Below are 56824 nucleotides of genomic sequence, written 5' to 3' on the forward strand. Positions count from 1 at the left end.
GTGATCACGCCTTTCTTGACCACGTTGTGGTCAAAGCGCACCAGCACCACCTTGTCTTTTAGCTTGGCCTGCTGCACCAGGGGCAAGCGCTCATCCAGACTGCCTAGCTGCATGGCGGCTCTCCAGCCTCCGCCGCTTGTGGGCGGCGGTCAATGGTCCTTGGAATTGCCTACATTGTGAAGCAAGCCCCGGCCGGGGCAAAGCGAATTCGGGCCGTGGCCTGGGGCCAAAAGCAAAGGCCCCGCCGAGGCGGGGCCATGGACGCCGGGCAAAAGCCGGGCGCGGGCTAGCCGGCCAGCTTTTTGATGCGGTCGCCGGTAAGGGCCAGCACCAAAAAGGAGATCACGAAAATGGGGAAAGCCACCCAGAAGTACTCGCGGTGGCTGGCCAGGAGATACAGACCCGCGAAAACGGCCGAGCCGCCGAGACCGTAAAACAAGGCTTTGTTGTTCATGCTGACTCCTTGGGCTGGTCGGATTTGCGATTGGTCTTAAGAGGATAACACATTTCGGCCCGCCGTGCAGGCTCAGGGCGCGGCCGGAAGCATCAGCCGCCCGCCCACCGGCATGAGCACCACCTTGCCCTGCTCGCGGGGGTGGGCCTTCAGGTAGTCCTGGATGGCCTTGGCCGGCCAGGCGGCGGGCTCGTCGCCCAGCTTCAAGACCCCGTACTGGGTGGGCACCAGGCGCTTGGCCCCCAGGTCGGAAAATGCCTTAAACAACTCGGGCACGTCCAGATGGGAGTAGTGCATGAACCAGCGCGGCTGGCTGGCCCCGATGCCGATCAGGGCCACGTCGATGCCTGGCCAACGATTGCCGAATTCGGCGAAGCCCTTGAAATAACCGGAGTCCCCGCCGTAGAAGATCTTCTCTTCGCCCCGCTCCAGGAGCCAGGCCCCCCACAGCGACTCGTTGTACCCCTGGCCGAAGCGGCGGCTCCAGTGCTGGGTGGGGAGAAAGGTGAAGCGCGACCCGTCCAGCTCCACGCTCTGCCACCAGTCCAACTCGCGCACCTCCGTGGCCCCCATGTCCCGGAGCAGCCCGCCCAGGCCCAGGGGGCAGAGGAAGCGCGCGCCCCGTTTGCTCAGGGCGGCCACCGCGTCTGAGTCCAGGTGGTCGTAGTGGTTGTGGCTGATCAGCACCACCGTGCCCTGGGGCAGGGCCTCCGGCCCGAAAGGCGGCGGCACCCGGCGGCTCACCACCGCCGCGCTGTCGCTGAAAAAGGGATCGGTGATCACCACCTGGCCGCCCCACTGCACCACGTAGGTGGCGTGCCCCACCGAGGTCAGGGAGGCGGGCGCGGCCGGGTCTTTCAGATAGGCCCCGTTGTTGGCCTCCACCGGCATGGGGTACTCCTTGCCCTTTTCCCGGGGCAGGGAGTTGGTGGAAAGCCACCAGCGGAACAAATCCCAGGTGGATTTGTCCTGCCTGAGCCAGGGGTTGTAGAAACGGCCTTCGGCGTTGCGGTGGGGGGCGTGGAGCTGAGCCGGGTCGGTGGCGGCCACGGTCTTTTGCCAGGCCGCCTCGTCAAAAGGCTTGGGCGAAAAGCAGCCGCCCACCCCGATCAGCACGCCCAGCAGCGCGGCCAGCACTCCGGCTATGGCATAGGAAGAAAGCATCTTTTATAGAATGAGCCCGCCCCGCGCCTTGGGGCAAGCCCCGGACGATAAACAGGCTCTCATATTGGCCTTCCCGGCAAGGCAGACAATGATATACTCTTGATTAGTTCTTTATGTCAAATCTTCAGGGGGGCTCCCGTGAAAAAGACCTATCCTCTTCTTCTTGCGTTGTTGGTGATCATTGCTGGGTACTTCGGCGGCATGACCTACGGTGCGGTGCAGCAGGCATCAGCCAAAGGGGATGACTCATCTCAGGAAATCAAGGCAAGAGGTTTCCATATAGTTGATAAGCAGGGAAAGGTACAAGGCAGCTTCGGATTCGAAAAGAACGGCTACCCTGTCATTGCTCTAAAAGGTCCTAACGGGAAGCACAGCGCTATATTAATGTCGCAGTCTAACGGGCCAACTTTCATGTTGCAGGACCCCAAGGGCCGGACAAGGTTGTCGTTATATATAGACGGAGAAGGTGATCCGACTATCTTGTTTAATGACAAATTATCACGACAACGCCTCGCGATACATTCTGTAGATAAAAATTCTGGGATTGTAGTTTGGGATGTTAATAAACGGGCCAGGATAGCCTTAATGGTAGACGACAATAGTGCTCCACAGTTGGCCTTAACCGACTCACAAGGCACAATTAAGTCTACCTTTGGCATCCGCAAGGACGAGCCTATCATCGCCCTAACCAACCAGACCGGTAAGGCGGGCATCGTGATGAGCGTCAACAAGAAGGACGTGCCCAACATCCAGCTTTCCAACGCCCAGAACGTGCCCCAGCTGGTCATGGCCGTGCGCGACAACAACGAGCCCGGCATGTGGCTCTTCGACCGGGGCAAGATCGTGCGCGCCGGGTTGTCCTATGCCGACGAGACCGGCCCTCGCCTAGGCATGCGCTTCCTGGGCCGCAAGCCCGGCCTGGAGATGGGCCTGGACGATAAGCTCGGCCCGCACCTGGCCATGATCAGCGAGAGTGGCGACTACCTATCCTACCTGGGCATCCCCAGCGGCCGCGCCCCCAACATTGGCTTCTTCCAAGGCACCCAGCCCCTGTGGTCGCCCGCCCAAAGCGGCGTCAACCTTCCCGGCGCCGAGCTGCCTCCCACCGACGACATCCTCAGGGAGCTGACGCGCTGATCAAACCAACTCCCGCCAGCGGGCCAGCTCGCCGGGCCGGGCCCGCTTGCGCCCGTTGAGCCCGCGCCACAAGCGGGCCTCCCACTCATCGCACAACTCGCCCAGGGGCTGGCCCTGCTCCAGGGGCGGGGGCGGCCCCAGGCGCCTGGCCAGGGCCTGGGCCTCGGCGGCCAGGCGTGGGGCCAGGCCCGGCTGGCCCAGGCTCGCCGCGCCCCAGGCCTCCAGCCGCCGGGCCAGCAGCCAGCCCAGGGCCGGGTCCGCCTCGCGCAGCCAATCCCAGGTCCGCAGCTCCTCCAGCGAGGCGAGGCCCGTCCCCACCGCCGCCTCGGCCACCTCGGGGCCAAAGGCCAGCAGCCGCCGCGCCGGGTTTCGTTGCTCGCTGGAAAAGGCGAAGCTGTCCATACCCTCGCACAGGGCGACGAGCGCCTCACTATCCTCTTCACGCAACACGGCAAAGGCCCGCGCCGGGGGGCAGCTCTCGCGGGCGCATTTTTCCTGATATCCCGTGGGGCCGCGCAGATCGCGCCCGCCGTGCCGGGCCGGGTGCAGCAGGCAGCCCACGGTGCGCCCGGATGGGTCCAGAAAGCCCAGCCCCGGGCACCAGTAACCGGTCATGGCCCGGTCGGGCGGGCCCTGCTCGCGGAAGGTGGCGGTGTTCTCGGCCAGCAAGCGCCGCAGCGAGCCCTCGTGCTCCGCGTGGTCGTAGGACGCGGGGCGGATGGGCGGGCAGCAGGCGAAGCAGCTCAGGCCCGGCGCGGGCGCGCACCACAGCAGGCCCGAATGCCTCACAGGTCGTCCTCGGCCAGGGAGACCCGCAGAGGGTCCAGCCCCTGGTCAGCCAGCCAGGAGCGCACCGCGGCCAAATAGCGCTCCAGGAAAACCTCGTGCCCGCCCAGGGCCCGCCGCCCGAAGAAGAAATTCAGCTCCACCAGCAGCGGCTCGCCTTGGGGCGTAATGATCACGTCCACCCCGGCGATGTCCAGGCGCGCCGCCCTTTGCAGCCGCCGGGCCAGGGCCACGGCCGCCGCGCGCTCCTCGGGCGGCCCGTCCTTTACCAGGGTGCCGCCCTGGCACAGGTTGGCCCGGAAGTCCCCTCCCCTAGCGCGTCGCCAGTACACCTCCGTGGTGGTGTGCATCAATTCCACCCGCATGTCGCTGACATAAGGCACCAGGCGCTGCAACACCAGGCCCGAGGGCCCCCGCGCGCAGTAGGTTTCCAGCCGCCCGGCCAGACCGCGCAGCTCGGCGGGGTCGTGGGCCAAAAACACGTTGGCCCCCATGCCCCCGCCCGCGCCCTTGGCCACCAGGGGCGCGCCCAGGGCGGCCACGTCGGCCCGTCCGGCCTCCCAGGCCTCGGCGGCGGCCTCCAGGCTTGCGAACTCCACCGTCGCCGGGTGGGGCAGGCCCAGCCCGGCCAAAAGGCGGTAATTGCCCACCTTGCCTTCCAGGGAAAGATGCACCGCCGGGTTGGGGAACAGGGGCCGCCCACTGGCCGCGGCCAGGGCAAATAGATCGCGGCGGCACACCTGGGGCAGCAGGATCACCGCTGCCTCGCGCATCAGCTCGGCGTCGCGCGGCTCCAGGGGCCGCTGGCTGATCAGCACCAGATTCTGGTCGGCATCGAGGCCGGGATGATAGCTGACGATGGGCCGGGTCAAGGCTTGCCTCCTCGGCCCGAAATTACACTGAAGGGCTTTTGATCACCAGAGGTTTCGCTCGGAAGTTGATTATCGGCCAGCGCCTAATCTGGCCACCATGGAATCCAACCCCGCCCCGATGAGCAACCTCGCCTCGGTCTCGATGTCCCAGGGCAGGCGCACGATCTGGGCGCGGGGCTCGGGGCCGAACTCGATGAGCGCATAGGAGGCGCGGGGGTCGCCGTCCTTGGACTTGCCCACGCTGCCCGGGTTGAGCACCAGGCCGCCACCCACCCGGCGCATGAAGGGCTGGTGGGTGTGGCCCAGGCAGAGGATGCGCGCCCCGCTCTTTTCCAGCCAGGCGGACAACCTGGCCTTGGGATGATCGGGGAACACGTATTCGCGCACCGAGTCCGGGCTACCGTGGGCGGCCAGCAGGTCGCCCGCCGGGGTCTCCAGGCGCAGCTCGCCGGGCAGCGAGGCCAAAAACTCCCGCGTGCCGGAGTGCACCCGCTGCTCGGTCCAGGCGAAAATAGCTTTGGGTTCCGGGCCTATGCCCGGCTTGAGAAAAGAATCGGCCCCCGCCGCGCCCCCCTGGAGCACGGCCAGATCGTAGTTGCCCGCGATGCATTGCCACCCGGCGGCGATCACCGCGTCCACCACCCGATTGGGCCTGGCCAAGTATCCCACCAGGTCGCCCAGGACCAACACCTGTTCCACCTGGCGGCGGGCCAAATCGGCCCGCACCACCCGAAGGGCGCTGAGGTTGGCGTGCAGGTCGCTTAGTACGGCCAGCCGCTTGACGGCCGACACGGACGGCCTAGAAGTAGCCGGGCCGGATCACCTTGCCCGCCGGCTGGCGGCCTTCGGCGCCCCCCGTACCCTCGGCCTCGCCCTGAACCTGGGCCTGCACCTTGGCCTTGAGCACCCGGGAAGGCCTGAAAGTCACCACCTTGCGGGGCGGCAGAATCAGCGGATCGCCGGTCTGGGGGTTGCGCCCGCGCCTCTCGGCCTTTTCGCGCACCGACCATTTACCGAACCCGCTGACCAGGACTTCCTCGCCGTAGGACAGGGCCTCCTTGATGAGCTCCAAGCCCCGTTCTACCGCGTCGGCTGCTTCGGCCTTGGTCAATTGCCCTTGGGCGTAGACCTGGGCCACAATGTCCGCTTTGGTCAAGGTCATTGCGTCCGTCTCCTTACATAGTTGCCCGGAGATGAATTAGTCTATGGTGCGGGATTATATAAAGTCAAGGGCTTTCGCCTGGTTAAATGTGGCGGCCCCGCCGGGGCGCGGCGGGCCAGGGGCCAAACGCCTTGACTAAGAGACCCGCTGAGTGTAGATAATGCCCTCACGCCGGTTGGCCGGGATGGGCCGTGGCCGGTGTTTTAAACAAGGGTAAAACTCCTTAAGACAAGGGGGTCCCCATGGGGCGGCCCCGCCGCGCCGGGCCCAATAACACGGGCGCCGGAGAGGGGCGGGGTTGGTTTTTCGTTTATATCGCCGCCGGAAATCCGGCAGGCTCTCCGCGCCGGCCAAGGGGCCGGGCGCCGGCTCCCGCCTAGAGGGGCCGGGGGGAGGCAAGCTATGAAAGCCCTCGGAAGCCATCTGATTCTCGAGCTCTACTCCTGTCCGGCCACCCTGCTGGACGACCCCCAACATGTTTCCCAGGTTATGACCTCGGCGGTGGAAGCCTCCGGCGCCACCATGATCAAGCCGTTCTTCCACCAGTTCGCGCCTCAGGGCGTCAGCGGCGTGATCATCATCAGCGAGTCGCATTTCACCATCCACACCTGGCCCGAGTTCGGCTACGCGGCCATCGACGTGTTCACCTGCGGCGACGTCATCGACATGGACGTGGCCGCCGAGACCCTGCGCACCGGTTTCCAGGCCCAGGGCATGCACAAGATGTCGCTGAGCCGGGGTATGCTGGACCTGCCCGAGGAGCAGATCCGCCACAAGCCCCAACTGGCCGTGGTGGGCCAGGAAGAGGGCTGACACCGCCGCCCCCCCAGCCCGGCCCGTGCTTGGCCGGACGCCCCAAGCCAACCCATAGCCTGGAGTCACCGTGCCGCTTAATCCCGAGGCCATGAAGCAGCCCCGCGACGGGCAGGTGTTTTTGGAGCAGCCCGACCTGGGCGGCGCCCTGGGCGTCGCGCTCAAGGTGGACGAGGTGCTCCTGCACACGCGCACCCAATACCAGGAGCTGCACGTGGTCTCGGCCGGCCGTCTGGGCCGGGTGCTGCTGTTGGACGGCATCATCCAGACCACAGAGTTCGATGAGCCGGGCTACCACGAGATGCTGGCCCACGTCCCGCTCCTGACCCACCCCGCGCCCAGCAAGGTGCTGATCATCGGCGGCGGCGACGGCGGCACCCTGCGCGAGGTGCTCAAGCACCCCACGGTGCGCTCGGTGGAGATGTGCGAGATCGACGGCGAGGTGGTCGAGGCATCCAAGCGCTTTTTGCCCGGCCTGGCGGCGGGCTTCGAAGACCCCCGCGTGTCGCTGACCATCGGCGACGGCGTGGCCTATGTGGCTCAGTCCGGCGGCGGCTACGACGCCATCCTCATCGACAGTTCCGACCCCGACGGCCCGGCCGAAGGGTTGTTCAACGAAAGCTTCTACCAGAGCGTGCAGGGCGCCCTGGCCCCCGGCGGGGTGGCTGCCGCCTTGGCCGAGTCCTACTACCTGTATCAAGACCTGATCCGCGATACCTTCGCGGTCCTGGAGCGCACCTTTTCCCAGGCGGCCTACTACGTGGCCCAGGTGCCCACCTACAACAGCGGCATCATCGGCTTCGCCTTGATGACCACCGGCGCCTATCCCCTCAGCCCGCCCGACGCCATGCGGGTGGGCGAGCTGGAGCCGCTGCGCTACTACACCGAGGCAGCCCACCGCGCGGCCTTCGCCCTGCCCCGCCCGGCCCTGGAGCTTCTGCCCCCGCGTATCGCCGAGATGCAGGAGAACATCTTTGCCTCGGCCCGGGGCGGCTTGGGCTCCCTGGCCGGCCTCTAGGCCGCTCACGCAAAGCAAACGGGCCGCCGGGTTGTTCCCGGCGGCCCGCAACTATTTATAGAAGCGCGTCTACTTCTTGGTGGCCAAGAAGCGGTCCAGCTTGGACTTGATGCCCATCATGGCCATCTGCCCGCCGGACAGCTTGCCCCGCGCCTTGGCCAGGCGCATGCCCATCTCCTGGACGTTGGCCGGCAGCGGCTTCTGCTCCGCCTCGGGCTTGCGCTCCAGGCTCAGCGCGCCGGAGGGGCAGGTGCTCACGCACAGGCCGCAGCCAATACAGCGCTCCACGGCCAGCACCACCTTGTCATCGTCGTCCAGGCTAAGGGCATCCATCTGGCAGCGGTCCACGCACACCCCGCAGCCAATGCACTCCTCGGGATCGGCCGCGGCCAGGAAAGGCGTGCTGGCCAGCTCCCCCGGGCGGGGGTGGCGCTTGAGGGTCTTGAGCACCTGGCAGCAGTCGCCGCAGCAACAGCAGATGTTGATGATCTTCTCCGCATTGGTGGGCTGCAAGACCAGGCCCTGCTCGTCGGCGTTCTTGATGATCTCCAGCGCCTCTTCCTGGGTGATGCCCCGCCCCACGCCCCGGCGCTCGTAGTAATAGGCCCCGGAGCCGAAGATCAGGCAGGACTCCTCCAGCTTGCCGCAGCCCTTGCCCACCAGGGTGTGCTCGCGGCGGCAGATGCAAGGCGCCACCCACAGCTTCTTCTGGCGGCGGATCAGATCCTCGGCCTGCTCGTGAGGCATGATGCGGTGGCCGGCGTCGATGCTCTGGCCCACCGGGATGGTGCGCAGTTGGGGCGCCTCTTTCCACACCTCCGGCTCGAACAGGGTGGGGATGTAGGCGTTCATCAACTCGACCAACTCTTCATCCAGGTTGTCGACGTTGTACTCCCAGATGCCGATGACGTACTGGGCGGCCATGTACAGGGGATCGCCCTTGGGCGGGTACATGCCCAGGATCAGGCCCTTGTCCACCATCTCGTCCAGGCGGGTGATGGTCTCGTCCAGGGGCAGCTTGGCCCGCCGGGCGATCACCCCAGCCTTTTCGGGGATCAGGGTGCAGCGCAGCGCCAGCTCGGCCTGCTCGGGCGTGAAGAGCTTCTTGAGGATCTTCAGTTCGATGCCCTCGGGCGTGGGCGGGTAGCCGCCGGGCAGGCTGTCCAGGTGATGGGCCAGCTTCTGAAAAACGTCTTGGGCCATGCTTATGCTCCCAGGAGAATCGTGCGGAGAGTCAATCCTAGCATGAGGCCGGCTCAATTCCTAGGCGAGGGATAGTGACGAAAGCACCGCGCCCAGGCGGGCGTTTTGGGGTTAGCGCGGGTTGGCTCGAGCGAGGCTGGTAATTATCCGGGGTGGCCCAGACAGCTTGCTGTCTGGGTGCCGCAGGCACAGGAGGTTTGGCGCAACGTCTCGTTTTCAATGGAGAGGGAAAGGGGCGGGTAATAATAAAGGCCTATCCTGGTAGCGCGGCGCATGACGATTCCAAGGAAGATCGCCACCTCGCAGCGGGAGATAGCCCTTTTTCATGACCTGCCCTGCTGGCCGCCGCTCCTCGCGATGACTTGCTATTACTGTAATCGGAGAGAGGCGGGGAATAATTAACTCCGGGTGGCACAGACAGCTTGCTGCCTGGGTGCCGCGGGCACAAGAGGTCCGGCGGGCGGCATCGCCTCAATTGGTTGGCCTACCGGACCGCACCATCCCCTGCGAGCAGAGATTGCTTCACTTCGCTCGCAATGACCCTTTTCTATTACTGGCTTATTCTCTGCTGGCCCCGATAGCTCCGCTATCGGAGTTGCCTCGCGGACGCGGGGCAACAAGAAATCTTCTTTCTACCGCTCCAGCTCGCTCCTTAGCGAGCGCAGCATCAGCTTCTCATACAGCCCCGGCATGAGCTTGCTGATCCAGTAGGTCAGCTTGCCCACCGGCGAGAGCACCACCAGGCGCTTCTCCTTGGTCACCGCCCTAAACAGCGCCTCGGCCACCTCCTCGGGCGTGGCGATCTTGCCTACGGTGGATTGCTTGTGCTTGGTCAGGCTGCCGTCGCCGTCCAGGGCCGCGTGGGCGATGCCGGTGTTGGTGAAGCTGGGGCAGATTATGCTCACCCCCACCCCCGCGCTTTTCAGCTCCGCCCGCAGGGTGCCGAAGAGACCGTGCAAGGCGTGCTTGGCGGCAGCGTAGCCGCTGCGCCCGTAGAGCGGCGCCACCCCGGCCACCGAGCTGATCACCGCGATCTGCCCCCGCCGCGCCAGCAGGCTGGGCAGCGCCGCCTGGGTGCAGTACAGGCTGCCGAAGAAGTTCACCCCCATCACCTTGGCGAACACCTCGGGCCGGGTGTCCTGGAAGGCGCTGCGGTGAGTCACCCCCGCGTTGTTCACCAGCAGGTCCACGCCTCCGAAGCGTGCGATCACCTGGTCCATGGCCTCGCGGCAGGCCGCGGGATCGGTCACGTCGCAGCCCAGCCCCAGGGCCTCGCCCAGCCCGGCGGCCAGGTTCCGGGCGGCCTCGCCGTCCAGGTCGATCAGCGCCACTCGCGCCCCAGCCTCGGCAAAGCGGCGGGCAAAGGCCGCGCCCAGGCCGCCGGCCCCGCCGGTGATCACCACCGTCTTGCCCGCGTAATCGCGCATGGGCCTCACTTACCCCGGTTGGCCAGGTAATACTCGAACACCTGGCGGGTGGTCTTGGCCGGGATGTAGCCCATCACTTCCTTGAGCCGGTCATTGGCCAGCACCGGGCGGTACTGCAAGAAGCCGAGCTGCTCCGGCCCGTACTGGGTCAGGCCCAGGCGCTTGAGTAGCCACAGGGCGCCCTTGAGCAGCCAGGGCGGCAGGGCCACATAAGGCTTGCCCAGGCGGCGGGCGATGTCGCGCATGCTCAGGGTGCCGTCGCCGGCCAGGTTGTAGGCCCCAATGGCCCGGCTGAACACCCCAGCCTTGATCACCCCGGCCACGTCCTGGTCCCAGATCATCACAAAGGGGGTGGTGCTGCCCGCCACGCCCAGAATGAAAGGCTTGTCGAACAGGGCGGTGATCTGGTTGGCCGCCCGCGCCCCCAGGATCACCCCGGGCCGCACGATGAGCTGCTCCAGCTCCGGGTGGTCCTGGCGCCAGCGGGCCAGCATCTCCTCCACCTGGCGCTTGTGGTCGGAGTAGGCGAACTCCTCGTTGCCCCGGAGGGCGTCGTCCTCGTGCAGCCACTCGGGGTTGTCGGCATGGTAGCCGTAGGCCGCGCCGCTGCTGGAATAGATGATCTTTTGGGTCCCGGCCTTGAGGCAGCCCATGAGCACCCGTTCGGTGCCCAAGACATCCACCTCGTACTCCAGTTGGCGGTCGCTCTTCTTGCCCGGGGTCACCAGGGCGGCCAGATGCACCACCACCTCCGGCTTCTGGTCGGCGATGGCCTTCACCAGCCCGTCGTCGCGCACGTCGGCCTCCAGGTAGGTGACCCCCGGCAGGCGCGTGGCCTCGGGCTCGGGCCGAAGGTCCATGGCCACGATCTTTTCCAGGCTGCCCGGCTTGGCGGCCAGCATCTCCACCACCTGCCGCCCCAAATATCCCCCCGCCCCGGTGATCAACACCGAGCGCGGGGCCCACGCCTCAAAGCTCATTACGCCGCCTCCGCTACCGGCCGCCGCGACCAGAAGAAGGCCAGGGTCAGGCCGGCGATGATGTGCCACACACCCCACCAGGCGGTGATGATGGCCATGCCCCCCAGGCCGTCGAAGAAGTCGAAGACCAATATCAGGCCTAGGGCCGAGTTCTGGATGCCCACCTCGATGGCCACCGCCCGCACGTCGCGCAGGGGCAGCTTGGCCGCCCGGCCGCTCCAATAGCCCAGGCTAAGGGCGCTGGCGTTGTGGAGAGCAACCACCAGGGCCACCAGGCCCACGTACTTGATGAAGTTGCCCCAGTTGGCCGCCAGGGCCCCGCCCACCACGGCCATGAACACGATCACCGCGAAGATCTTGAAGGGCTTGCGCACCCGGTCCACCAGGCCCGGGAAGAAGCGCCCCACCAGCATACCCAGCACCATGGGTATGCCCAGGATCATCACGATGGTGGTGAACACGTCCAGGGGGTTGAGGCTCACCGAGCGCAGGATGGGCTCGGTGCGCGGGTTCAGGCTGCCCCACACCGCCAGGTTCAGCGGGGTCATGATCACCGCCGCGGCGGTCGACACCGCGGTCATGGACACGCTCACCGCCGAGTTGCCCCCGGCCAAATAGGTCATCATGTTGCTCAGGTTGCCGCCGGGGCAGGCGGCCACCAGGATCATGCCCAGAGCGATGGAAGGCGCGATGGGCAGGACCAGGGTGAGCAGGAAGGTGAAGGCCGGGAGCAGGATGAACTGGGTCATCAGACCGATGGCCGGGGCCTTGGGTTTTTTCAGGATGCGGGTGAAGTCGGCCGGCTTCAGGTCCAGCGCAATGCCGAACATCATCAGCCCGATGACCGCGTTGAGGACGAAGAGCCCCGAAGGGTTGAAGTTCAGCCTTACCGCGTCTATGGCCGCCGCATCCATCCTATTTCCCCTTTGGCTCTTGGTGCATGGCCTTGAAATGGATCAGGCCCGGGGCCCACATGTGCTTCACCGGGTCCACCTCCACCATGATCACCGCGGGCAGGGGCTGGTCCAGGGCCTCCTTGAGCGCGGCCTCCAACCCGGCCGGGTCCTTGGCCCGCGCCCCGAAGGCCCCCATGGAGCGGGCCAGGTCGTCCCAGGCGATGGGCCCCAGCTCGGTGCCGATGGTCTTGTCGGTGTCCAGGGACTTCTTGATCATGGTCTGCACTGGGTGCATGGCAAAGCTCTGGTTGATCTTGACCATGCCCCACTGCCGGTCGCAGCACACCAGCCAGATGGCCTTGAGTCCGTGGCGCACCGCGGTTTCCAGCTCCTGGGGATGGAAGCCCATGGCCCCGTCGCCGGTGATGCAGTAGACCTGGGTGCCCGGCCGGGCCGCCGCCGCGCCCAGGGCCATGGCCGTGCCCGCGCCCAGCTGGCCGGTGTGGTGGTGGGTGCCCAGCAGGCAGCCGGGGGTGTGCACCGTGCTGTAAAAGCTGCCCCACACCGCCGCGTTGCCCCCGTCCAAGACCAGCACCGCGTCTCGGTCCATCAGCTTGCCCGCGATGGCCCCTACGTGGGCCGTTATCAGGGGCGAGCCGGTCTCGCTCAGCTTCTCGTCCAGCTTGGCCCGGTCCTTGGCCTTTTCTTGGGCCAGCTTTTCCAGCGCCGCGCGGCGCTCTTCCAGGGGCATGGAGGATTTCTTTTCAGCCAACAGGTCGATCAGCTCGCGCATGAAGCGCTTCACGTCGGCCAGGACCAGAACGTCCGCCGGGCGGATGCGCCCCAGCACTTCGGGGTCGATGTCCACCTGGATCATCTTCTGCTGGTCCCAGGGCGCCCAATAGGGCGGCTTGCCCCACCAGTCGGTCTCGCCCATCTCCGAGCCCAGCACCAGGGCCACGTCGGCCGCGTTACGCAGGCTGTTCACCGCCTTTATGTGCACCAGGGGCCAGGCCAGGGGCGAATCCTCGCTCAGCGCCCCGCGCGCGGCCCAGGAGGTGGTCACCGGCGCGTGCAACAGCTCGGCCAGCTCGGCCAGCTCCTCATAAGCCTGGGCGTGCAGGATGCCGCTACCCGCGTGGATCATGGGCAGCTTGGCCGTGGCCAGCATCTCCGCCGCCTGGGCCAGCAGGGACGGGTCGGGCTCCTGGGGCGCGGTGCTGCGGTAGGCCGAAGGCGCGGGCAGGCCCATGGGCTTGCACTCGCCGTTTATCACGTTCTCGGGCACGTCCAGATGCACCACCCCCGGCCGCCCGCTATAGGCGGCGCGCAGGGCGGTCCGGAGCAGCTCGGGCACCCGGGCGGCGCTGTCGGCGCACACCGAGTACTTGGCGATGGCCCCGATGGCCCCCACCTGGTCGAAGTATTGGTAGGCTCCGCCCCGGTCGGGATAGCTGATGGGGGTTCGGCGGCTGCTGGTGATCAAGAGCACCCGGTTGCCTTCCATCTGCTCGGTGGCCACCCCGGCCAGCATGTTGGCCACCCCGGGCCCGTTGGAGGCGATGCACACCCCCAGCTTGCCGGTGAGGCGGGCGTAGGCCCCGGCCATGTGCGCGGCGCAGGACTCGTGGCGCGGAGTGATGAACTCCATGCCCTGCTCCTGCACGCAGCCCTTCAGGAGGGCAAGATAGGTGCCGTCCACGATGCCGAAGATCTTGGCTACGCCTTCCTTGGCGAGCATGGCGGCGATGATGGCGCCCGGAGTGGTGTTGGCCATGAGTCAGTTCCTTTCCGCGTTGGCCGGCGCGGCCCCGTCCAGGGGAGCCAGTACGCGCCGGATGAGCTCCACGGTGCGTTGCAATTGATCCTCCACCACCGCCTGGGTCAGGCGTCCCTTGATGTCCAGGTACTCGCGCATGCGCAGCGAGAAGTGGCGCGAGACCAGGGAGGCCAGAAAGACGATGTAGAGGCTGTTTACCCAGAAGGCGGCCTGGGGCGCGTCCACGTCGGGCCGCACCAGGCCCCGGCCCATGTCCCGGGCCAGCACCGCCTTGAGGTGATCGGCGGTGTACTTTTCCACCTCGCGGGAGAGCTTGTCCGCGAAGGGCTCCATCCCGGCCGAGGATATGTTCAGGTAGATGACGAGATATTCGGGGTGGCGGCGGGCAAAGGCCGCGCCCTGGCGGAAGATGTGCTCCAGTTGCTGAAACACATCCCAATCCGGGTCCAGCTCGCCATACACCGCCTGGCGGGAGCGGGCCAGGCCGTCGCGGGCCACGTAGAGGTAGAGCTCCTGCTTGCTCTCGAAATAATTGTACAGCGAGCCCTTGGCCACACCGGCCCGGCTGGCCAGTTCGGCCATGTCGGCCTGGTTGAAGCCCCGCTCGGCAAAGAGCTTGGCCGCTTCGCGCAGAAGCCTTTCCCGCTTGGCGGGATTGATTTTGTCCAGGGTCCCCTTGGGCACCGTCAGCCCTCCCTCCTATTGAATGACTGACCGGACAGTCATTACGATAGGAAAAAGGCCGCTGTTTGTCAAGTGTTTGTCACCAGGGAAAACGAATATCACTTGGGGCGGGTTAGTCCAGCCAGCGCAGAGTGGGCGCCCGGCGGCCGGTGAGGCGCTCGTACTTTTCGCGGGGCCAGCCCAGGGCGATCACCGCGTAAATCTTCTCGTCCTTGCGCAGGCCCAGGGCGTGGCCCAGGGCGGGCTTGTTTTTGAGCACCTCCACCGCGTAGCCGATGAGGCAGGTGCCCAGGCCCATGGCGTGGGCGGCCAGGAGCATGTGGCCCGTGGCCAACAGGGCGTCTTCGGCCGGGCAGGAGGCCCCGGGCAGGGAGCCCACCAGGATGGCCGCGGGCGCGCCGTGAAACAAACGGTCGATGCCCTGCTTGTCCCATTCTTCCAGGCCGCGCTGCACGGACTCGTAGTACTCGCGGTAATACTCGTCCAGCTGGGGCTTGCCGATCAGGCGCATCAGGCCCCGCAGCCAGGCCTTTTCGGCCATCTTGTTGAAGGCGCGCATAACGTCGCCTACCGCCTGGGCCATGGCCATCACCTTGTCTCGGTTGGGCAGCACGGTGAAGCTCCAGCGCTGGCTGTTGGTGCCCGAGGGCGCGCTGAGCCCGATCTTGACCAGATCCGAGAGCATTTCCCGGGGAACCGGCTTGTCCTTGTAGTTGCGGCAGGAGCGGCGCGAGGCCATGAGGCGGGCCAGCCCGGCCAGGTCGTAATCGCCGAAGGGCAGCCAGGCCGGGTCCAAGCCGAAGGTGTCGAAGCGGCTCTGCTCCGGGTCCAGGCTCTGCACCCGCACAGCGCCTTCGGGGCACACCGCCTGGCAGTGGCCGCAGTTCAGGGAGCGGTCGCCGGTCACTCGGGCCTTGCCGTTCACCAGGCTTATGGTCTGGCTGGGGCACACGGGGATGCAGCGGCCGCAGCCGGTGCAAAGCTCAGAATCGATAACCGTGGTAACGGCCTGGGACATGCGCGCCTCCTTAGGGCAAGTTGGGCCCATGATAGCACGGCCTTTGGCCCTGAGTTTGTTTCAGGCCGCGTCCGCCCGCATAATTAAGGCAGTTATGGATTTGTATCGCATCATTGAGTTATGGGGAGCGGCCGCCCAAACCGCGCTGGGTTTCTTCTGGAAAGCGGGCTGGGCCTTCGTGCTGGGCTACACGGTCAGCGCCATGATCCAGGCCTTTGTGCCCAAGGCCCGTCTTACGCCCTATCTGGGCGACGCCGGTTTCAAGAGCGTGTCCCTGGCCACCCTTTTTGGGGCCATCAGCTCGTCCTGCTCCTTCGCCGCCCTGGCCACCGCCCGGGCCCTGGTGCTCAAGGGGGCCCACTTCGTGGCTGCGGTGGCCTTCATGTTCGCCTCCACCAACTTGGTCATCGAGCTGGGCATCCTCATCATGATCTTCCTGGGCTGGCAGTTCCTGGTGGCCGAAGTGATCGGCGGCCTGCTGCTCATCGCCCTGAGCCGCACGATGATCCAGCTCACTTATCCCAAGAATTGGCTGGACCAGGCCCGGAAAAAGGTGGAGCAGGAGTCCCCGCCGGAAGAAGACGACTTCGACTGGCGTCAGCGCATCAAGAGCAAGGCGGGCTGGCGCATGGTGGGGGCCACCTTTGCCGGCGAGTGGGGCATGGTCTGGGAGGAGATCCTCATCGGCTTCACCGTCGCGGGCATGGTGGCCGCCCTGGTGCCAGAGGCCTTTTGGAAGGCCATCTTCCTGAGCGGCCTAACTTCGGGCGGGCAGGCCGATTTCTGGGTGGTGCTGGAGAACGCCCTGCTCTCGCCCTTCGTGGCCGCGGCCACCTTCATCGGCTCCATGGGCAACATCCCCCTGGCCACGGTGCTCAATTCCAGCGGGGTGATGTTCGCGGGCATCATGGGCTTCATCTACTCGGACCTGATGGTCCCGCCCCTGGTCATGGTCAACGCCAAGTACTACGGCTGGAAGGTGGCCCTGTACATCGCAGCGGTGATGTACGTGGCCATCGTTATCACCGCCCTGGCCCTGCACTACGGCTTCGATCTGGCCGGGCTGACCCCCAAGAGCGACCGCGCGGTCAAGGAAGTGGCCCGCTTCGCCTTGGACTACACCTTTTGGATGAACTGCGGGGCGGTGCTCCTGGCCGGCTCCATGGCCTGGCTCAAGCACCAGAAGAGCAAGCACCAGAACCAAGACCACGGCGGGCATCACCACTCCATGGACATGGGCGGCCCTTCTTTCAAACGCCTGGTGGCCTACGCGGCCATGCTCTTTTTGGCGGGGGGCATGATCTGCTTCTGGATCACCCGGGCCTGATCCCCTAGACCACGAAAAGCTCGTCCAACTCCTGGCGCAGGCGCTGGGCCTCGGCCTGGGATTCCGGGGTGGGGGCCGTCTCGCACAGCACCTGCACCCCACGGCGCAGGCGCTCCACCCGGTAGCGCAGGCCGCCCACGCCCTGGTTCAGGGATTGGGCTATGTCCTGGAGCTGGTCGCCCTGGCGCAGGCTCACCCGCTGGTCCAGCCGCCCCTGGCCCAGGCCTTCCATGAGCCGGGCCATGCGGTGCAGGGGGCCGCCCATGCGGTGGGACACGAACAGCGCCATCCAGTAGACGATCATGCCCATGGCCAGCAGAATGATCAGGTCGAAGATGATGAGCACCGGGAATATGTCGGGCAGCACCGGGCGGTTGCGCGCCATGAGCAGGATGAGCAGGGAAAATCCGCTGGACATGAGCACGGCCAGCACCGCGCCTCCCAATCCCCACACGAAGCTGGTTTGGAAACCCGGATACCAGAACAAGCGCCGGCGGCGCTGATGCGGTTGGCTGCTCATGCGTCCCTCCCATGTCGGCGTGGTTGGCAGAGGCCGTCCCTGCAAGAGTATAGACCAAGCGCGCTCCCGGCGCGGAGCTGATTTTAGAAAACCAGGCTCAGTTGGCTGGTGACCAGATCGCTCTCGGCTCCGTCCTCGAAGTAGCCACGCTGATACTCCAGGGCCAGCACCACGTATTGGATGGGCTGCCAGGACAGGGTCAGGCCGTATTGCCGCTGGGGGAACTCCTCGTAGAGGTCGCCGCCGCCTTCCCAGCGCCCGGCCAGCACCCAGTCCTCGCTGAAGATCCAGGCCAGCTCCAGGCTGAAGGCCCAGGGCGAGGGGCTGGACTCGGGCGGGGCGTAATCCAGCTCGCCGGGGCCGAAGGAACCAGCGCGCATATACTCGGCCAAAAAGGCCAGGCCCTTGTATTCGGCCGAGGCGCTGAGCGACCAGCCCGCCACCAGGGAGCTCAGGCGCTGGTCCGGCACCTGCTCCTGCAAAAAACCGCTGCCGGCGATGTTGTTGGTGTAGGCACCGCCCACCCGGAGCTTGAGCCCGCCCAGGGTCTTGTCCGGCGGGGTCAGGTCGGCGCGCAACACAAAGTTGGCCAGCACCCCCCCGCTGTCGCCGGGCTCACGCACCGGCGAGTTCATGCCGGTGAGGCCCAGGCTGAACCACTCGGCACTCCAGCCCGCTTCGATGCCCGTGGCCTGGGTCTCGAACACCCCCTTGGTGATGCCGTCGCTGACCATGAAGCTCTCGAAAAGCCCCACCGGGGGATAGATGCGCCCGCCCATGAGGTAGCCCGGAAACTCGGGCGTGCGCCCCAGCACCACGAAGGCCTCGTCCAGTTTTATGCCGCTGTAGCCGTCCTCGTGCAAAAAGTGCAGCAGACCGCTGACAAAGGGCAGCGGGGTCATCTCCAGGAAAACCTCGGCCGTGGCCAGCACCGCATGGTCCTGGTGACTGCTGTCGCCCGCCGCGTCCTTGTCTTTCTGGTAGGAGGCCTCGAACTGGAACTGGCCCCATACTTTCCAGAACTCGCCCTTGAGGGCGGGCTCGGGCCACTCGATGACCGCGGGGGTTTCAATGGCGCGGGAGGCCTTGTAGGAGCCGCTGGTGGGCGGGCCTTCCACGTCGGTCCATTCTCCGCCGAGCACCCCGCCCCGCCAGCCGGGGCCGCCGCTCTCCTCGGCCTGGGCCCAGGCCGCAGGGGCGGGGGCCAGCAGCAGGAGCAGGGCCAGGCCCAGGGCCAGGGCGCGGCGCGCCCCCAGTTTGCGGCCCCGCCTCACGCCGGCACCAGGCGGCCCGCTTCCATGCGCAGTACCGTGTCGCAGCTGCGATCCAAAAAGCCCTGGTCGTGGGACACCACCGCCCAGGCCAGGCCGCTGGCCAGGAGCACCGACTCCAGGCGCTCCTGGGTGGCCTGGTCCAGCCCGGCGGTGGGCTCGTCCAGGAGCAGCGCCTGGGGCTGCATGGCCAGAACCGTGGCCAAGGAGACCATGCGCCGCTCCCCGCCCGAAAGATGATAGGTCACCCGGTCCTCGAAACCGGCCAGGCCCAGGCTCTCCAGAGTTTGGCTGACGATGGCCAGGGCCTCGTGGCGCTTCTTACCTAGGTTAAGCGGCCCGAAGGCCACGTCCTCGCGCACGGTGAGTGAGAAGAGTTGGTCGTCCGGGTCCTGGAAGCAGAAGCCCACCGCCGCGCGCAAGGGGCGGAAGTCCTTCTCCGCGCTGCACTCCTTGCCCAGCCCCCACACGCTGCCCGAGGTGGGTTTGAGCAGACCCATGGCGATGAGAAACAAGGTGGACTTGCCCGCGCCGTTGGGCCCCACGATGCCCACCCGCTGGCCGGGCCCCAGGGAGAAGCACGCGTCTTGCAACACCGGCGGGCGGCCGTCGTAGGCAAAACTTATGTCCCGCAGCTCGATCAAATCCATGATGCGCTCCCCAGGTTGAGGGCGATGAGCGCCGCGCCCACGGCCACGGCGGCCCAGCAGAAAATCGTGTCCCGCCGCGACCAATGGAAGTGGTCCAGCAGCCACAGGGTGCCGGTGAAGCCCCGGCAGAGCATGGCTTGATACACCCGCTCGGCCCGGTCGTAGCCCCGCACCAGGAGCACCCCCACCAGGCTGGCGTAGGTGCGCCAGGTGCGCAGGTTGTTGCCCGGCACGAAGCCGCGCACCTTCAGGGCCCAGGTGAGGCGGGCGTGCTCGCGCCTGAGCACGTGCAGATAGCGGTAGAAGAACAGGAACAGGTTGACCAGTTTTTGGGGGGCGTGATAGTGGGCCAGGGCGTGGAAGATGTTCTCCACCCTGCCGGTGCCCAGCAAGGCCAGAAGCAGGCAGAACACCGCGTTGGTCTTTAGGCTGATCAACAGGGCCAGGCGCAAGCCCTCGGGGTCCAGGCCCAGATGCCAGCCGTTGTTCCAGCCCAGCCGCCAGGGCAAAAACACCCACAGCAGCACCACGAAGATGTTCACCGCGGCCAAGCGGCCCAGCACCCGGCTCCAGCCCAGGCGGGCGCTGGCCAAAACCACCAACCCCAGGCCCAGGGCGGCCAGGGCCACGGCCCAGCTCTGGCCCAGGGCCACCACCAGGCTGAGGCCCAGAGCCGCGCCCAGCTTGGCGCGGGGGTCCAGCCGGTGCAGCCAGCTGTGCCCCGCCGCGTGTTGCAAGGGGTCGGTGGGCTTAGGCTTTGGTTTGGGTTTGGGAGGGGGCTGGCTCACGCGGTCCTCATTGCGGCTTGTTCTGCTGGCGGTAGCGCATGTAGGCGGCCAGGCCCAACAGGCCCAGGATGTAGCCCAGCCCGGCCAGCACGTCGCGCACCGTCACCCCCTGGTCCGCGCTCAGGCGGGCCAGCTGGGCCTTGAGCGGGGCCAGCTCCTTTTGCAGCAGCGAACTCAGCACCTGCTCCAGATCGGCCCGGCCCAGGGAGGCCCCCCGGTCCAGGGATGGCGGCACCGTGCCCTTGGGCTGGGCCGCCGGGGCCTGGGCCGGGGCCGGGGCCAGGCCCAGCTCGGCCGCGCTCAGGGTGTAGTCGGCCCGGTGACCCTCGCCCACAATGAGCACCACCTTGTAGGGCGGCTTGCCTGCGGGCAGAGGCAGGGAGAAGCGGCCCTCCTTGTCGGTCTTGGCCTCGGCCAGCTTCTTGCCCGTGCCGTCGAGCACCTCCACCGCACAGCCCTGGGCCTTGCCCCCGCCGGGGAAGTAGGCCTCGCCTTGCAGCTGGCCTCCTTCGGCATAGGCGAAGACGTTCACCTTGTGGGCTCGGGCCGGGGCGGCGGCCAGCAGCAGCGCGGCCAGGGCCAGGATGAAAAGGGCGCTTTTGCGGTACATGGGCCTTCTCCTCAGGCCGAGCCGGGCCGCAGCATGGCCGGCCGGGCCTTGCGCAAATACTCCACGATCAGGGCGGTGATCACCCCTTCGATCAGCATAACCGGCAGATGGGCCAAGACCAAGGCCTGGGCCATGGGCAAAAAGGCCTCGCCGGTTAGCCACAGGCTGAGCGCCACCAACAGGGCCGAGACCAGCACGGCCAGGGCGCCCGCTCCGAAGCCGGCAGCCAGGGCCAGGCCCCGGGAGTCCCGCCGGACCAGGGGCGCGAACAGGGCATAGCTGAGCAGGGCCGGTGCGGCCATGCAGAAGGTGTTGACCCCCAGGGCGGTGAGCCCGCCGTACTGGAAGAGCACCGCTTGCAGGGTGAGGCCCACGAATATGGCCGGAAAGGCGGCCCAGCCCAGGAGGATGCCCACCAGGCCGTTGAGCACCAGGTGCACGCTGGCCGGGCCGATGGGCACGTGGATCAGGCTGGCCACGAAGAACACCGCCGCCAGAAGGGCCACCCGGGGCAGGCGGTCGTAGTCCATCTTCTTGAGCCCCACGGCCAGCCCGGCCACGGTGAGCGCCGCTCCCCCGCCCAGCAGGGGCGCGGTCAATACGCCTTCGGCTATATGCATGTCGTGCCTGTTCTCCGCTGCGCCGGGGGCGCTACCTGCCCAGGGGATATGCGTAGAGCCAGAGCACTCCGCCCAGCTCCACGTCCTTGTCCTTGCCGTCTTTTTTCAGCTTGGCGTCGTCGGTGACCAGCGCCGCGAAGCCCCACCAGCCGCCCCAGGGCATGGTGTAGGTGAACACTCCGTTCTGGTCGGTGTTCACCACCTGGGTGATATAGGCCGGGGCCGGGGCGCGGCGCTTGCCGCCGGGGCTGTAGGCCTCCACCTCCACCATTGCCCCGGCCAGGGGCTTGCCCTTGTAGATTACCTTGCCGGTGAAGCTGTTGCCCGCGTAGAGGCCGTAGGGCCGGGTGAGGGGAATGATCTCGATCTTAGTGCCCACCGGCCGGTCCCAGCCTTCCTCCGCGCCCAGGGCGTCCACCACCGTCTTGGCGTGGTGGATGATGAAGCAGTCCTCGGCGGGCTCCCAATAGGGCTGGGGGGTCATATAGAGAATGTAGTCGCCGGGCCGCCGGATGGGCAGGCTCAGGCTCCAGGCCTGCTTACCGCCCAGGCTTAGCGGCTTGAGCGAATCGCTGAGGTCGGTCTTTTTGCCGTCCAGCAAAACCCCGGCCCGGGGCTTGGCCAGGCTCATGCCCACGTCCTCCATGGGGTGCCAGAACATCAGCTTGGCGCTCACCACCTTGGGGTCGCTCTTGCCCACCAGGTTCTTGTCCGGGATGATCATGCCGAAATGGGCCAGGGCCGGGGATGCCGCCAGGCACAGCAGGGCCAGGCACAGGACGATCTTGGCCAGTTTCATGATGGGCTCCTTGGCTCGGGTGCGGGCGGCGGCGGGCCATGAAAAATGCCACGGCGGCCGAACGCCTCGGGGAAGCGTGGGGGCCTTCGTGGCCTGGGGTTTTCGCTATGTCCGGACTTGAAGGGTGATTCCCACCCGATTAAAGCCTACTGGCTTTGGGTTGGTTTTTTATAGCCCCGCCCTCCCCGCCTGTCAACCACGCCTGGGCGGCCGGGTTCATTTGTTAGTATTTACTAAGATAGTTAAAGACTTATTAAATTCGTTTTTTCTTGGCCACCTTGTTTGTCGAGAGTAATATATATTTTGCATGTCTAATAATTTTTCGGCGGGAGGCTTTAGCCATGGCCGGAGTGCAGCGAGACGGTCTGTCCTCCAATTTGGAAGACTACCTGGAGACCATTTTCCATCTGGAGCGCGAAAGCCGGGTGGCCCGGGCCAAGGACATTGCCGAGCGCCTGGAGGTTTCCCGCGCCTCGGTGACCGGCGCCCTGAAGACCCTGGCCGACAAGGGCCTGATCAACTACGAGCCCTACAGCTACGTGACCCTCACCGAGCAGGGCAAGGAGATCGCCCGGGAGATCGACCGGCGCCACCATATCCTCAAGGGATTTTTCAGCGACTTTTTGCAGCTGGGCGCGGAGGCCGCAGAGGCCAACGCCTGCCGGGTGGAGCACGCCATGGACGAGGCGGCCATCAACCGGCTGGTGAACTTTTTGGATTTTCTGGAGCAGTGCCCCCGCACCGGGACCGACTGGTTGGAGTCTTTCGAGCGCTTCTGCCGGGGCAAGGCCAGCAAGGATAACTGCCGCCAGTGCCTGGCCGGTTGTTTGGAGCGCGGGGCCGAGATAACCTAGGCCCGTCCCCGGGGGGAGGAATGCGGGCGGCTTGCAACGCGCCCCATCGATTGACGTAGAATAGTAGAGTAATAGTTACTAGCCGCCACCGGAATTTCATGCCTGCCTTTAGCATCGCGCGTCTAGCCCGAATATCGGGGGGGGCCTTGGGCCCGCCCCGCATACCGTAGACCAGCCGAGAGGGCGCGGCGCCGGCACATGAATTTCGACCAGGAAATCACCTTTAGTCAAAAGGTCCTCGTAGTCGACGACGACCTGGCCATTCTGGAGTTCCTCAAACAAGCGGCCCACGGCCATGTGGACATGACCACCGCCCCCGGCGCCAGCGAAGGGCTGGAACTGCTGGAGCGCGAGGGGCCCTTCGGGGTGGTGATGAGCGACCTGCGGATGCCGGGCATGGACGGCATCACCTTCCTGGGCGAGGTGCGCGAGCGCTGGCCCCATGCCACGCGCATCCTCTTCACCGGCTTCGCGGATCTGCCCGCGGCCATGGACGCCATCAACACCTCGCAGATCTTCCGCCTGATCACCAAGCCGGCCCCCAAGCAAACCATCCTGGACGCCCTGTCCGACGGGCTGAAGCAGCACCGCCTGTTGGTGGCCGACGAGGCCCACCTGTATGAGCGGGAGCGCCAGTTTCGCACCGCCTTGCTGGACCTGCCCCTGCCGGCGATCATCCACGCCGATGACGGCCAGGTGGTGCTGGTCAACCGGGCATGGCGCGAGCTTTCCGGATGGGACATCGAGGATTTGCCGGACATCTTCGTCTGGGGCCAGAAGGCCCTGGGCCTGGATTTGGACCAGGCGCGCCGCGAGGCGGCCCAGCTCTGGAAGATCGAGGGGAGCGTGGCCCAGGGTGAGCACAGGGTCGCCACCAAACTGGGCGATCACCAGGTCTGGGATTTCAACTCCGCCCCCCTGGGCAAGATGCCCGACGGCCGCCGGGTCTTCATCTCCATCGCCTCGGACGTGACCCAGCACCGGGCCATGGAGGACTCCCTCTCCCGGGCGGGCCAGGTGTTCGACAGCGCCACCAACGGCATCATTGTCACCGACGCCAAAGGCACCATCCTGGACGTGAACCCGGCCCTCTGCCAGACCACCGGCTACACCCGCGCGGAGCTGATCGGCCGGACGCCCCAGGTATTCCGCTCCGGCCGCCACGACAAAGATTTTTATCGCGACATGTGGAGCTCCATAACCGGCCCGGGCTCCTGGCGCGGCGAGATTTTGAATCGGCGCAAGAACGGCGAGATCTATCCCGCCCTGCTCAGCATCTCCCGGGTGGACAGCAACCAACCGGGGGCGGCCGCCTTCGTGGCCGTCTCCTCGGACCTGACCGCCTTGCGCCAGGCCCAGGACCGCATGAAGTACCTCTCGCGCCACGACGCCCTCACCGGCCTGCACAACCGCGACACCCTACCCGCGCGCTTGGACGAGGCCCTGGCCCGCGCCCGCCGGGAAGGCCGCCAGGTGGTGGTTTCCTACCTGGACCTCGACCAGTTCAAGCTGGTCAACGAATCCATGGGCCATGAAATCGGCGACCAGATCCTGGTGGAGGTCTCCCGGCGCCTGCAAAGCGGCCTGGGCGAAGCCGACGCCCTGGTGCGCTGGGGCGGGGACCATTTCGTTGCCGTGTTTTTGACCGCGCCAAACGGCGAGGAGGCCGAACGCATCGCCGAGCTCACCCTGAAGTGCATGGACGCGCCCCTGGACATGGGGGGCCAACGCATTTTCGTAACCGCCAGCGCGGGCCTGAGCGTTTCTCCCGGCGATGCCGAGACCCCCGAAGAGCTCATCCAGCACGCGGACACCGCCATGCACGCGGCCAAGCGGAGGGGACGCAGCCGCTATGAGTTCTTCGACGCCTCCATGAACCGGAGGGTGGTGGACCGCCTCACCTTGGAAGGCGAGCTGCGCACCGCCTTGGAGCAAGAGCAGTTCATTCTGTATTACCAGCCCCAGGTGGAGCTGAGCACCGGGCGGGTGCGGGGGCTGGAGGCCCTGGTTCGCTGGCAACACCCTCGCCACGGTCTGCTCCTGCCGGAAAGCTTCATTCCCGTGGCCGAGGAGGCCGACCTCATCGTGCCCCTGGGCGACCAGGTGCTCCGCATGGCCTGCGGCCAGATACGCCGCTGGCTGGGCCAGGGGCTCACCTTGCCGCGGGTGGCGGTGAACATCTCGGCCCGCCAGATCTGGGAGAAAGACCTGGTCGAGACCGTGCTCGCCATCATGGGGGGAAACGGCTGCCCGGCGGACAAGCTGGAGCTGGAGGTCACCGAAAGCGTGATCATGAGCTCGGTGGAAAAAGGGATGCAGGTCCTCGGCCGCCTGCGTGAGTTGGGGGTGGAGGTGTCCATCGACGATTTCGGCACCGGCTACTCATCGCTCTACTACCTGAAGAAGCTTCCCTTCAGCGTATTGAAGATCGACAAGTCTTTCGTGGAAGACCTGCCCGGCGACGAGGACAGCAGCTACATCGTGGCCACCATCGCGAGCCTGGCCCACGGCCTGGGCAAGGCGGTGGTGGTGGAGGGGGTGGAGACGCTGGACCAGCTAAAGGCGGTGGCCTCCTTTGGCTGCGAGAACGTACAGGGCTTCTATTTTTCCAAGCCCCTGCCCCCGGACGAGGCCACCGCCCTGCTGGGTAGCGGCCCCCGGCCCTTTGCCGACCGCCTGCCCGGCGCCGACTAGCCTCTATCTCTTCTCTTTGAATTTGCGGGATGACCTCAGGCGCGGGCCGCCGCCCGGGCCGCGCAACGCCGCCGGGCGTCCTCCAGGAGCTGTTCCACCTTGGCGTGGGAATCGGCTATCTCCTGGCGATCCCAGGCCTGCTTGATGTGGGCCAAGCTGTCCTCCTTTATGCGCAGGGCCAGACCGGCCAGGGCCTCCACGTCGTCGTCGCGGTGGGCCTGGCGGGCCAGGGCGGCCACGGCCTCCAGCAGCTTGAGGGTGCACATCTGGCTTTCGCGGGCCGCGCGGCGGATGGGCTCCATGGCCTGGTGAATCAGGGTGGCCAGGGTGATGGGGGCCAGGACTACGCGCAACTCGCCGTCATCGTCGCGGCGCTCGGGCGCGGGGATGGCCCGCCCGGCCAGCAGGGCCAGGCCCGAGCTCAGCCAGTCGATGCAGGTGACCGCGGTGAAGGGATCGTTGACCCCGGGGGACAGCGCCCTGAGCGCGGTCTCGGCCAACAGCTGGGCCGGGAACACCACGTCCTGGCTCTCGTTGCGCTCCGCGCCCAGGGAAAAGGCGCTGCTCAGGGGCCCGGCCGCGCCCGCCTCCATGCACTCCGGCGGCCACACCAGGGCCAGGGCGTCGCCGCTGACCAGGAAATCGCCGGGGCAGGGCACCACCTTGATCAAGAGGTCGCGCTTGGCGGCCACGCTGAGCAGGTGCCCGTAGTCCACCATCTTCAGATAGCCGCTGCCGTGGGCCCAGAGCACCGCCGCCCGCCGGTTGAAGCCCTCGGGCAGCTCGGGTGGCCGGGGGTAGGCGTCCTGGGGGTTGTCGGGGCTAAGCTCCTCGGGATAAAGCCGCTTGATGGTGCTTTCCAGGTCGCGCCCCACGTGGGCCATGAGGTTGTTGGCCTGGATGGAGGCCGCGATGTGGTGGATGAAGTAGATCAGCACCGCCAGGCTGGTCAGGGCCAGGCCCACGCCCACGGTGACCGAGAGATGGGGCACCTGCATATGCTCGCCGCTGCCCTCGATGGTGCGCAGCACGATGAGGCAGAAGACGAAGGTGGCCACGAAGGTGCCCAGCACCAGCTGGTTGCCGGTGTCGTCCATGAAGTTGCGCACCAGGCGCGGCCCGAACTGGCTGGAGGTGAGACTGAGCACCACCATGGTCAGGGAGAAGACCACGCCGGCCACGGTGATCATGGAGCCCGCGATGGTGGAAAGCATGGCCCGGGCGCCTTCGGGGCTGCCGGAGTAGAGCCACCAGAAGCTGGAGATTTCGTGTTGGGCCACGAAGAGGTCGCCCTGCACCGAGAGCACCGCCAGGAGGCAGGCCGCGGCGGTCAAGAGGCCGGGCACGAACCACAGGCTGTAGCGCACCGTGTACCAGGCCTGGATCAGCTTGTTTTTCACAAAGACACCTCCCGGAGCCGCGAACCGGCCCTAGGCCAGGGCGTTCTCATCGCCTGAATCGCGCACGAACAGACAAGGCGAACCGCGCTCGGCGCTGACCTGGCGCAGGGCCGCGAAGTCGGGCTCCGCGGGCAGGGTGAATATGTCCAGCTTGGCCGCCGGGGCCGCGCCCAGGGCCGCTTCGCGGGAGCCTTGCAAGAGAACCGCTTCGGCGTCGGGGATGCGGGCCAGCTGGCGCAGGTTGTCCAGGAACTCGGCCGCCGCCTCTTGTTCCCCGGCCGATGCGGCCAGAGCCAGCAGGCAGAGGCTCCCCCGCCAGTTCACTTTCAATTTGTAAGCGATCAGAAGGGCCAAGTCCAGGTTGCCCAGGTCCATGCTAACTTCCCACTCCGGGCCGCGCCCCTCCACCCACAGGTTCACCGCCGCGCCGGGGCCGGGGTCGCGCTCCACCCGGCCGTCGTGCAGGATCACCCCCAGGCCGTGGCTGCGGGCGCGGCGCATCACCTCCTGGGTGTCCGCCTCGCGCTGGGCGGTGGTGGGCAGGGGCATGAGCACCACGTTGGGCCTAAAGAAAAAGCCGCTCAGGGTCTCCAGCCCGGCCAAGAGGCCGTTGGGGAAGCTCTCCGACTCCACGCTGGTGTGGCTGGCGAACAGGCCCAGCTGGCGGAAGGAGCGGGTGATGGAGGGCAGGTCTTCCAGGCGGGCCTGGTCCTCGGGCGCGTGGGACAGGCCCAGGACGGTGACCGTGCCCCGGGGAGGGGCCAGGGAGCCGACCAGGTTGAAGTGCTCGCGCAGCTCCTCGCCGCTTTCCACCGGCACCAGGAGGTTGGACTTCCAGGTGCGCTCGGCCGACACCGGCAAGCGGGCCACCATGCGCGCGGCCCACTCGGCCAGGGCCACGAACATGCCCGAGCGCACGTCGCCGAAGGGCGCCTCCAAATGCCGCCGCAAGAGGTACACGTAGATGGCCAGCACCACCGCCACCGCGATGAGCCCGAAGGTGGGGTTGACGATGAACATGGCATAGAGGCAGCCCGCCCCGCCCAGGATGGGCACCAGGCGGGGCACCCGGAACAGGGGCCGGAAGCTCACCAGGCCCAGCTTCTGTTCAATGGCCACCACCACGTTGATCATGGCGTAGGTGATCAAAAAGAACATGGTGATGAGAGGAGCCACCGCGTTCAAGTCGCGGAGCATGAGCGCACCCAGCACGATGGCCCCGGTGGTGACCAGGGCGTTGCGCGGCTCGCCGGAGGCGGTGCGCCGGGCGAACCACCCGCTGCCCGGCAGCACCCCGTGGGCCGCCAGGGCCTGCAAGATGCGCGGCGCGCCCACCAGGGAGGCCAGGGCCGAGGAGAAGGTGGCCCCCAGGAGACCGGCCAACACCGCCGGACCCCAGGCCGCCTTGTCGATCATCACGGTGTAGTTGCTCAACAGCTCCTTGGTGGATGCCGAGGCGGCCAGCCACCAGGCCAGGACCAGGTAGACCACCAGGCTCACCGCGATGGCGGCCATGGTGCCCAGCGGGATGGAGCGGCGCGGGTCCTTGAGCTCGCCGGACATGTTGGCTCCGGCCATGATGCCGGTGGAGGCCGGGAAGAACACCGCGAACACCGCCCAGAAGCCGATGCCCTGGAAGCCGTTCTCCGGCGAGCCCGCGAAGGAGCCCCACCAGGTGACCGCATGGCTCATGGAGCCTTGCAGGGCGGCCCAGACCACGGCGGCCAGGGAGGCCCCGATCACAGCCATGATCACGAACTGGATGCGGAAGGCCAGGCCCGCGCTGATGAAGGCGATGCCGAAGAGCACCGCAAAGGTGGCCAGGTCCACCAGCAGGGCGGGATGCTCCGGGAATATCCACAGCCAGCCGGCCCGGAAGCCGAAGATGTACATGCTCACGGCCAGGGCCTGGGAGAGGTAAAGCGGCGCGCCGATGGCCCCGCCCACCTCCAGGCCCAGGGACTGGGAGATGATGGAGTAGGCCCCGCCCGCGCCGATGCGGATGTTGGTGGTCACCGAGCTGAGCGACAGGCCGGTGCAGGCGGTGATGCCGAAGGAAAGCCCGATGATCAGCCAGGCCCCCAGCAGCCCGGCGTTGCCCACCACCCAGCCTTCCCGGAGGAACATGATCACGCCCAGGATGGTGAGCAGGGTGGGGGTGAACACCCCGGCAAAGGTGCCGAAGCCCTTGGTCTTTACCTCGCGTTGCGCCTGAACCTGCTCTTGCAGGTCTTTCTCTTGGCTCGCCGTTTCCGGCTGAGTCATGCAGGGTGCCTTTCGCTGGGGATGAAAAATGCAAGCGGCCTGTATCTAAAATTATAGGCATGGACTACGGCACGGAGCAAACCGCACCCGAGTGCCACGAAAAAGGCCCCGCCTGAGCGGGGCCTTCCTACCTTTAGCCCGGGGAGCCTAGTTGGTGGCTTCCTGCACCTTGTCCCCGGCCTTCTCCACGGCCCCGCCCATCTTGTCGGTGGCCTCTTCCACCTTCTCGCCGGTCTTCTCCACGGCCTTGTCTATCTGTTTGCCCGCCTTTTCGGCCGGGCCCTCGCTTTCGCAGCCCAGGGCCAAAAACCCGCAGAGCAGCACGGCCATGCTTATGGCGATGATCTTTTTCATCGGTTGCCTCCTTGGTTGAACCATTATTATGAGACAAGCATTGGCCATATCCCATCGGCGGCAAGACCATTTGTGCCTCAGGGCATTAGGTAGGCCGGGGGGCAAGGATTCTTAGACGAATAACCCGCCTATCCCTGGTTGCTTGCGGGCATTTCACTTGCTCCCCCACGGGTACGGGGCTAACATGATTCCGACGCGAACCCGGGCGGGAGAGGCAGTATGCATCGCATCCACACGGTTCTGATCTTGAGCGCGGCCCTGGTGTTGGGGGTATGGGGGCAAGTTTGGGCCCAGACCGGCGCGCCGGCCGCGGGCCAGGCGGACCAGGTGCGCCGCCTGGAGCGGGTCATCGAGGCGCAGCAGCGGCAGTTGGAGGCGCAGCAGAAACAGCTCGAGGAGCAGCGCAAGCTCTTGATGGAGCTGCAACGCCAGGTGAAGGGCCTCTCCGCCCCGGCCGCTCCGGCCCCGGCTACGGCGGCCACCCCGGCGGCCCCGGCCGCCGCCGCTTCCACTACCGCTCCCGCCGCCCAGGAGCAGGCCGCCGCTCAGCCCAACATCCTGCCGGCCAACTCGCCGGAAACCGGCCCCCACAGCAAGAAGGAGGACACCGGCCCCTGGACCGGCTCCTTCAAGCTCAAGGGCATCAAGACCCAGTTCTCCATCGGCGGCTTCGCCCAGTTGGACATCCTGCACGACAGCGGGGCCATTACCAGCCCCGCCGAGTTCATCACCGCCAACATCGTGACCAGGGGAGCCAAGAAGACCCAGGGCGCGGACGGCCAGACCAACTTCAGCGTCAACGCGACCCAATTCTGGTTCGAAACCAAAACCGAACTGGAGCGGGGCAGCCTGCGCACCTATCTCTCCCTGGACTTCTTCGGCAACGCCAACAGCACCTCGGCCGATCCCCGCCTGCGCGAGGCCTACGGCGAGCTGAACCGCTACGTCTTCGGCGGCAACCTCTTGGCCGGGCAGGCCTGGTCCACCACCGCCTACACCACGGCCTATCCCAACACCCTGGACTACGAGGGGCCCAGCTCCATGGTGGGCCTGCGCCAGCCCCAGATGCGCTGGACCCGCCCCCTGGGCGCGGGCTTCACCATGAAGCTGGCCGCCGAGACCCCGGACGGCCACGAGATCGACGGGGCCGACTCGCTGACCGCCTGGCCCGACGGGGTGGCCGCCCTGGAGTGGGTCAAGGGCCCCTTCAGCGTGCAGGGTCTGGGCATGTTGCGCGACCTCAGGGCCAGCCAGAACGACGGGCCCACCGAGACCACCATGGGCTGGGGCTTCAACCTGGCCGGAGTGGTGGACACCAGCTTCCTGGGGGCCCAGGACAACCTGACTTTCTCCCTGGTCTACGGCAAGGGCGTGGGCAGCCTGATCAACGACTCGCCGCCCGACGCCTATTACAACCCCGGCGACAGCAGCCTGGAGCCGATCCCGGTGTGGGGCTGGTACGTGGGCTATGAGCACTGGTGGAGCCCCAGCTGGGCCTCGGTGCTGGTCTACGGCGCCTTGCAGGTGGACAACAACGACGGCCAGGCGGGCGACGCCTACCACTCCGCCCAGTACGCCAGCGCCAACCTTATGTGGATGCCGGTGGACTGGCTGTTGGTGGGCGGCGAGCTCTTGTGGGGCGAGAGGGTGGACAAGGACGGGGCCGACGGCAACGACACCCGCTTCCAGTTCACCACCAAGTTCACTTTCTAAGAGGGATCGCCGGCGGGGTGCGCAGCACCAGGGCGCAGACCGCCAGCCCCGCCAGGCACAGGCCCAGCCACAGCAAGAAGAAGGCATCGTAGCCCAGGCGCGATACCGCCAGCCCGGCGGCCAGGGGGCCCAGAAAATAGCCCGCCTGCAAGGCCATCATCATCAGGTTGGCGTTCATGGCCCGATCCTGGGGCTCGCTGTGCAGATACATCAGCGAGTTCAGGGCCGGGAACCCCAGGGCCAGCCCCACCCCGAAGACCACCGCGATGGGGCTGATCCAGTAGGGATCCTCCACCAGGTACAGGGCCAGATAGCTGAGCGCGGACAAGGCGAAGGCAATGCAGAGCAGGACCACCTTGCTGATGCGGTCGAAGATGCCGCTGCCGAAGGTCCGGATGGCCAGCATGACCAGCATCTGCACGGTGAAGAACTTGCCCACGTTGCCCAGGTTAATCTGCTGGGCGAACCCCTTGAACATGAAGAACAGGCCCGCGAAGTTCATGAAGTAGACCGCGTTGGCCAGGATCATCACCACCAGGGGCAGTCTGGTCAGGCTTTTCTTGAGCTCCGGCCAGGCCGGGGGGCGGGCCGGGGCCGCGGGCGCCTCGCGGTCCTGGCCGCGGATGCGGCGCAGCACCACCAGCACCACCCCGGCGGCGGGCAGGAGCATGATGGGCATGCCCGCGTAGCTGTAGGCCCGGCTGGGCAGCCAGGGGGCCAGGGCGTCCACCGCCAGGGGCACCAGGGCGTAGGGCAGCAGGATGGCCGATGAATACAGGGCGAAACCCTGGCCGCTCTTGCCCTCGGGGATGGCCCACACCAACAAGGCCATGCACGAGGCGGACATGCAGAACAGGCCCAGGCCGTTGACCACCCGCAGGAGGAGCATGCCCCAGAAGGAGGACACCCACAGATAGGACAGCCCAGCCACGGCCAAGACCGCGATGCCCAGCAGCATGAGATAGGGCGCGTTGCGGTGGTTGATGAAAGGCGCGGCCACGAAGAACAGGGGCACCGGGGTGAGCGAGAGCACGCCTATGAGGAAACCGCGCAGCTCGCCGGGGATGCCCAGCGCGCCCAGGTGGTTGTAGAGGTCGTAGAAGACCGCCACGTTGGAAAAGGACAGCAGGGCGATACCCAGCAGGCTGAGGTACTCGAAGCTGTAAAGACTCTTGGCGCGGCCCTCGGCCGGCTGGGGGTTCGCGGTGGGCAAGCCTAGGCCTCCCCGGAGGCGGCCGCACCCGGAGCCTGCCCGGCGTCCCAGTAGAACAGGAGCTTGAGCCGCTCCCAGAAGGGCGCGCCCAACAGGAACAGGGCCACGATGCCCAGGATCTCGCCGCCCGCCAGGGACCAGGCCAGGAAGGTGATCATGGCGCCGTCCGGGGCGAAGAACACCAGGTCCACCAACACGACGTAGTAAGGCAGGAAGCTGAGCGCCAGGAGCACCACGCCGGTGCGGTGGCGCCGCAGGCTGACCGGCTGGGGCGGGCGCGCCGAGGCGCGGAACCAGGAGAGGACGCGCTTTTTGAGCGCGGCCAGGAACTCCTTGCCCAACAGGGCGGCCGCGGCATAGAAGGCCACCTCGCCGGTGGCCAGGAACACCACCGCCGCGGTGCCCGACTCGGCCAGGCTGAGGCCCAAAAAGGGCAGCACCGCCACCACACAGATGGGAACCAGGCTGTAGGCGAACAATCCCAGGCCCAGGTAATACTTCCAGTCCTTTTTCATGCCGCGCTCCTTGCCCTGGTTTGCCGAGAGAGAGGGGGGGGGCGATGCGCCCGCCCCCATCGATGTTGCGACAAGGGCCCCGTTGCTGTCAAACCCGGCGCAATGCCCCACTGCCGCCCGAATAATGCTAAAGTAGGTTGGCGGCCATTACGAAGAGCCAACGCTGAAGCGGCCGCCGGGGAGACGAGACATGGCCGAAACGCAACGGAGACTCAAGGTGTGGGTGGTCCTGGCCTCGCTGGCCGCGGGGGCCTGGGGATGCTGGAAAGGCTTCACCTACTGGTTTCACCACGGGGGGCAGCTCAACGAGCCCTTCGTGATGTGGGTGCGCGAATACATGCCCGGCTACATGCTGGCCGAAGCGGGCGACCCGGTCTCCAAGCACATCATGGGCGAGAGCGTGTGGTCCTCGTTCTGCTTCGGCTCTCTTTGTTTTCTGGTGGTGCTGTTCATCGGCCTGGCCATCCTGCGCGCCCGGCGCAAGCGCCAGGACCTCTAGGGCCTCCGGCCCATCTTCCCGCCGCCGGCTTGGCCCGGCCCGGCAAAGCCTTGCCCAGAAGCTTGCATCCCTATTAGAGTGGGGGCAACCAGCCACTTCAGCGGAGGGGGGCGCCATGCGTCATACCGTCGTCCAAGCCATTGTGTTTCTGGCTATGCTACTGGCCATCCCGGCCCAGGCCGGCCCGGTGCCGGACTGCTGTTCACCGCGCTACGACCAAACGGTGATGCAGAGCTACCGCCAATTGCAGTACAAGATGAGCATCTACGGCTCGCCCCCCGCGCCCGGCCAGGGGCTGCGCCTGGGAGTGTACCAAGCCCAGGCCGCCTGGGGCCCCGGCGCGGTGGCCAAAAACCTGGCCCAGCTGGAAGAGGCGGTGAAGGCGGCGGCGGCCCAGGGGGTGCAGCTGTTGTCCTTCCCCGAGCTCTACACCTCGGGCTACACCATGACCCCGGCGCAGGCCCGCCAGGTGGCCCAGCCCGTGGACGGCCCCTTGATCACCCAGTGCCGCCAGATCGCGGCCCATTACAAGATGGCCCTGATCGTGCCCTATGCCGAGAAGGCTCTGGGGCCGGACGGCAAGGAGCGCTACTACGACTCCATCGCGGCCATCGACCCCACGGGCAAGCTGATCGTCAGCTATCGCAAGACCCATCTCTGGGGCAAGGAGGAGCGGGCCAACTGGAGCTTCGGGAGCAAGCTGTGCCCGGTGTTCAAGATCAACGGCCTGCCCATGAGCCTGCTCAACTGCTATGAGTGCGAGTTCCCCGAGCTGAGCCGCATCCTGGCCCTTAAGGGGGCCAAGCTCATCGTGGGCCCCACCGCGGCGGACTGCTACGACACCGCGCCCGACGGCAAGCGCTCGGCCCTGCCCTATCCCGACATCTCGCGCAGCCTAATCCCGGCCTACGCCTATGCCAACAACATCTTCTTCGCCTACAGCAACCACTGCGGCTACGAGAGCCTCAAGGGCCACTCCTGGCACTACCGGGGCAACTCCATCATCGCCGGACCCCACGGCGACATCATCGCCGCGGCCAACCATCAGCAGGACACCCTGCTGGTGGCCGACCTGATCCCCGCCTTCTACGGCCCCTCCCACCCGGAGAGCCACTACCTGAAGGACCGGCGGCCCAGGCTGTACCGCGAACTGGTGGCCCCCGAGGCGGGCTTCGTGCCCGGCGGCTGGGTCTATCCGAAATACCAGGGTGGGCGGGAGGTCATCCCGCCGGAGGACAGGGGCAAGTAGGCCCAGCCTACTTGGCCGATACCGGCACGGCCGGAGGAGCCGCCTTGGCGGGCGCTTTAGGCGCGGGCATGGCCCCCCAGCCGCCGCCCAAAGCTTTGTACAACGAGATGAAGCGGGCGGTGACCACGCCCTCGCTGATGGCCAGCTGGTCCTGGAAGGTGAGCAGGGAGCGCTGGGCGTCCAGCACGCTGTCGAAGTTGTTGAGCCCCGCCTGGAACAAATCCTGGGAAAGCCCTTCCGCGTCCTTGGCCGCGGCCACCGCCTGGCGCAGGGCCTCGCGGCGGCGCTGCTCCTGGGCGTAGCCGGTGAGCGAATTTTCCACCTCTTCCAAAGCCGTGAGCACCGCGGCCTGATAGGCCAGCAGGGTTTCCTCTTGCACCGCGCTCTGGGCCTCGATGCGCGCCCGCACCGCCCCGGCGTTGAAGATGTTCCAGGAGAAGCTGGGCAGGAGCCCCCAAAAGAAGTTGGAGCCCGAGGTCAGGTCGCTGCCGCTCAGGCCCTCCAGGCCCAGGGTGCCGCCCAGGCGGAACTTGGGGTAGAGCTCGGCCGTGGCCACGCCCACCCGGGCGGTCTGGGCGGCCAGGCGGCGTTCGGCCCGGCGGATGTCCGGCCGCCGCCGGAGGGTCTCGGCCGGGATGCCCACCGCGATGAGCGCCGGAGGCACCGGCACCGGCCGGGGCGCGGCCATGAGCGCGTGCAAGCGGCCCGGGGTCTGGCCCAGGAGCACGGCCAGGCGGTTGAGCGAGGCGTCCAGCCCGGCCCGCAGGCTGGGGATCCGGGAGCGGGTGTTCTCCAGGTTGTAGCGGGCTTGCTCCAGGGCCAGGCGGTTGACCAGGCCTGCCTCATGGCGCGAGGAGATGTAGGCGTAGGTGTTCTCCTGGGCCTTGAGGTTGGCCGTGGCCACGGCCAGGCGCTGCTGGTAGGTGCGGGCCTCGGTGTAGTTGAGGGCCACCTCGGCCACCAGCGTGACCAGCACGTCGCGCAAGTTGGCCTGGCTGGCCTCCAGGTCGGCCTGGGCCGCCTCCACCGAGCGCCGCACCCCGCCGAACACGTCTATCTCCCAGGTGGCGTCGAAGCCCACCGAGTAATACTCGTCAATGGTCCCGCTGCCGATGGCGTCGCTGCTACGGCCCCACTCCCCCACCCCGGCGGCGTCCACCCGGGGGTAGAGCCCGGCGCGGGTGGCTCCGCGCAGGGCGCGGGCCTGGCGCACCCGGGCCTGGGCCTGCTTGAGGGCCAGGTTGCCCTCCACCGCCTGGCTCACCAACCGGCTCAGGGTGGGATCGCCCAGCTTGACCCACCAGATGGCCAGGGTCCGGGCCTCGGGGTGGGCCGCGCTCACCCCGTCCTTGAGCTGGCTGTGCCAGGTGGGAGGGGCCTCGGTCTTGGGCGGGGCGTAGTCCGGGCCCACCGGGGCGCAGGCGGCCAGGCCCATCAGCCCGGCCAGGGCCAGGGCGCACAGCCAGCGGCGCACGGGCTTAGACCTGGGCCGAGGCATCGGGCTTGCCCTTTCCGCCCTTGAGGCGCTCGCGCAGCCGCTGGAAGGCGGCGAACAGGGGTGGGATGAGGAAAATGCCAACCAGGGTGGAGGCCAGCATGCCGCTGAACACGGTGGTGCCGATGGCCCGGCGGCTGGCCGCGCCCGCCCCGGAGGCCACCACCAGGGGGAACACCCCCATGATGAAGCTGAAGGCGGTCATCAAGACCGCGCGGTAGCGCACTCGCGCCCCGGCCGCCGCCGCCTCGGTGATGGGCAGGCCCGACTCCCGGGCGGTCTTGGCGAACTCCACGATGAGGATGCCGTTCTTGCTGGCCAGAGCCACCAGGAGCACCAGGCCGATCTGGGCGTAGATGCTGAGGCTCAGGCCGCTGAGCCACAGGCCGAACAGGGCCCCGCAGGAGGCCACGCTGATGCTGGCGATCACCGCCAGGGGGATGGTCCAGGACTCGTACTGGGCCACCAGGAACAGGTAGCCGAAGAAGAAGGCCAGCATGAGCATGATCGGCGCCTGGCCGCTGCTCTGGCGCTCCTGGTAGCTCAGGCCGCTCCACTCGTAGGCATAGTCCGCGGGCAGGGTCTTGTCCGCCACCTGCTCCATGGCCTCCATGGCCTGGCCGGAGCTGAGGCCGGGCCCGGCCTCGCCGTCGATCTGGGAGGTGGGGAACTGATTGTAGCGGGTGATGATCTGGGGGCCCAGGACCTTGCTGAGCTTGACCAGGCTCCTCAGCGGCACCATCTTGCCGGTCTCGCTACGCACGTAGAGCTGGTGGATGTCCTCGGCCGCGTCGCGGAAGGACTCGGCCGCCTGCACCTTTACCTTGAACACCCGGTTGTACAGGTTGAAGTCGTTCACGTAGCGCGAGCCCAGCTGGGCTTGCAGCGTGGCGAAGATGCTTTTGAGCGGCACCTTGAGCGCCTCGGCCTTGGTGCGGTCGATGTCCACGAAGATCTGGGGCACGTCGGCGGAGTAGGTGGTGAAGACCTGCTCCAGGCGCGGGTCCTGGTTGGCCGCCACCACCAGGGCGCGGGTGACCGCCCCCAACTCGGCCGGGGTCTGGTTGCCGATGGCCTGGAGCCGGAAGTCGAAGCCGCCGGTGCGGCCCAGGCCCCGGATGGCCGGCGGCGAGAAAACGAACAGCTCGGCCGAGGGGATGGCGGCCAGGCGGGAGCGCACGATGGGCAGCAGGCCCTCCAGCCGGGTCTCCGGCGTGGTGCGCTGGTCCCAGGGTTTGAGCACGCAGATGGCGATGCCCACGTTCTCGTTGCTGCCCGAGATGAAGCTCAGGCCGCTGATGGCGATGATGTTCTCCACCCCGTCGATCTTGCCCACCACCGAGGTGACCTGCTCCATGACCTTGCGGGTGCGGGCCAGGGAGGCGGACTCGGGAAGCTGCACGTTCACGTAGAACACGCCCTGGTCTTCCTTGGGCAGGAAGCTGGTGGGGCGGCTGTTGAACAGGAAATAGGCCGCGCCGGAGACGAACACCAGGATGAGCCCGGCCACCGCCAGACGGCGCACCAGCCACACCGAGGCGGCCACGTAGCCGCTGCGCGAGGCGTAGAGCACCTTGGCGAACCAGGCCAGGGGCCCTCGGGAGATGGTGGAGGCGGGTTTGAGCAGGGTGGCACACAGGGCCGGCGACAGGGTGAGCGCGTTGACGCTACTAAGCACCACCGCCGTGGAGATGGTGACCGCGAACTCTTGATAGAGCTTGCCGGTGATGCCGGGCAAGAAGGCCACGGGCACGAACACCGCCAGGAGCACCAGGGTGGTGGCGATGACCGGGCCGGTGACCTGGCCCATGGCCTTGCGAGTGGCCTCGCGGGCCGGGAGGTTTTCCTCGCTCATCACCCGCTGCACGTTCTCGGTGACCACGATGGCGTCGTCCACCACCAGGCCGATGGACAAGACCAGGGCGAACAGGGTCAGGGTGTTGATGCTGTTGCCCATGGCCAGCAGAAGCGCGATGGTGCCGATGAGCGACACCGGGATGGTCAGCGAGGGGATGAGGGTGGCCCGCCAATCTTGCAGGAACAGGAAGGTGACCGCCACCACCAGGCAAAAAGTTATAAGCAGGGTGGTGATGATCTCGGTGATGGCGTTGCGCACGTAGCGGGTGGTGTCGTAGGTGAGCTGGTACTCCACCCCCTTGGGGAAGCGCTTGGCCAGGCGGGCCATCTCCTTTTCCACCGCCTCGATGGTCTCCAGGGCGTTGGAGCCGGTGGTCTGGTACACGCCCATGGCCAAGGAAGGCGCGCCGTTGATGGTGGAGAAGCGGGTGTAGGTGTCCGCCCCCAGCTCCACCTTGGCGATGTCGCCCACGCGCACCAGGCCGCCCGCCTCGTTGGAGCGCACGATGATGTTCCGGAACTCCTGGGCGGTGCGCAGGCGTCCCTCGGAGCGCAGGGTGTACTGCACCTGCTGGGAGTCGGCCGAGGGCGCGGTGCCGATGGACCCGGCCACGGCCTGCACGTTCTGCGACTGGATGGCCGAGATCACGTCCTCGGCGGTGAGCCCCAGGGCGGTGAGCCGCCGGGGGTCCATCCAGATGCGCATACTGTAGTCCAGGGACCCGAACAGGCGCGCCTCGCTGACCCCCTTCACCCGGGCCAGGGCGTCCTGCACGTTGATGCTCACGTAGTTGCTCAGGTGCAGGATGTCCATGCCGCCCTTGGGCGAGAAGAAGGTGACCACCCCCAAGATGTCGGAGGAGCGGGCCCGCACCTCCACCCCCTGGTTGACCACCTCGCCGGGCAGGTTGGGCGTGGCCTGCTGCACCCGGTTCTGCACGTTGACCTGGGCGATGGCCGGGTCGGTGCCCACCTCGAAGTACACGCTGAGCTGATACTGGCCGTTGTTGGAGCAGGTGGAGGACATGTAGATCATGTCTTCCACCCCGTTGACCGCCGCCTCTATGGGCGCGGCCACGCTGTTGGCCAGCACCTCGGCGTTGGCCCCGGGATAGGTGGCCCGCACCCGGATCTCCGGCGGGGTGATGCGGGGATAGTGGGCCACCGGGATGCTGAACAAGGCCAGGATGCCGCCCAGGGTGATTACCACCGAGATGACGATGGCCAGGCGGGGCCTATCTATGAATACGCCGCTGATCATGGCTAGCCGGGGCTACTGGCTCTGCAACACGGGGCGGACCTGCTGACCGGGCCGCGCCATTTGCAGGCCGTGCACGATGATGGTTTCGCCGGCCTGGATGCCGCTCTCCACCGCCCAGCCGGTGCCCACCTCCGGGCCCCGGGTGATGCGCCGCTGGCGCACCCGGTCCTCCTGGTCCACCGCCAGCACGTAGAGGCCCTCGCGGTCCTCCAACACCGCCGACTGGGGCACCACCGGCATACGGCGGGGCTCCTGGCGGCTGATCAGGACGGTGACGTACTGCCCGGGCAGGAGCAATCCGTCCGAGTTGGCGAACACCGCGCGCACCGCGATGGTGCCGGTGCCCGGGTCCACCTGGGGATCGGTGAAGTCCAGCTTGCCGGTGGGGGCGTACATCTGGCCGTTGGGCAGGCGCAGGCGGGGCACCATGAGCGCCGGGGACTGGGCCGGGTTGGCCGCCGCCTTTAGCTTGGCGGTGACGAATTCGTTTTCGCTGATGGACCACACCACCCGGATGGGGTCGAGCTGCACCAGGCGGGCCAGGGCCCCGGAGTTGGGCCCCACCAGGTTGCCCACCGTGAAGGCGGCGCGGCCGATGCGCCCGGAGATGGGCGCGGTGATGGTGGTGTAGCCCAGGTTGATCTCGGCCTGCTCCAGGCTGGCCTTGGCCTCCTGGAGCTGGGCCCGGGCGGTCTGCTGGGCAGCCAGGGCGTTGTCCATGTCCGTGGCCGCCACCCCGCCGGCCCGCACCGACTTAAGGCGCACGATGTAGCGCTCGGCCTTGTCCAGGCTGGCCTGGGCCAGGGCCACCTTGGCCTTGGCCTCGTTGACCTTGGCCCGGTAGGGGGCCTGGTCAATAAGGAAGAGCAGCTCGCCTTTTTTGACCGAGGCGCCCTCGTTGAAGGCCACCTTCTGGATGTAGCCCTCCACCCTGACCTTGAGGTCCACCGCCTGGATGGCCTCCACCCGGCCCACGAACTCCGAGGCCGGGTTGACCTCCATCTCCGGGACCTTGATCACGGTGACCGAGGGCATCTGCTCCTTGGCCGCGGCGGGCGGCCTGGCCGGGGCGAGGCCGGGCGCGGCCAGGGCCCAGACACAGCCCAACAGGGCCGCCAAAAACGACAGCTTGAATTTATTAGAAGCTTTCATAGTCCTCTAGACCAGGGACGTTTCCAGGGAACCAGACGCGGCCTCCCCGAGGAGCGGCCCGCGATGCACATGGGCGCAATTATAGCCGAAGCAGAGTTCCAGCGATACCGGCAAAGATGTAACTCGGAAGCCGGAAACAGCTTACCAGTCGAAACAGGGGCCGCCGGGCCGGAGGGGAGAGCCGGTCCGGCGGCCGCCAAGCAGGAGGGAGAAAGGGAGGCTAGGGGTAGACCTTGCCGGTGATCTGGAAATACACCTGCTCGGCCAGGTTGGTGATGTGGTCGCCGATGCGCTCCATGGCCCGGACGGTGTGCACCAGGGCCAGGCAGGGCTCCACGCACTCGGGCTCCGAGGCCATGTAGCGGCTCAGGCCTTCATAGGCGTCGGCGTAGAGGCGGTCTATCTCGCGGTCGCGCTTCCAGGCCTCCACCGCGGCGGCGGCGTCGTCTTCTTGGTAGGCCCGCTGGACCTGGGCCAGCATCTGGCCCGCGATGGAGCCCATCTGGGCCACCAGCTTGAAGAACTCCTCCAAGTGCCGCCCGCCTATCTCCAGGCTGTAGCGGGCCACGTGGGAGGCGTAGTCGGCCACGCGCTCCAAATCGGCGGCCAGGCGTCCGGCGGTGAGTATCTGGCGCAGGTCCTTGGCCACCGGCTGGCGCAAGGCCAGGAGCCGAAGGGTGCAGCCGTCCACCGCGCCTTGCAGCTGGTTAACCTTGGCGTCGCGCTCCACAGTGGCCGTGGCCAGCTCCGGGTCGCCCTCCACCAGCGCCTTGACAGCGCTCTCCACCTGGGAACCCGCCAGGTCCATCATGCGGTTGATGGCCTTGCTCAGGGCCTCCAGCTCGGCGTCGAACACCTTCAGGGTGTGCGGCTTGTCCATGCGGCATCTCCCGCCGGGCATTGGAGCCCGGCCCAATGGGCGGGGGGAAGCGCCCGGTGATCGCGGCCCCCGAGGCCGCCGGCCACCCGGAAAACCCGGCGGCCGGCCAGACGAACTGGGAGCAATTATGGCCCAGGCGATGCGCTAGGGAATTACAGGGAGGTTACATTAGCGCGACGGTAGGGTGGCTTTGGGGCCAAGGGACCGCTTTTCGTCGGAAGATTGCCGCCGCGCCGTAACCGGGCGGTAATACGGGCCGGACAAAATGACATCTGATCCAAAATCTTACAACCCGGGAGCCCCGACCAGATGGCCAAACCAGCCCCCCTGGGGGACAGCTTCATAGGCGCGCAGGCCCGGCGCCGCCACGCCCAGGCGGCCCGCTCCTTTTCCTTTTTGCGGGGCCCGGCCCGCCAGGCGGCCCAGAAGGACCTCTCGCAAGGCCGGCCCCTGGGCCTGTTCCTGGTGGGGCTTCCCGGCCTGACCCTGTTCCGCAAGCTCTTCGGCCAGGAGATCGCCGAAAAGGTCATGGACCAGCTGGCGGGCATCCTGCGCTCCGAATGCGGCCAGCGCCTGAGAGGCTACCACGCCCATTACCTGGACCGGGCCGACGAAAGCACCTTCATCCTGCTGTTGCAGGACGGCGACAGCCTGAGCCTGGATCTTTTGGCCGACCACGCCCTCCGGCTGCGGCTGGGGGCGCGCAACCGCCTGAACAAGCAGGTGATGGGCCTCACCGGCCAGAGCCTGAGCCTGACCGTGGGCTACGCCCTGGTGGAGGACCGGGGCGGCGGCTTGGAGAACTCAGTGTATCAAGCGGTGTGGGACGCGCGGCAGATGGCCGAGGGCGCCCTGGACTATGGCCAGCTCGCCCTGATGCGCGAGTTCCGCGCCCTCCTGGACGGCCAAAGCCTGCACGCGGTCTATCAGCCCATCGTGGACCTGGGGCGGGGCGAGGTCTTGGGCTGGGAGGCCCTGGCCCGGGGGCCGGAGCAGATCCAATTCGCCCATCCCCAGATGATGTTCGAATTCGCCGAGGAGGTGGGCAGCCTGTTCAAGCTGGAGCGGGCCTGCCGCCGGGCGGCGATCGACGGCCTGGGCGGCCTGGAGCCTCATCAAAAGCTGTTTTTGAACATCCATCCCCAGACGGTAGGCGATCCCAGCTTCAAGAACGGCGAGACCAAGCGTCTCTTGGCCCGCCACGGCCTCAAGCCCGAAAACGTGGTGTTCGAGATAACCGAGCGCCACACCATAAAGGATTTCACCAACTTCCACCGCACCCTGGACCACTACCGCTCCCAGGGCTACCTGGTGGCCATCGACGACGCGGGCACCGGCTACTCCGGCCTGTCGCGCATGGCCCTGATCCGGCCCGACTTCATCAAGGTGGACATGAGCCTGATCCACGGCATCGAGTCCAACCCGGTGCAGCGGGCCTTGATGGAGACCCTGGTCACCTTTGCCGAGCGCATCGGCTGCGCGGTGGTGGCCGAGGGCATCGAAACCGCCACCGAGCTTTCCTGCCTGTTGTCCATGGGGGTGCACTACGGCCAGGGCTTCCACCTGGCCCGCCCCGCCCGCGCCAAGCCCCACCCCGCGCCGGAGATGATCTTCCGGGCCCGGCCCGCCGCGCGGGAGCGGGAGTGGAAGTGCTCCCTGCCGGTGTCCGAGCTGGTGGAGCCGGCCCCGGCCGTGGAACCCACGGCCAAGGTGCGCCAGGTGAAGGCCATGCTCGACGCCAGCCCCATCAGCGGGGTGGTGGTGGTGGAGGACGGGCGGCCCCTGGGCCTGGTGATGAGCCACAACCTGGACCGCCAGTTGGGCTCCTATTACGGCACCGCGCTCTACTACGAGCGGCCGGTAACCCGGGTGATGGACAGCGCGCCCCTGGTGGCCGAGGGCGAAAGCGCGGTGGAGCTGGTGGCGGCCAAGGCCATGGGCCGGGAGCGCTTCAAGGTCTACGACCACATCGTGGTGACCCGCAAGGGCCGTTTCCAGGGCGTGGTGAGCGTGCAGAAGATGCTCGACGCCCTGGCCCGGGTGCAGGTGGAGATGGCCAAGGGGGCCAGCCCCCTCACCGGGCTGCCCGGCGGGGTGGCCCTGGAGCAGGCCATCGAGCAGCGCTGCGGCCAGGGGCAGCCGGCCAGCCTGATCTACGTGGATTTGGACCACTTCAAGGTGTTCAACGACGCCTACGGCTTTGACCAGGGCGACCAGATGATAAGCCTGTTGGCCCGCATCCTGGTGTGGGCCGCCAAGCGCCACGGCGAGCTCCGGAGCATGGTGGGCCACGTGGGGGGCGACGACTTCGTGGTGCTCACCAGCCCGGAGCGGGCCGAACGGGTCTGCCGGGCGGTGGTGCGCTGCTTCAAGCGCCTAGTGAACCGCCTCTACAGCCGGGAGGATCGCGAGCGGGGATTCGCCCTGGCCAAGGGCCGCGACGGCCGGGCGGGGCGCTTCCCCCTGGTTTCGGTGTCCCTGGGCATCGTGGACTGCCTGGGAGGGGTGGACCTGGGCGAGATCGGCCGCCGGGCCGCCGAGGTGAAGCGCTACGCCAAGAGCAAGCCGGGCAACGTGTACGTGCGCGACCGGCGGGGGCCCCTGGGCCTGGCCGCGCCGGAGTAGAGCCCGGCCCCAAGCGGCCTTGCCCATCGCTCGTGGGCCCTTAAAATTCCAACCATACCCCTATAAGTGCTACATTAAGCATAAGCGCCCCCCCGGGAGCGCGTTCGCTTACCTATACAACCCCTTAGGAGGCGTCCGTGGAATCGATGCACAGCTACATAACCCAAATCAGCGACGTGGGGAACAAGTTCGGCCCCATCGTGGTCAAGGCGGTCATCCTGCTGGTGATCGTGCTCGTCCTGAGCATCTTCCTGGGCAAGATACTGGCCAACTTCCTGGTGCGCTTGGGCCTGCCCGAGCGGCGGGCGGCCATGTCGGTCACCGCCCTGCACCTGCTGGTGCTGTTCATCGGCGCGCTGGTGGTGTTGAACCTGCTGGGCTTCCCGGGGGTGCTGCTGTTCCGCACCATCGTGGTGATCCTGATGATCCTGGTGGCCTCCTACATCATCGCCAAGCCCTACATCCCCCGCCTGCCCTTCAAAAAGGGCGACACCGTGGGCATCGGGGGCAAGGTGGGCAACGTGGAGCGCATCTCCATCATGTACACCGAGATGCGCACCTTTGACGGCAAGGTGATCTTCATCCCCAACCACAAGGTGATGAACGATCAGGTGATGAACTTCAGCACCAAGCCCAACCGCCGGGTGGACGTCGACTTCTTCATCCCCTACGACCAGGAGCTGGCCAAGGTTAAGGCGGCGGTGATGGAGGTGCTCAAGGCCGACGAGCGCGTCTTGGACAAGCCCGCCCCCAAGGTGATCGTGGCCCGTTTCTCGCCCAGCTTCCGCGAGATGCAGGCCCGTTTCTGGGTGCCGCGCAAGAAGGCCATCACCGGCAAGTGGGCCCTCACCGAGGCGATCGACAACAAGTTCACCGCCGAGGGCATCAAGATGGCCTCCCCGCGCATGGCCGTGATGCAGGAGAGGGAGACCGAGGAGGCCTAGGCCGCCCATCCGTTCAAGCTTAATCGGGCCCTGCCGCGCGGCGGGGCCCGCCTTTTTTAGGGGGGCCCATCCCGGAGCCGCTTCACTTTGCGATATCCCATATCAGTGATAGATTAGGTCCGTGCTCGGCGCGCTGGACGGGCCGCTTGATTTGGAGAATGACCCTAGGTTATGCGCTTTTTACGTTCACGCCTCCCCCTGGCCCTGTTGGGGGCCCTGCTCGGGCTGCTGTTGCAGCTGGACTGGCTGGCCGGCCATGGCTGGGAAGAAGCCGGGGCGCGCATCGCCGCCGGACTGGCCGGGGGCGCCATCGCCCTGTGGCTGCTGGGCGAGGCGGTTGCCTGGCTGCTGGCCCGCCTGGGGCGGGATTTCTGGGGCAACGTGGCCCGGGCCTGGCCCTATCTGGCCAGCGCCAACCTTTGGCGCGGCCTGGCCGTGGCCTGGTTGGTGCTCCTGGTCGGTTTCATGGCCGGGCTCTACGTGTACGCCAGCCGCTGTTGGCCCTACCCCCTGGTGCGCTCGGTGGAGGCCTGGCTGGCCGGCGAGGGCGACGCCACCTTCAGCGACAAGCTGGCCAACGACCTGGACATCTCCCCGTCCCGCCATCTGGTGGTCTCCAGGCACAACATCCCCAAGCAAAGCCCCTACTTCGAGCTGTCCGGCCTGCCCCTGCGCTCCCGCCGCCTGCCGCCCAAGCTGTTCCTTGCCCCCAACGCGCCCAAGGCCTATCGGGTGATCTTCGGCGCCTTCGACCTGGAGGGCAACCGCTACGCCGCGGTGCTCCTGGGCCCGGACGGCAAGCTGCGGCACTTCTGGCGGGTGAGCCAGGAGGACGTGCCCTGGAAGCACCGGGACGACGCCAACGTGTTCCCCCACGGCTTCGCGGTGGACCGCGACGGCTCCATCTACGTGGCCTATGACAACGGCACCTCGCTGACCAAGTACGACTGGTGCGGCAACATCGTCTGGCGCCTCAGGGGCGGCTATCACCACTCCATCACCCTGGGCGACGACGGCACCCTGTGGGTGTGGGGCCCCACCCTGGACGACCCCCGCCGCAAGGACTGCCTGGTGCAGATAGACCAGAAGACCGGCAAGGTGCTCAAGGCGATCACTCTGCAACGGGTGGTGGACGCCAACCCGGAGATCGACGTCATGGGCATCCGCCAGCTGGACGAGCACGACCGCTCCACCTGGGTGGTGGACGGCGGCGGGCAGTGGCACCCCAACGACATCGACCCCCTGCCCAAGGCGATGGCCGCGGCCTTCCCCCAGTTCAAGCCCGGCGACCTGCTGGTTTCCCTGCGCTCGGTGGATTTGGTGATGGTGCTGGACCCGGACACGCTCAAGGTGAAATGGTGGCGGCAGGGCCTGGTGCGGCGGCAGCACGACCCGGACTGGGATCCGGACGGCACCATCTCGGTGCTCAACAACAACATGCACCGAGACTGGTCCAGCATCGTGGAGATCGACCCGCGCACCTACCAGAGCCGGGTGCTCCTGGACGGCAAGAAGTACGGCTTCTACACCCACATCCAGGGCAAGCACCAGATGCTGCCGGACGGCGGCATCTTGATCACCTCGCCCCAGCAGGGCCGGGTGTTCGAGGTGGACCGCGCGGGCAAGGTGGTGTTCGAGCTGCTCAACGTGTACGATGACGAGGGTCGCCTGCTCAACATCTCCGAAGCGTTGAGCCTCCCCCTGGACTACTTCAAGGAGTTGCCCCAATGCCCCTAGCCCTGTTGCTGTTGGCCGCGCTCTTTCTGCCCGCCGAAGCCCAGGCCTACGTGGGCCCCGGCCTCGGGCTGGGCGCCTTGGGGGCCATCGCCGGGGTCATCTTCTCCATCCTGCTGGCCATCCTGGCCGTGTTTTGGTACCCCATCAAGCGCATGTTCGGCCTGGGGAAAAAGAAGCCCGCGGCCAACGAAGATGATCCCCTGGACTGATTGGGCCAAGCTGGCCGCCCCCGCCCTGGCCGGGGTGGTGGTGCTGGTGGAGCTGGCCCGCGCCCTGCCTTTGGGGGCCAACCTCCGGCACCTGAGCGCCTCCAGCCGCCGGGCCGGACGCCTGGCCGCCTCCAAGCGCATCTCCGACCATTGGAAAGAAAAGGTGCTGCCCCACTACGCGGGCGGCATCATGGCCGCCAGCCTCATGAACCTGCTCTACCTGGCGCTCATGGCCGGGGGATTCGCCCTGGCCTTCTGCCTGGTGGGCATGTGGCTCTTGGGCGGCTGGGGCGCGGCGGCCGGGCGGCTGCTGGACCCGGCCACCCAGATCATCGCCGCGATCCTGGGCGTGGCCTACGCCCTCATGCGCATGAAGCTGGGCCCCCAGGCGGGCGGGGACTATCACCTGGGCTCCAAGGTTCTGCACCATCTGGCCCTGGACAGCAAGCTGGTGCGCAAGGCGGCCTTCGAGGCCGACTGCTCCCTGAGCCAGCGCAAGGGCCTGCCCAAGCCCCAGGGTCCGCCGGTGTACGTAGCCGGTCTGGCCCGGGCGGGCACCACCATCCTGCTGGAGGCGATCTACGCCAGCCGCCGCTTCGCCACCCTGACCTACCGCGACATGCCCTTCATCATGGCGCCCAACCTGTGGAAGGGCATCAGCGCGGGGCAGCGCCAGCACGCCGAGCTCAAGGAGCGGGCCCACGGCGACCGGCTCATGGTCAACTACGACAGCCCCGAGGCCTTCGAGGAAATCTTTTGGATGACCTTTGACCAGGGCGGCTATGTGCACCGCGACCGCCTGGTGCCCCACAAGCCGCCCCGGCAGGTGCTCATCGACTACCGCCGTTACGTGGGCAACGTGATCGCCAAGGACTCGGGCGCCGCGCCCCTGCGCTACCTGGCCAAGAACAACAACAACCTATTGCGCATCGACGGCCTGCTCCGGGCCTACCCCCAGGCCGTGATCCTGGTTCCCTTCCGCAACCCCCTGGACCACGCCAAGTCGCTCATGGCCCAACACCAGCGCTTTGTGGTGATGCACCGCGAGGACCCCTTCTCCCTGCGCTACATGAACTGGCTGGGGCACCACGAGTTCGGGGCCAACCTCAAGCCCTTCGACCTGGGCGCGGGCTGCCTGCCCGACGGGCCCCAGGAGCGCGAGGAATTCTCCTACTGGGTGCGCTACTGGGCCTGCGTGTATGCCTACGTGTTGGAGCACCACGCGGAGCAGGTGGCCCTGTTCGACTATGACCGTTTCTGCGCCTCGCCCGCCGCCTGTCTGGAAGAGCTGGCCCCGCTGCTGCAACTGGACAAGGCGCGCCTGGAGCCCTTCTTCGCCAAGGTGAAGCCCTCCACCCGGCACGAGCACCCGCCCGTGGAGCCCGGGGTCATGGCCCGGGCTGATGAGGTGCACCAGGCCTTGGGACGCCGGGCCATCGGAGCCAACGCCCGCCCCTAAAAGGAGACGCCGCATGTTCGCCACCCGGATCACCCAGATGCTGGGCATCAAGCACCCCCTGCAATGCGGCACCATGATGTTTCTTTCCAACCCCGAGTTCGTGGCCGCCGCGGCCAACGCGGGCGTGCTGGCCTGCCTGGCCTCGGCCATGTATGCCGACGAGGCCTCGCTGGCAGAGGCCATCGCCCAGGCGCGCGGCCTCACCGACCAGCCCTTCGGGGTCAACCTGTCGCTGTTCCCGGGCCACGCCCCGGTGCCCGCCGAGCGGGTGCTGGAGATCACGGCCGAGGCCGGGGTGAAGCTGGTGGAGACCGCCGGGCGCAGCCCCGAGCCCCTGCGGCCGCGCATCCAAGAGGCGGGGCTTATGCACCTGCACAAGTGCGCCCGGGTGCGCGACGCGCTCAAGGCCCAGAAGCTGGGGGTGGACCTGGTGGCCGTGGTGGGGGCCGAGTGCGGCGGCCACCCCAGCCCGGAGAACGTGAGCACCTTGGTGCTGGCCCCCCAGGTCACCGCCGCCCTGGAGGTGCCGGTTATCGTGGGCGGCGGCTTCTGCGACGGCCGGGGCCTGGTGGCCGCCCTGGCCCTGGGCGCGGACGCGGTGCTCATGGGCACCCGCTTCATGAACACCGTGGAGTGCCCGGCCCACCCGGCCGTAAAGGAACGCCTCATCGCCGCGCAATCCAACCAGACCATGGTGGTGCAGCGGGGCATCGGCAGCGGCATCAGGGTTTTGGACAACCACTGGGCCCGGCGGGTGCAAGAGCTGGAAGAAGGCGGCGCGGGCCTGGAAGAGCTGATGCCCTACATCTCGGGCAAGCGCACCGGCCAAGCCTGGCAGAGCGGCGACCCCGACGCCCTGGTGGTCTGCGGCCAGGTGGTGGGCAGCAGCCAAAGCACCCCGACCATAGCCGAGCTGGTGGAGCAGATCATGGCCGAGGCCGAGGCGGTGCGGGCGCGTTTGGCTTAAGCTTTGGCCGCCTCGCCGGACTCCAGGCGGTTCAGGTCGTCCTCGATCTTCTGGCGATAGTAGGCCACGCGGCGAGGGTCGGCCATGACCATATCCAGCTGCCGAGTGTGCATGAGCAAGTAGCCCACCACCTTCACCCCATCCAGGATGTCCTCGGCCGTGGCCCGCTCCACCCGGGCCCGCAGGTTGTCCTCGCTCATCTCCACCGCGAAGCCGCGATTCTGCAGGATCTCGCCCACAAAGCGCACCCGGGCCAAACGCCGAGCGCTGTCGGCCGCGCCTCCCTTGAAGGAAAAGCTCAGGTAGTTTTCCCGCCGCCGGGGCCCGGCCAGGGCCTCCACCGCGCAGAAGTGGAAGCCGAAGCGCGATTGCAGGTTCATGAAGTGGCGCGCGATCATGAAGTAGTTACGGTTGGCGTAGCGCGTCTTGACCCCAGTGGCCAGGTTGGGGTTGGCCGTGGCCTCGAAGAGCACCGAGGCCAGGCCCCGCCCGCTCACCGCCGGGGGGCCCTCCCAGGGGATGATGGTCATGCCGTCCCACACCGCCAGCATGGGCGCGCAGGCGATGTCCTCCAGCTTGACGTACTTGCCGCTGATCTCGTGGCTGAAGCCGTCGTCCAGGTCCAGCACCCACCATTGCATGGGCACCTGGTAATGCAGCTGCTTGGCCGCGCGGCGCGGGAAGCGGTGCTCCTGGCCAAAGGCGAACATCTCCACCACGCTCTTCTCGTGGCAGAAGCGGGTGACGTCGTGCAGGGTTTGGGCCTTGGCCGGGTCGAAGTCGGGCGAGTCGGGGTCCAAGAGGGTCAGCGGCGCGATGATCTCCAGGGAGCGGCTGAGCAGGCGTTCCACCGGACTGCCCGCCAAAAGACCGGGGCGCGGGGCGGCCTTGCCTTGCAAGTCCTCCACCCGGCCCGGATAGATGGCGCGGCCCGAGGCGTCCACCGTGACCGTATCGCCGTCCACCAGCTCGGCCAATTGCGGGCCCAGGCCGAACAGGGCGGGCACCCCGTACTCGCGGCACACCGTGGCCAGATGCCCGGCGGCTCCGCCCCGGGCCGAGACCACCGCCGCGGCCCGGCCGGCCAAGGCGGCCCAGCGGGGCGAAGGGCGCTCCAGGGCCAGCACCACGCCTGGGGCGAAGGTGAGCGCGTCGGCCTCCCGGTTCACCCAGTGCAGGGGCCCGGCCCCGGCTCCCAGGCTGGCCACGACCCCGCCGCGCAGCAGGGCCTCGGGGCGGGAGGCGCCGCCGTCGGTGGCGGAAGCCATGGGCGCGGCGCCGCCATCGGCCGGGCGCAAGGGGCGGCACTGCAAGAGCACCAGCCGCCCTTGCTGGTCAAAGGCCCACTCCACGTCCTGGGGCGTGCCGTAGTGCGCCTCCAGCCGCAGGGCCGCACGGGCCACCGCCCTTGCCTGCTCGTCGCTGAGGCAGGGCTCCTGGGCCCGCTCGCCGGTCAGCTCCAGACGGCAGATACCCTCGTCGGCCAGGCAGACCAGCTCGCTCTCCTTGTCCTCCACCGTGCGGCTGATCACCGTGAGAGGCTCCTCGCGGCTCAACACGAAATGGTCGCCCGCCGCCTCGCCGTCCACCACCACCCGGGGCAGGCCCCAGGCGGCGGTGAGGTGCACCCTGCGGTCGGCCGGGTCCAGGGGGCTCACGCTGTAAGCCACCCCGCCGCTGACCCCGCCCACCATGGCCAGGCAGCCCACGGCCATGGCCAGCTGGTCGTCGCGCAGGCCGCGCATCAGGCGGTAGTGCATGGCCTGGGGGTTGAAGAAGCTGGCCGCCACCTCCAGGTAGGTGGAGGCCAAAAACTCGGGAGCCACGTTGAGCTGGGTGGCGTACTGCCCGGCAAAAGAGGCCTCGGCGCTGTCCTCGCCGATGGCGCTGGAGCGCAGGGAGACCCGCACCGGCCCACCCGCCTCGGCGGCCAGCTGGGCGTAGGCCTGGGCCAGGGCCCGCTCCAGCTCCGGCGGGAGCGGCGCGCTGGTGATGAGCTGGCGCAAACGGCTGCTCAGGGTGAACAGCTCGGCCGCGTTCTCCATGTCCGCTGCCTGTTGCAGGCGCGATATCTCCGCGCCCAGGCCGCTGTGTTCCAGCAAGAGCCGCCAGGCCGCCGCGGTGATCACGAAACCCGGAGGCACGGTGAGGCCCAGGCGATTTCGCATCTCGCCCAGGTTGGCCATCTTGGCCCCGGCCTCGTCGGCCCGGGTTTGGTCCAGCCCCGCCAGGGGCAAGACAAGCTCGTCCCCGCCGGGGCGGGCCGTTGGGGCCAGGATGTCTTCCAGCTTGCCTTGGATCTGCTTGAGGCGGGGCAACAGGGCGGGGTACTTGCCCGGAGCCAGCCGCTCCAGCTGGGCGGCCATGGTGAACACGCTCACCCCCAGGGCGGTGGCCCGGGAGCGCACAAAGGACATGCCGTAGACCCGGCCCCCCGCGGCGGCGGCCTCCATGTCGGCCATCAGCTCCAGGGCCTTGTTGTTGGCGGCCAGGAGCTTACGGAAGCTCAGGTAGCGGGCCTTGAACTCCTCGCTGAGCCCCGCCTGGTCGGCCACGGGCTCCTCGCCGCCCAGTAGCTCCTTGAGCTTGTCCCACCAGGCGGGCACGGCGCGGCCGCCTAGGCCCCGCCGGAGGCGGCGGCGCTGAGGGCGGCGATCTTCTGCTCGGCCACCGCCTTCTTGCGCCGCGCGTCGCTGATCTTGTCCAAAAGCTCGTCCAGGGGCGCGGGCTTTAGCATGTAGTCAAAAGCCCCGGACTCCAAGCCGGTGATGGAGGTGGGCAGGTCGGCGTGGCCCGAGAGCAGAATCACCTCGGTGAGGGGCCAGGCCTGCTTGATGCGGGCCAGCACGGTGAGCCCGTCCAGGTCCGGCATCTTCACGTCCAACACCACCACGTCCACCGGCGGGCCGCTCAGGCGCTCCAGGGCCTGGGCTCCGCCCTCGGCGGTTATCACGCTGAGGCCCTTCCTGGCCATGCGCCGGGCCAAGGCCTCGCGGAAGGCTTCCTCGTCGTCCACCAAAAGGACGCTTGTGGGCTGCTCGTCGGGCATGGGCTTATTATAGTTCAGTTGCAAAGCGGCCCTCTAAAATAAGTCCCCGGACCGCCCGCCAAGGAGCGGCCCGGGGCGCGGTTCAGTGCTCCAGCTGATAGCCGGTTCCCTCGAACAGGTACATGACTCCGTAGCCGTACCACAGGGTGTAGATGACGTAGAACAGGAGGCTGATCACCACGATCAGCCACTTGTCACCGATGCTCTGGGGCTTGATGCCGTAGTAGTTGTAGCTCATCTCCACCGCCTTGGCCTGCACCGTCTTGGCGAACTTGGCCTGGGCAAAGGCCTTCTGGCGGTTGAGCGACTTCTCCAGAGCCTTGTAGGCATTCCACCAGGTGTAGAGCATCAGCTTGGGGTCCTTGCCTTCGTAGCGCGCGCTGAGCTTGGCCCCGTCGTTGTGGAACATGGCGTCGCTGTCGGCCAGGGAGGAGGCGAACACCTTGCCCAGGTCGCCCGACACCTTCAGCTTGGTCCCCTCGGGAACCGCCTTGGCCCCGGCCGCCGCGAACAGCAGCGCGGTGCGCGCCGCCATGCCTGTGTCACCCAGGTCCAGGGTGGCCTCCAGCTTGGCGCCGTCATACTTGGCCGCCTGCTTGCCCAGGTCGGGGATGTAGTAGGCCGAGTCCTTGGAAATGGAGTTGTAGAGCTGATCCAGGTAGTCCAGGCCGTTGTGGCCGTGGAACACCGGCATGAAGAAGACGATCAGCACCACCACGAACACCGCCACCATGATCAGACCGGCGGCCAGCTTGCCCTTCTTGTTCTTCTTGCTCATGACACCACCTCCTCGCCCAGGGCCGGGCCCGCCGGATGGGCCGCTCGCAGGGTGCGGGTGTTCTTAAGGAAGGTTCCGATGACCCAGACCGCGAAGCCTCCGATCACCGCGAAGAAGGCCCAGATGCCGATCTGGTCCAGGACCAGGACCACGTTCTTGGGCAGGTAGAACACCTCCATCTCCACCAGCTTGCCGGGCAGGGCGAAGATCCGGTTCATGAAACCGGCCAGGACCGCCATGGCGTAGAAGCCGCGGATGGTCACGCCGGGCACCACCTTGGTGACCATGGCCCCGATCTGGATGCCCAGCAGGGAGCCGATGAGCATGCCCATGGCCAGAGTGTAGAAGATGAAGCCGTAGATGGCGTATTGGCTGATGGCCGCGAAGCCGGCGGTGAACACGATCTGGAAGATGTCGGTGCCCACCGTGGTCATGGAGCTGACGCCCAGGGTGTAGACGAAGATGGGGAAGGTGAGGAACCCGCCGCCCACGCCCATGATGCCCGCCGCCAGGCCCACGATGAAGCCGCTGATGATCAGGAACCAGGCGCTTATGGCCCGGCCGCCGGGCACCAGGCTCTGGTCGAAGCGCACCATGGGGGGCAGCTTCATGCCTTGGAGCTTCTTGGGCAGGTTGCCCAGCTCGGCGCCCTCGCTCTTGCCGCCATGGGGCAGCTCGCAGGCCTCGGCGCTCTTGCGGCACTTGAGGAAGTCGCCCAGGGCATAGAAGCCCAGCCCGCCCAGCATGATGGCGTACACCGTGGTGATGAAGGCGTCGGATAGCACCGGGTTGATCTCGTAGAGCACCCGATTGATCAGCCCGCCGCAGGAGGCCCCGCCGATGGCCCCTATGAGGAAGGTGGCCGCCAGGGCCACCGATACGTTGCCCAGCTTGCGGTGAATCACGCTGCCCATGATGGCCTTGGCGAAGATGTGGAACAGGTCGGTGCCCACGGCCAGGATGCCCTTGATGCCCGCGCTCATCAGGGCCGGGGCGATGATGAAGCCGCCGCCCGCGCCGATGCAGCCGGTGATGAGCCCGGCGCACAGGCCGATGAGGATGGAGGCGATGAAGATGCCGGTGGAGTAGAAAGCCGGGCTGTAGGCCTTCTTGCCGCCCAGCACGTCGGGCAGGTGGCTGCCCACCGCCTGGCTCACCTGGTCGGCGAAGGCTATGCCCCCCAGGATTACCGGGATGAGCATCAGCCCGATGATAACGAGTCTTTTCTTGTCACCCATGATGGTGCGGGCGTTGTTTATCTCCCAGCGCGCGTGCGCCTGGGCCCCGGCCACCATGAATTGTCCCAACCCTTGTAAGAATCTCATCTCTAGTGTCCCTTCCGCTTTTTATCGCCAGGGTTGTGGCTTGGTTTGCGGCCCCTCCCCGGGGCCTAGCTTCCTTGCGAGGCGTGGATGCGCTCCAACAGGTCACTCAATTCGCAAGGCTTGGTCAGGTAGTCGAAGGCTCCCAGGGCCATGCCCTCGCGCGCCGCCTGCTCGCTGCCGTGGCCGGTGAGGATGATGACCGTCAGGCCGGGGTCCATCATCTTCAGGACCTTGAGGACCTCGATGCCGTCCATGTCCTCCATCTTCAGGTCCACCACCGCCACGTCGAAGCTCTGGGCGCGGGCCACGCGGACCGCTTCGGCTCCGCTGCTCACCGGCGTCACCTCCAGGCCCCGCCGGGTCATGCGCTTTTGCAGCACCTCCAGGTAGCCCAGCTCGTCGTCCACCAAGAGAATCCGGAGCCCCTCGCCTCCTCGACCGCCCATGAGCGCCTCCTAGGTCTCCCGCCGGAGCGCGTGCATGCGCACCCGCGCGTCCAGAATCTTGGCCTCGTGGGCCCGCTTCTTGGCCACCGCCTCGTTGACCTTGGCCAAGAGGAGGTCCATCTCGCAGGGCTTCATGAGGTAGTCGTAGGCCCCGCTTTTCATGCCTTCGATGGCGCTTTCCACCGTGGCGTGGCCGGTGAGCATGATCACCTCCACATTGGGGTGGGCGCCCTTGATGGCGGCCAGGGTCTCCAGGCCGTCCATGCCGGGCATCTTCACGTCCAGGATGACCACGTCGGTGCGGCTGGGCCCGCCGCTGTCCAGCTTGGCCAAGGCTTCCTTGCCGCTGAAAGCGGTGTCGACGGTCAACTCCCGCTTGGCAAGGCGCTTGGCCATGGTCTCCACGAAGGGGACTTCATCGTCCACCAGGAGAACCGAGGGGTTGATATGAATCATGGTTTGGTTCCTCCGCTTTAAATCACGCCCTTGGGGGTTAGCTCTGCGCGGCCGGTTCAGGGGCCGGGGCCGCGCCGGATTGGGATATGGCCGGCAGCAGGACCACGAAGGTGGAGCCCTTGCCCTTGGCGCTGGTCACCTTGATCTCGCCGCCGAGCTTGTTGATGATGCCGTAGCAGATGGACAGGCCCAGGCCGGTCCCCTGCCCCACCGGCTTGGTGGTGTAGAAGGGGTCGAAGATGCGGGCCAGGTTGGCCGGGGCGATGCCCATGCCGGTGTCGGTGACGGTCAGCTTGACCCAGCCGTTTTCCGGGCTGCTCTTCACAGTGACCACCCCGCCCTCGCTGTCGATGGCGTCCACCGCGTTGTTCACCAGGTTCAGAAGCACCTGTTGCAGCTCGCTGGGGCTGGCCGCCACCCGGGGCAGGCCCTTGGTGAGCTCGGTTTCCAGGCGCACCCCGGCGTAGCGCGACTTCTGGCTCACCAGGGCGATCACCTCCTCCGCCAGGCCGTTGAGGCTCACTTCCTTCACGGTGGGGTCGGTCTTGCGCGCGAAGCTGAGGAGCTTGTGGGTGATCTGCTTGCAGCGGTTGCCCTGCTCCTGGATCTGCTGCACCGCCCGCTGGATCTCGGCAAGGGTCTCCTCGCTAAGCGGCCCTTCCTCGCTCATGAGGTCCTCGATCCAGCCGGCCTCCTCCACCATGATGGCCACCGGGTTGTTGATCTCGTGGGCGATGCCCGCGGCCAGCTCTCCGATGGAGGCCAGCCGACCCGCTTCAATCATCTTTTCGTTCATGGCTTCCTTCTGGGTGTCGGCCTCGGCGATGCGGTTTACCAGCCGCCGGGCCAGAAGTAGGGAGACCAGGATAATGACGATGCCGCCCAGCACGAAGATGGCGATGGCCATGCGCTGGGCCCCGAGCAGCAGGCTGAAGGCGTCGGCCTTCTCCTGCTGGGCGCAGATGACCCAGGAGCCGTTCTTCAGCGGCGCGGCGGCGTAGATCATCTCGCGGCCCACGGGATCGGGGCGCTGCACGATGGTCACCTTGCCGCCGTCCAGGGGCTGCCGCAGCAGCTCGCGCCAGGCCCCGCCGGAGAGCGCCACTTCCTGGCGTGGCTTGGTCTGGAAGGAGCCCGAGCGGTCCAGGATGAAGGCGAAGCCGGTCTCGCCGATGCGCAACTTTTCCACCAAGGCGTTGAAGGCCTCGAAATCGATGGTGGCCTTGAGCAGCCAGTCCAGGCCCATGAGCCGCTTCTTGGCAGCCACGATGAAATGCGGGCTGCCGCGCAGGCCGGCAAAGACGTTGGAGATGAAGTGTTCGCCCGCCTGGGCCTGCTTGAACCACTGGGCCGTGGCGTAGTCGGCCCCGGTGAGGTTGAAGGGCCCGGCGTAGGCCACCTGGCGGCCCTGGGGGTTCACCAGCCCCAGGTCCACGAACACGCCGCCGT

52 protein-coding genes (2 of these 52 running past the window's edge) are annotated in these 56824 nt (G+C 67.2%); 15 read left to right on the top strand and 37 right to left on the bottom strand.

Features of this window, described 5'->3' with window-relative positions; translation table 11 throughout:
• The 3 genes from KQH53_10040 to KQH53_10050 all read right to left on the bottom strand — a co-directional run.
• Positions 1 to 113, bottom strand: partial view of a phosphoglycerate kinase gene (locus KQH53_10040; protein ID MCB2227004.1) — the start only. The gene continues 1210 nt to the left of window position 1, outside the view; only the first 113 of its 1323 coding nucleotides appear in the window; the start codon lies at positions 111 to 113; the stop codon falls past the left edge of the window.
• A 173-nt stretch (positions 114 to 286) separates the two neighbouring features.
• Positions 287 to 454 carry a hypothetical protein gene (locus KQH53_10045; GenBank protein MCB2227005.1) on the bottom strand — a complete coding sequence of 56 codons (168 nt, stop codon included), beginning with the start codon at positions 452 to 454 and terminating at the stop codon, positions 287 to 289.
• A 72-nt stretch (positions 455 to 526) separates the two neighbouring features.
• Positions 527 to 1618, bottom strand: coding sequence for an MBL fold metallo-hydrolase (locus KQH53_10050; GenBank protein MCB2227006.1), 1092 nt, complete (start codon positions 1616 to 1618; stop codon positions 527 to 529).
• Between the two features lie 585 nt (positions 1619 to 2203).
• Between KQH53_10050 and KQH53_10055 the strand changes: the two genes are divergently transcribed.
• The gene (locus KQH53_10055; protein MCB2227007.1) at positions 2204 to 2755 is read left to right on the top strand and encodes a hypothetical protein; all 552 of its coding nucleotides are present in this window, start codon (positions 2204 to 2206) and stop codon (positions 2753 to 2755) included.
• Here the strand turns inward: KQH53_10055 and KQH53_10060 are convergent, their stop codons facing one another.
• From KQH53_10060 to KQH53_10075, 4 genes are all read right to left on the bottom strand, one after another.
• On the bottom strand, positions 2756 to 3544 hold the full coding sequence (locus KQH53_10060; GenBank protein ID MCB2227008.1) for a hypothetical protein: 789 nt from the start codon (positions 3542 to 3544) through the stop codon (positions 2756 to 2758). It abuts the gene before it with no gap.
• Entirely contained in the window at positions 3541 to 4413 is an 873-nt protein-coding gene (locus tag KQH53_10065) for a hypothetical protein (GenBank protein ID MCB2227009.1), read from the bottom strand. Before KQH53_10065 ends, KQH53_10060 begins: the two co-directional genes overlap by 4 nt.
• 69 nt (positions 4414 to 4482) lie before the next feature.
• The gene (locus KQH53_10070) at positions 4483 to 5205 is read right to left on the bottom strand and encodes a metallophosphatase family protein (protein MCB2227010.1); all 723 of its coding nucleotides are present in this window, start codon (positions 5203 to 5205) and stop codon (positions 4483 to 4485) included.
• A gap of 7 nt (positions 5206 to 5212) precedes the next feature.
• On the bottom strand, positions 5213 to 5575 hold the full coding sequence (locus KQH53_10075; GenBank protein ID MCB2227011.1) for an integration host factor subunit alpha: 363 nt from the start codon (positions 5573 to 5575) through the stop codon (positions 5213 to 5215).
• 402 nt (positions 5576 to 5977) lie between these two features.
• On the opposite strand from KQH53_10075, the gene speD reads away from it, so the two are divergent.
• Together speD and speE are read left to right on the top strand one after the other, a co-directional pair.
• Entirely contained in the window at positions 5978 to 6388 is a 411-nt protein-coding gene (gene speD / locus KQH53_10080; protein MCB2227012.1) for an adenosylmethionine decarboxylase, read from the top strand.
• A gap of 70 nt (positions 6389 to 6458) precedes the next feature.
• The gene (gene speE, locus KQH53_10085; GenBank protein ID MCB2227013.1) at positions 6459 to 7406 is read left to right on the top strand and encodes a polyamine aminopropyltransferase; all 948 of its coding nucleotides are present in this window, start codon (positions 6459 to 6461) and stop codon (positions 7404 to 7406) included.
• A gap of 69 nt (positions 7407 to 7475) precedes the next feature.
• On the opposite strand, the gene KQH53_10090 is transcribed toward speE, so the two are convergent.
• The 7 genes from KQH53_10090 to KQH53_10120 form a co-directional block, all read right to left on the bottom strand.
• Positions 7476 to 8609, bottom strand: a complete 1134-nt coding sequence (locus KQH53_10090) for a 4Fe-4S dicluster domain-containing protein (protein ID MCB2227014.1) — start codon at positions 8607 to 8609, stop codon at positions 7476 to 7478.
• A gap of 632 nt (positions 8610 to 9241) precedes the next feature.
• Positions 9242 to 10036 (bottom strand): SDR family oxidoreductase, encoded by a 795-nt coding sequence (locus KQH53_10095; GenBank protein ID MCB2227015.1) that lies wholly within the window; start codon positions 10034 to 10036, stop codon positions 9242 to 9244.
• Between the two features lie 5 nt (positions 10037 to 10041).
• The gene (locus KQH53_10100) at positions 10042 to 11016 is read right to left on the bottom strand and encodes an SDR family oxidoreductase (GenBank protein ID MCB2227016.1); all 975 of its coding nucleotides are present in this window, start codon (positions 11014 to 11016) and stop codon (positions 10042 to 10044) included.
• Positions 11016 to 11930 carry a bile acid:sodium symporter family protein gene (locus KQH53_10105; GenBank protein MCB2227017.1) on the bottom strand — a complete coding sequence of 305 codons (915 nt, stop codon included), beginning with the start codon at positions 11928 to 11930 and terminating at the stop codon, positions 11016 to 11018. The genes KQH53_10100 and KQH53_10105 overlap by 1 nt, the downstream gene beginning before the upstream one ends.
• 1 nt (position 11931) lies before the next feature.
• The gene (locus KQH53_10110) at positions 11932 to 13689 is read right to left on the bottom strand and encodes a thiamine pyrophosphate-binding protein (GenBank protein ID MCB2227018.1); all 1758 of its coding nucleotides are present in this window, start codon (positions 13687 to 13689) and stop codon (positions 11932 to 11934) included.
• A 3-nt stretch (positions 13690 to 13692) separates the two neighbouring features.
• A complete protein-coding gene (locus KQH53_10115) occupies positions 13693 to 14376 on the bottom strand; it encodes a TetR/AcrR family transcriptional regulator (GenBank protein ID MCB2227019.1) in 684 nt (227 codons plus the stop codon).
• 112 nt (positions 14377 to 14488) lie between these two features.
• The gene (locus tag KQH53_10120; protein ID MCB2227020.1) at positions 14489 to 15394 is read right to left on the bottom strand and encodes a nitroreductase family protein; all 906 of its coding nucleotides are present in this window, start codon (positions 15392 to 15394) and stop codon (positions 14489 to 14491) included.
• A 100-nt stretch (positions 15395 to 15494) separates the two neighbouring features.
• On the opposite strand from KQH53_10120, the gene KQH53_10125 reads away from it, so the two are divergent.
• Complete coding sequence (locus tag KQH53_10125) at positions 15495 to 16721, top strand: permease (GenBank protein MCB2227021.1); 1227 nt, start codon at positions 15495 to 15497, stop codon at positions 16719 to 16721.
• 4 nt (positions 16722 to 16725) lie between these two features.
• On the opposite strand, the gene KQH53_10130 is transcribed toward KQH53_10125, so the two are convergent.
• From KQH53_10130 to KQH53_10160, 7 genes are all read right to left on the bottom strand, one after another.
• A complete protein-coding gene (locus KQH53_10130; GenBank protein MCB2227022.1) occupies positions 16726 to 17241 on the bottom strand; it encodes a methyl-accepting chemotaxis protein in 516 nt (171 codons plus the stop codon).
• A gap of 83 nt (positions 17242 to 17324) precedes the next feature.
• Positions 17325 to 18515, bottom strand: coding sequence for an LbtU family siderophore porin (locus KQH53_10135; GenBank protein MCB2227023.1), 1191 nt, complete (start codon positions 18513 to 18515; stop codon positions 17325 to 17327).
• Entirely contained in the window at positions 18512 to 19162 is a 651-nt protein-coding gene (locus KQH53_10140) for an energy-coupling factor ABC transporter ATP-binding protein (GenBank protein MCB2227024.1), read from the bottom strand. Before KQH53_10140 ends, KQH53_10135 begins: the two co-directional genes overlap by 4 nt.
• Entirely contained in the window at positions 19153 to 19950 is a 798-nt protein-coding gene (gene cbiQ, locus KQH53_10145; protein MCB2227025.1) for a cobalt ECF transporter T component CbiQ, read from the bottom strand. Before cbiQ ends, KQH53_10140 begins: the two co-directional genes overlap by 10 nt.
• Positions 19951 to 19957: 7 nt before the next feature.
• The gene (locus KQH53_10150) at positions 19958 to 20560 is read right to left on the bottom strand and encodes a hypothetical protein (GenBank protein ID MCB2227026.1); all 603 of its coding nucleotides are present in this window, start codon (positions 20558 to 20560) and stop codon (positions 19958 to 19960) included.
• 11 nt (positions 20561 to 20571) lie between these two features.
• Entirely contained in the window at positions 20572 to 21180 is a 609-nt protein-coding gene (gene cbiM, locus KQH53_10155; GenBank protein MCB2227027.1) for a cobalt transporter CbiM, read from the bottom strand.
• 31 nt (positions 21181 to 21211) lie between these two features.
• Positions 21212 to 21979, bottom strand: a complete 768-nt coding sequence (locus KQH53_10160; GenBank protein MCB2227028.1) for a DUF4198 domain-containing protein — start codon at positions 21977 to 21979, stop codon at positions 21212 to 21214.
• Positions 21980 to 22320: 341 nt separating this feature from the next.
• Here KQH53_10160 and KQH53_10165 point away from each other — a divergent pair, with 341 nt between their 5' ends.
• Complete coding sequence (locus KQH53_10165; protein ID MCB2227029.1) at positions 22321 to 22833, top strand: metal-dependent transcriptional regulator; 513 nt, start codon at positions 22321 to 22323, stop codon at positions 22831 to 22833.
• Positions 22834 to 23031: 198 nt separating this feature from the next.
• Positions 23032 to 25527 carry an EAL domain-containing protein gene (locus KQH53_10170; protein MCB2227030.1) on the top strand — a complete coding sequence of 832 codons (2496 nt, stop codon included), beginning with the start codon at positions 23032 to 23034 and terminating at the stop codon, positions 25525 to 25527.
• 35 nt (positions 25528 to 25562) lie between these two features.
• On the opposite strand, the gene KQH53_10175 is transcribed toward KQH53_10170, so the two are convergent.
• From KQH53_10175 to KQH53_10185, 3 genes are all read right to left on the bottom strand, one after another.
• Positions 25563 to 26927 carry a DUF2254 domain-containing protein gene (locus KQH53_10175; GenBank protein ID MCB2227031.1) on the bottom strand — a complete coding sequence of 455 codons (1365 nt, stop codon included), beginning with the start codon at positions 26925 to 26927 and terminating at the stop codon, positions 25563 to 25565.
• Positions 26928 to 26957: 30 nt separating this feature from the next.
• Positions 26958 to 29192, bottom strand: coding sequence for a hypothetical protein (locus tag KQH53_10180; GenBank protein MCB2227032.1), 2235 nt, complete (start codon positions 29190 to 29192; stop codon positions 26958 to 26960).
• 147 nt (positions 29193 to 29339) lie between these two features.
• Positions 29340 to 29546 carry an antitoxin gene (locus KQH53_10185; protein MCB2227033.1) on the bottom strand — a complete coding sequence of 69 codons (207 nt, stop codon included), beginning with the start codon at positions 29544 to 29546 and terminating at the stop codon, positions 29340 to 29342.
• A 219-nt stretch (positions 29547 to 29765) separates the two neighbouring features.
• Between KQH53_10185 and KQH53_10190 the strand changes: the two genes are divergently transcribed.
• On the top strand, positions 29766 to 31259 hold the full coding sequence (locus tag KQH53_10190; protein MCB2227034.1) for a hypothetical protein: 1494 nt from the start codon (positions 29766 to 29768) through the stop codon (positions 31257 to 31259).
• Here the strand turns inward: KQH53_10190 and KQH53_10195 are convergent.
• Both KQH53_10195 and KQH53_10200 read right to left on the bottom strand, forming a co-directional pair.
• Positions 31249 to 32472 (bottom strand): MFS transporter, encoded by a 1224-nt coding sequence (locus KQH53_10195; protein MCB2227035.1) that lies wholly within the window; start codon positions 32470 to 32472, stop codon positions 31249 to 31251. The genes KQH53_10190 and KQH53_10195 overlap by 11 nt on opposite strands.
• Positions 32473 to 32474: 2 nt before the next feature.
• On the bottom strand, positions 32475 to 32987 hold the full coding sequence (locus KQH53_10200) for a transporter suffix domain-containing protein (protein MCB2227036.1): 513 nt from the start codon (positions 32985 to 32987) through the stop codon (positions 32475 to 32477).
• Between the two features lie 190 nt (positions 32988 to 33177).
• On the opposite strand from KQH53_10200, the gene KQH53_10205 reads away from it, so the two are divergent.
• The gene (locus tag KQH53_10205; protein ID MCB2227037.1) at positions 33178 to 33486 is read left to right on the top strand and encodes a hypothetical protein; all 309 of its coding nucleotides are present in this window, start codon (positions 33178 to 33180) and stop codon (positions 33484 to 33486) included.
• Between the two features lie 115 nt (positions 33487 to 33601).
• A complete protein-coding gene (locus KQH53_10210) occupies positions 33602 to 34735 on the top strand; it encodes a carbon-nitrogen hydrolase family protein (protein MCB2227038.1) in 1134 nt (377 codons plus the stop codon).
• Between the two features lie 7 nt (positions 34736 to 34742).
• On the opposite strand, the gene KQH53_10215 is transcribed toward KQH53_10210, so the two are convergent.
• The 4 genes from KQH53_10215 to phoU form a co-directional block, all read right to left on the bottom strand.
• Complete coding sequence (locus KQH53_10215; protein ID MCB2227039.1) at positions 34743 to 36170, bottom strand: efflux transporter outer membrane subunit; 1428 nt, start codon at positions 36168 to 36170, stop codon at positions 34743 to 34745.
• Between the two features lie 43 nt (positions 36171 to 36213).
• Positions 36214 to 39348 (bottom strand): multidrug efflux RND transporter permease subunit, encoded by a 3135-nt coding sequence (locus KQH53_10220; GenBank protein MCB2227040.1) that lies wholly within the window; start codon positions 39346 to 39348, stop codon positions 36214 to 36216.
• 12 nt (positions 39349 to 39360) lie between these two features.
• On the bottom strand, positions 39361 to 40500 hold the full coding sequence (locus KQH53_10225) for an efflux RND transporter periplasmic adaptor subunit (protein ID MCB2227041.1): 1140 nt from the start codon (positions 40498 to 40500) through the stop codon (positions 39361 to 39363).
• A 220-nt stretch (positions 40501 to 40720) separates the two neighbouring features.
• Complete coding sequence (gene phoU, locus KQH53_10230; protein ID MCB2227042.1) at positions 40721 to 41380, bottom strand: phosphate signaling complex protein PhoU; 660 nt, start codon at positions 41378 to 41380, stop codon at positions 40721 to 40723.
• A gap of 309 nt (positions 41381 to 41689) precedes the next feature.
• Between phoU and KQH53_10235 the strand changes: the two genes are divergently transcribed.
• The 6 genes from KQH53_10235 (at position 41690) to KQH53_10260 (ending at position 49321) form a co-directional block, all read left to right on the top strand.
• Positions 41690 to 44005: a GGDEF domain-containing protein gene (locus tag KQH53_10235; protein MCB2227043.1), complete on the top strand. Its 2316-nt coding sequence runs from the start codon at positions 41690 to 41692 to the stop codon at positions 44003 to 44005.
• Between the two features lie 137 nt (positions 44006 to 44142).
• A complete protein-coding gene (locus tag KQH53_10240) occupies positions 44143 to 44949 on the top strand; it encodes a mechanosensitive ion channel (protein MCB2227044.1) in 807 nt (268 codons plus the stop codon).
• A gap of 171 nt (positions 44950 to 45120) precedes the next feature.
• On the top strand, positions 45121 to 46686 hold the full coding sequence (locus KQH53_10245; GenBank protein MCB2227045.1) for an aryl-sulfate sulfotransferase: 1566 nt from the start codon (positions 45121 to 45123) through the stop codon (positions 46684 to 46686).
• Positions 46677 to 46895 carry a hypothetical protein gene (locus tag KQH53_10250; GenBank protein MCB2227046.1) on the top strand — a complete coding sequence of 73 codons (219 nt, stop codon included), beginning with the start codon at positions 46677 to 46679 and terminating at the stop codon, positions 46893 to 46895. Before KQH53_10245 ends, KQH53_10250 begins: the two co-directional genes overlap by 10 nt.
• Positions 46879 to 48354, top strand: coding sequence for a sulfotransferase (locus KQH53_10255; GenBank protein MCB2227047.1), 1476 nt, complete (start codon positions 46879 to 46881; stop codon positions 48352 to 48354). The genes KQH53_10250 and KQH53_10255 overlap by 17 nt, the downstream gene beginning before the upstream one ends.
• A gap of 13 nt (positions 48355 to 48367) precedes the next feature.
• Positions 48368 to 49321 carry a nitronate monooxygenase gene (locus KQH53_10260; GenBank protein MCB2227048.1) on the top strand — a complete coding sequence of 318 codons (954 nt, stop codon included), beginning with the start codon at positions 48368 to 48370 and terminating at the stop codon, positions 49319 to 49321.
• On the opposite strand, the gene KQH53_10265 is transcribed toward KQH53_10260, so the two are convergent.
• The 7 genes from KQH53_10265 to KQH53_10295 form a co-directional block, all read right to left on the bottom strand.
• Entirely contained in the window at positions 49318 to 51927 is a 2610-nt protein-coding gene (locus tag KQH53_10265; protein MCB2227049.1) for a hypothetical protein, read from the bottom strand. The genes KQH53_10260 and KQH53_10265 overlap by 4 nt on opposite strands.
• Positions 51928 to 51938: 11 nt before the next feature.
• Entirely contained in the window at positions 51939 to 52370 is a 432-nt protein-coding gene (locus tag KQH53_10270) for a response regulator (protein MCB2227050.1), read from the bottom strand.
• Positions 52371 to 52452: 82 nt separating this feature from the next.
• On the bottom strand, positions 52453 to 53148 hold the full coding sequence (locus KQH53_10275; protein MCB2227051.1) for a hypothetical protein: 696 nt from the start codon (positions 53146 to 53148) through the stop codon (positions 52453 to 52455).
• Positions 53145 to 54473: a sulfite exporter TauE/SafE family protein gene (locus KQH53_10280; GenBank protein ID MCB2227052.1), complete on the bottom strand. Its 1329-nt coding sequence runs from the start codon at positions 54471 to 54473 to the stop codon at positions 53145 to 53147. Before KQH53_10280 ends, KQH53_10275 begins: the two co-directional genes overlap by 4 nt.
• 65 nt (positions 54474 to 54538) lie before the next feature.
• Positions 54539 to 54919: a response regulator gene (locus tag KQH53_10285; GenBank protein ID MCB2227053.1), complete on the bottom strand. Its 381-nt coding sequence runs from the start codon at positions 54917 to 54919 to the stop codon at positions 54539 to 54541.
• Positions 54920 to 54928: 9 nt separating this feature from the next.
• The gene (locus KQH53_10290; GenBank protein MCB2227054.1) at positions 54929 to 55375 is read right to left on the bottom strand and encodes a response regulator; all 447 of its coding nucleotides are present in this window, start codon (positions 55373 to 55375) and stop codon (positions 54929 to 54931) included.
• Positions 55376 to 55412: 37 nt separating this feature from the next.
• Positions 55413 to 56824: the 3' portion of a two-component sensor histidine kinase gene (locus tag KQH53_10295; protein MCB2227055.1), read on the bottom strand. 313 nt of this gene lie beyond the right edge of the window; 1412 of the gene's 1725 nt are visible here — the last part of the coding sequence; its start codon lies off the right edge, out of view — the gene reads right to left on this strand; it ends in the stop codon at positions 55413 to 55415.

Source organism: Desulfarculaceae bacterium (assembly GCA_020444545.1).
Lineage (GTDB): Bacteria > Desulfobacterota > Desulfarculia > Desulfarculales > Desulfarculaceae > Desulfoferula.

Coding starts and splice junctions, on each gene's coding strand:
- KQH53_10100 (MCB2227016.1), bottom strand. CDS start 11,016: ATGAGCTTTGAGGCGTGGGCCCCGCGCTCGGTGTTGATCACCGGGGCG.
- KQH53_10055 (MCB2227007.1), top strand. CDS start 2,204: ATGGTAGACGACAATAGTGCTCCACAGTTGGCCTTAACCGACTCACAA.
- KQH53_10235 (MCB2227043.1), top strand. CDS start 41,690: ATGGCCAAACCAGCCCCCCTGGGGGACAGCTTCATAGGCGCGCAGGCC.
- KQH53_10045 (MCB2227005.1), bottom strand. CDS start 454: ATGAACAACAAAGCCTTGTTTTACGGTCTCGGCGGCTCGGCCGTTTTC.
- cbiM (MCB2227027.1), bottom strand. CDS start 21,180: ATGCATATAGCCGAAGGCGTATTGACCGCGCCCCTGCTGGGCGGGGGA.
- KQH53_10250 (MCB2227046.1), top strand. CDS start 46,677: ATGCCCCTAGCCCTGTTGCTGTTGGCCGCGCTCTTTCTGCCCGCCGAA.
- KQH53_10185 (MCB2227033.1), bottom strand. CDS start 29,546: ATGAAAAAGATCATCGCCATAAGCATGGCCGTGCTGCTCTGCGGGTTT.
- speD (MCB2227012.1), top strand. CDS start 5,978: ATGAAAGCCCTCGGAAGCCATCTGATTCTCGAGCTCTACTCCTGTCCG.
- KQH53_10260 (MCB2227048.1), top strand. CDS start 48,368: ATGTTCGCCACCCGGATCACCCAGATGCTGGGCATCAAGCACCCCCTG.
- KQH53_10130 (MCB2227022.1), bottom strand. CDS start 17,241: ATGAGCAGCCAACCGCATCAGCGCCGCCGGCGCTTGTTCTGGTATCCG.
- KQH53_10050 (MCB2227006.1), bottom strand. CDS start 1,618: ATGCTTTCTTCCTATGCCATAGCCGGAGTGCTGGCCGCGCTGCTGGGC.
- KQH53_10220 (MCB2227040.1), bottom strand. CDS start 39,348: ATGATCAGCGGCGTATTCATAGATAGGCCCCGCCTGGCCATCGTCATC.
- KQH53_10205 (MCB2227037.1), top strand. CDS start 33,178: ATGGCCGAAACGCAACGGAGACTCAAGGTGTGGGTGGTCCTGGCCTCG.
- KQH53_10270 (MCB2227050.1), bottom strand. CDS start 52,370: ATGCCCGACGAGCAGCCCACAAGCGTCCTTTTGGTGGACGACGAGGAA.
- KQH53_10255 (MCB2227047.1), top strand. CDS start 46,879: ATGATCCCCTGGACTGATTGGGCCAAGCTGGCCGCCCCCGCCCTGGCC.
- KQH53_10225 (MCB2227041.1), bottom strand. CDS start 40,500: ATGAAAGCTTCTAATAAATTCAAGCTGTCGTTTTTGGCGGCCCTGTTG.
- KQH53_10160 (MCB2227028.1), bottom strand. CDS start 21,979: ATGAAACTGGCCAAGATCGTCCTGTGCCTGGCCCTGCTGTGCCTGGCG.
- KQH53_10170 (MCB2227030.1), top strand. CDS start 23,032: ATGAATTTCGACCAGGAAATCACCTTTAGTCAAAAGGTCCTCGTAGTC.
- KQH53_10180 (MCB2227032.1), bottom strand. CDS start 29,192: ATGACTCAGCCGGAAACGGCGAGCCAAGAGAAAGACCTGCAAGAGCAG.
- KQH53_10165 (MCB2227029.1), top strand. CDS start 22,321: ATGGCCGGAGTGCAGCGAGACGGTCTGTCCTCCAATTTGGAAGACTAC.
- KQH53_10140 (MCB2227024.1), bottom strand. CDS start 19,162: ATGGATTTGATCGAGCTGCGGGACATAAGTTTTGCCTACGACGGCCGC.
- KQH53_10120 (MCB2227020.1), bottom strand. CDS start 15,394: ATGTCCCAGGCCGTTACCACGGTTATCGATTCTGAGCTTTGCACCGGC.
- KQH53_10075 (MCB2227011.1), bottom strand. CDS start 5,575: ATGACCTTGACCAAAGCGGACATTGTGGCCCAGGTCTACGCCCAAGGG.
- KQH53_10095 (MCB2227015.1), bottom strand. CDS start 10,036: ATGCGCGATTACGCGGGCAAGACGGTGGTGATCACCGGCGGGGCCGGC.
- KQH53_10190 (MCB2227034.1), top strand. CDS start 29,766: ATGCATCGCATCCACACGGTTCTGATCTTGAGCGCGGCCCTGGTGTTG.
- KQH53_10215 (MCB2227039.1), bottom strand. CDS start 36,170: ATGGGCCTGGCCGCCTGCGCCCCGGTGGGCCCGGACTACGCCCCGCCC.
- KQH53_10200 (MCB2227036.1), bottom strand. CDS start 32,987: ATGAAAAAGGACTGGAAGTATTACCTGGGCCTGGGATTGTTCGCCTAC.
- KQH53_10110 (MCB2227018.1), bottom strand. CDS start 13,689: ATGGCCAACACCACTCCGGGCGCCATCATCGCCGCCATGCTCGCCAAG.
- KQH53_10275 (MCB2227051.1), bottom strand. CDS start 53,148: ATGAGCAAGAAGAACAAGAAGGGCAAGCTGGCCGCCGGTCTGATCATG.
- KQH53_10150 (MCB2227026.1), bottom strand. CDS start 20,560: ATGTACCGCAAAAGCGCCCTTTTCATCCTGGCCCTGGCCGCGCTGCTG.
- KQH53_10105 (MCB2227017.1), bottom strand. CDS start 11,930: ATGGATGCGGCGGCCATAGACGCGGTAAGGCTGAACTTCAACCCTTCG.
- KQH53_10280 (MCB2227052.1), bottom strand. CDS start 54,473: ATGAGATTCTTACAAGGGTTGGGACAATTCATGGTGGCCGGGGCCCAG.
- KQH53_10245 (MCB2227045.1), top strand. CDS start 45,121: ATGCGCTTTTTACGTTCACGCCTCCCCCTGGCCCTGTTGGGGGCCCTG.
- KQH53_10285 (MCB2227053.1), bottom strand. CDS start 54,919: ATGGGCGGTCGAGGAGGCGAGGGGCTCCGGATTCTCTTGGTGGACGAC.
- KQH53_10210 (MCB2227038.1), top strand. CDS start 33,602: ATGCGTCATACCGTCGTCCAAGCCATTGTGTTTCTGGCTATGCTACTG.
- KQH53_10090 (MCB2227014.1), bottom strand. CDS start 8,609: ATGGCCCAAGACGTTTTTCAGAAGCTGGCCCATCACCTGGACAGCCTG.
- phoU (MCB2227042.1), bottom strand. CDS start 41,380: ATGGACAAGCCGCACACCCTGAAGGTGTTCGACGCCGAGCTGGAGGCC.
- KQH53_10290 (MCB2227054.1), bottom strand. CDS start 55,375: ATGATTCATATCAACCCCTCGGTTCTCCTGGTGGACGATGAAGTCCCC.